We start from the raw sequence: 56258 nt of genomic DNA on the forward strand, positions 1-56258 counted from the left end.
AGATTTAACGAATTAAAATCATTTTTGATCAACAAGAAATTTTTATGCGGAAAAATTATTTTATACAAAATATAAATTAATAATTTTATTTTATGTTTACTTAATGATTTTATATTGCTATTTACACACGTTTTACAACTTTACTTTATTTGTTGTTATTTTGTTATTTATGCTTGACTTTTATTATACTTATTGTTCTGCAATCTAGTTAACATAACATTTATTTTGAACATAAAAAAATCTCCCTCACCTTCAGGAAGATTTTTTAGCTTGCTAGTATTTCATTTATATTTTTTAGTAACAGTCCCAATTGTAAATAACATTGGAAAAATCTAGGTTCAACAAATCTTCCTTACGTATAAAGAAATTAGCAACACCAGAATCTCCCCACATAATATTTAATGAATTGTCTGTATCAATTTGCAGCAATAATATATTATGTTGTTGGTATTTTTCTTCCCATTCCCTTGGATCTGTCTGTGTGAAAAATGGATAACCTCCAATTTTATGCCCTTGATCTTCACATAAATCATCATACAGTTCACCTAATTCTGTATTGTTTTCTTTATCAACAATTTCTTCCCAATCAATGTTATCGTTAAAAATCTTTTCAAATCGATAATCTCTTGGTGTTACTGGTTGATAATCCAATTCAAAATTTAGTTTTGCTGCTTCGGGTATGATAAAGTCCTCTAATTCTAAAGTGTTTAAATAACTAAAATCAGTAATAACCGTAGTTAAATCTTCTGTAATTGTAGAATGATAAATAATTCGAAAGTCTTTTTGGCTTGTTGGATGATCAAAATCTGCTCCAAACAGCTCATCATCAGCACTTACGAAAAACTGTAACATTCCGTGTTGAGGCATAAATTCAATATGCGGCATTTCTTCAAAGTTTAACTGCGCAAGTAGCATCATAGGTTGTCCTGTTGAGTCTTTAGGATGCTCTTGATTGGTAGGTAAATACGGATATCCACCAAACTTACTTTCAAAAAGAGTTGTCTCTGCTTGTGTTCCAGACACTTTAATATACGGTTTTACACTTTCTTCTAAATTACTACGATACTGTTCTAGTTCTTTCGGAATTTGAAGTTGATACGTATTCTTCACCACATTTGCCTCCCTATAATTATAAGTTGAAAATGCCTCACTTAATTATATAGTAAGAGCTAGCTTAATTGAAAAGTGTTAAAAATCTGTTTTCACCCTCGTTTTTTGCGCACTTGGCGGACAAATTAAATTATGTTCTGAAACCTTTTTATTAATAGTTTGAATTAAATCCGCTGCTTCTGTTGTATTTGTTGTTTCTTTTAGACTTTCTTTTAAAACATCAATTTCCTTTGAAAGTTCTATCCATTTAGGCAAAACATGATTATTTTTCAAAGTTCTATACAGTTGCTTGTCAGGATTGTATGAAAGATCTTTATCAAGATTAAGAGGTTTCCCTTTGCCAGGTAAATTATCAAAAGCTCCTTTCTTCTCTGCTTGTTTAACGATAGAACTAATATGATCCTCATACGTATAGGACCAAACTTTCTCATCTTTCACTAAAATTTCTTGTTTTTTTAATTTTTTATCTAGTTCTTCTTGATTCATAGATTCAATCCTCCTTCTATTTTACAGCGTTGTTTTTGTATGTTTTAATGCTCTTAATCCATCAAACAACTTTTCGCGCCACCAAACACTGTCATGACCACCTTGAAACTCTTCATAAGTAATTTGGTATCCCTTTCCTTTTAAAGTTTCATACAGGCGTCTATTAGCCGTTAAAAGAGGTTCATTTTCAAGTTCTCCTGCTGCTATATAAAATTTAAGATGATATGCGTTTAAATTATTAAATAGAATCTGATACTCAGTCCAAGGAATTTCTTTTTCAAAACCATCCTTTTTCCAGTGTACGGATCCAGACATTGACAACACATTCCCAAAAATATGTGGATTTTGAAGCGCTGCATAAAAGGCTGCTAAGCCACCAAGACTGAAACCAGCAATGGTTGTATGCCTCTCTTCTTGATATACATGATACTTAGCTTGAATCCACGGAAGTAATTCCTCCGTTAAAAATGTATTCATTTTACCGTTATAAGTTAGCTCTTCTAGCCGATCAACAGGATCTATAGCAACAGCAATACAAGACGGGATTTCTTTTTCGTAAATTAAATAATTGAGTGTGCTTGCGATTGAAAGGTCATTAATGAATGAATTTCCATCAAATACAATGAGAAGTTCTTGAAGATGTGAAGTGTGAGAATAATCATGAGGCGTATAAATATGAATTTTACGTGTGTTATCTAGAATCGAACTATGAAAAGAATATGTTTCAATTTTTCCAGATGGATAATGATTTGAAGGAAAACGACTGCTATACTGCACTTCCATACCTATTTTTAATACAGACGCTTTATGGGCACCTTCTCCAAATGTATTTCCATTAAATTGGTCTATTTTGTACTGCTCACTACGTTTTACCCAATCATTTTCAAAAAAATCATTAACTGAAAAATAGTAAGTTGAAATAAATGTCTTATCCGTTCTAAACGTTTTAAACCAAATATCTGTATGTAGCAACCGTTGCAGTTGATTTACAGACAGATCCCAACCAGGAAAACTACCGAATACATAAACATTTTCGGTTTTTCGGTCACCTAACCATATATACGTTATAAGCTTATACTGATTATCTACAGGACATTGTTCTATTAGTGGCGTATGATTTAACCTTATTTCATACAAAAAAGTATTTAAAGCTTTCACTTCTCCGTTTTTCAATTGATCAATAAGCTCCTCTAACTTAGGACTAATTATTGAGTGCACGTCTCTTCCCTCCTTTGTAATATTCTATATGTACTTCTTTTTCATAATAAGAATTCCTATATAAACAAGTTGTCAATATTGTATATTTTATGAACACAAAAAACGCACAAGTAATGTAACTTGTACGTTTTCACTTTTATTCAGTAAGGTAATAAATTAATAGTTTTCGGGTCTTCTCATAATTCATGAAATCTCTATATAAAATGGGATACTTCACAAGTTCAGTTGCTAGAAAATGATATTGCGGGAACCATTCAAAAAAAGATTTCCTTAGCCACTTTATGTGATCAAACACAATCTCCTGTTCGTTGTTATTAAGCACGTAACTTAAAGTACCTGCCGTATGCATCCAATAATAATTTAAATCAGCGCTTATACAATCATCTTCTGTAAACATATTATTAAAATCTTTTCGTATTTTTCGAATGTCACAATTCGGAAACGTTTTGTACAGTGGACTATGCATTTTCTGCAATTCATTAAAAATAACCTTTTTTCCTAATATCAACGTTCCACCCCTTTATTTCTCTATCCAATTTAATAATTTTTCATAATGATCTTGAGCATCCTTATACCCAAGATTATATAAATTAACGAGTTTTTCTTTATTTCTCTCTATACCGCTTATAGGAAGTTGTACACTTGGTTGAATGACATAAAAGTTGTCTTTTTGTTCTATTTGATTCATATAAGATATCGTCTCATTATAAAAACGATAATGTTCTACTAAAGATTCTGCGATATTCGGATATTTTCTATATAAAATTTTAGCTAAACCTGAAAATTTATTTCGCTGCTTCTCAAATCCTTCTGGCTTTGTCATAATTACAACATTCTTTTGATAACCATCATTTTGAGCTTTTAGAACTGGAATAGGGTCAATAATCCCTCCATCTAACAACTTTCGATTACCGTATTCTACAGCAGGTGCTATAAAGGGTACAGAGCTTGAGGCACGAATGATTTTTAAAATATCATTTCCGTGTTCTGTTTTATTATAATAAATAGCCTGTCCTGACTCACAATCTGTCGTTCCTATTACAAACTGTTCATTTGAGTTTAAGAAAGTTTGAAAATCAAATGGAACAATTTTGTTTGGTATTTCATCAAATAAAAAGTCCATTCCAAATAATTCACGTTTTCGAATCAAATTTCGATAAGATATATAACGGTGATCTGCTACTAGTTCTGTATTTACTTTCTTATTTCTTCCTTTTTGACGTGATAAATAAGTTGCTCCCATACAGGCTCCAGCCGATACACCGACTACATACGGAAAGAATAAGTCCTTTTCCATAAAATATTCGAGTACTCCTGCAGTATATAAACCTTTCATTCCTCCGCCTTCTAATACTAAACCGATATTCTTCATGCTATATCCCTCTGCTTCGTTTTTCTTATTTACATATTAGCACAAGATTTTAAGATGAGGTTATATAAACTAATTACAACAATAACGAAAAACTATTACAGTAATGTCATAATCTCTAAGTTAGTAACATGGTACAATATAAATTACTCATTCCACAGATATTAAAGGAGGAATTTCATATGGGTTTATTTAGTGGTATTTTAGGAAATGCATCAAATGCGAGTACAGAAAGTGTAGAACGTGATTTAGAGAAGATTATGTTAGACGATGAGAAAGTTGAACATGCATATAAATTAATTCGCGATTTAATCGTATTCACAAATCGTCGCCTTATTTTAGTAGATAAACAAGGGATATCAGGTAAAAAAACAGAATACCATTCTATCCCTTATAAAAGTATTACACAGTTTAGTATCGAAACAGCTGGGCATTTTGATTTAGATGCAGAACTGAAAATATGGGTTTCTAGTTTGAGTGCACCAATTACGAAAGAATTTAAAGGTGACGATAGTGTTATAAGCATTCAAAAAGCATTGGTAACATATACGACAAAATAGTTAGTTTGTGCATGTTTATTCAATTTCAAAATTACTAATCCGATTATTTTGGAAGAATATACATTAATTTTGTATATTCAATCTAAAATAACATAAAAAGGTAAAGCGTATTTCAAATGCTTTACCTTTCTTTTTTGTAATAAATAAGTGTAGTTTTATCATTTAATTTCTTTATTACTTCTGTTCTTTTATACCCCATTTTTTCGTATAGAAAACAATTTCTTTCTTCTTCTAAAATCGTAGCAAGTTCAAAACTTCGTGCTTTTGGAAACATCTCTTCAATTAAAATAAGTACCTTTTGAGCGATTCCTTTCCCTTGATAGATTGGATGAATAAACATTGGACTGATCCAAAACTTATATGGTAGTTCTTTTTGGGATATACATATCGCTCCAACAAGTTTCGAATCTATTATCATCTTATAAAAATTACTGCTGGGATTATTTATTCTAAAAATAGTTTTTTCAATAGATTCATTTGCTGGGTTTGTTTCATAGTCTTTATATTTATTTAATAGAGGGCCAAATGAGTCTATTTGCATTTGAAATAAAACTGCTGCATCAACTTCTGTTGCCTTCTCTAATGTAATCTTCATGTTACCAATTAAGTCGCTTTCTTAATGAAGTTACATGAGCTGTATGATGTCGACCGTGCCATGCATATAGTCCTATTGCAGCAGCAAGTTTTGTTTCACCAGTCTCTGGATGGTTAAATGTCTTTTCTAGATCTTCAAGTTCTAAAGAATATAAAAGGTTAACCCATCTTTTATGTAATGAATCTAACATTACTAGTGAAACATCTACTGGTAATTTAGAATCAGGTAGTTCTGCCCACTTCTCTTCTTTATATGGCTTAATCGTTGGATTTTTTTCTGTTAGTGCTAATTTAAAGCGTATGTAACTATTCATATGGCTATCAACAACGTGATGGACTACTTGGCGAACCGTCCATCCCCCAACGCGATACGGTGTATCTAACTGCTTTTGATCTAAATCTTTAATTGCCTTTGTTAATTCATTCGGTAAATCTTCAATTTCTTGAATCCATGTATCAATCATTTCTTCAGTTATAGGATGTTTGTATGTAAATTGCCCAATTGGATAACGTAAATCATTCATGAATAAGTCCCCCTTATTATAAGCGCGAAGTATTTCTCCAAATATAATGTACAAAATTCATATGTTCACCATTTAATTCTACAGAAGTTGTATCTGCTTCGTTATGATAAGAAGAAAACCCGCTTTTTTCTAATACAATTTGTGATGCGAGATTATTAGTCGTTGTTTTAGCATGAACTTCATTAATTTCATAATTTTGCGCTACGTCTAAAACTAATTTTACAGCTGCAGTTGCAACTCCTTTTTTAGTAAACTTTTCTCCGACACGATAACCTAACGAACTGCTTCGAGTTTCTGTATCTATATCTACTAAATTTATTCGTCCTACAATTTCTTTTTCTTCATTACGAATTAAATAAAAATAAGAATCTCCATCCGCCTGTTCTATTAATAAATCATCTAGTAGTTTTTGAAAATATTCAAAATCAAAATATTGCGACCCACGATTTGGCACCATTGTTTCAAAAAAAGACTTATTTGTAAGTTCAAACGTAAATAAATCTTTAGCATCGTGTTTCTTTAATTGTTCTATGTATATTTTCATCTCGATTACTCCTTCTATATCTACTAACTGTTATATATTCTTTTTTAATCGATTAATTTCCTGCTATTTCTTTCGCTTCAGTAACACAGCAAATAGCACTTTCGGATGAAATAAATGAAATGGACTACGAATTAAATTCATCACTCTTACTAATCGAATATAAACGTCAGAATTACTTGCAGATAGTTGATATATTTGCTTTGTATACCATAGCTGGAATTTTTGTTTCATAGTTAATTCTCTCTTTAGCTGAGGATGTCGTGATATTTCCGTTGTTGTCATTTCCCATGGGGTTTGTATGATTGTAGTAGCCTTCTTATAAAACTGTTGTGTAAATGTTTTATCGAGATTTTTTCTATCTTGTAGTAGTAATTGCAACTGATAAGCTTCCATAGCTGCAACTGAAACACCTTGACCGAAAACGGGATCAAAACGACATTGTGCATCTCCAACTACTAACAACCCTTCTGGTAAATTAGTAACTAAATCAAATCGCCGACGTACTTGATAAGGAATTTTGTATAGCTTTATACCAGTAATTCCCTCAGCTTTGTTTAGAAAGTCTGTTACATTAGCAATGGATAAATTTTCAGCAAAATTATAAAACTCATCAGCCGTTTGTGGCGCTTCCTCATTTGCATAGCCACTAAAAGTAACAAAATAACGATTATCTTCAATCGTTTGTATAAGTACACCGTAAGGGTTTTCTGGAAAACTTGGAGACATTAGCATATTACAGCAGTCTAACGTTTCATCTTCTTTGAGTTTAAACATTCTCGTTGCATAAAATAAATCAATACGCACTCTCTCTTCTTGCACCTCAATATTGTATTCATGTAACCACTCTATACTTTTTGAACCGAATCCACTCGCATCAACTACAATATCTGCATGAATTTCTTCATGAAGCCCTGTGTCTAAACATTTAGTTTTTACCCCACACACTTTATTAAGCTTTCCATCGACTAATAAACCTTCAACTAAAGTTTCAAATTTAGTGGTAACATTTAAAATTTGATCTATTCGTTTTTGAATATGCCATTCTAGCAAAGGACGACTCTGTTGAATCATATGTACGCCTCCGTTGAATGGCTGTTTCCATAAACCAAATTGATGCCACCTCAAATCTCGAGTAAAGTTATTTACGATACTACCTGCTTCTATTAATTCGTTCGTAATAGTAGGAAACAATTTCTCAATTGGGTTTTCTCCGCCTTTTAATAACACATGAGGATGATTACTTTGTGGAACTCTTTTTCTCGAAGCTTTTCCATCCCATTTTTCGCCAGCTTCTAGAATGATTACTTCTTTAAAAGTAGTTGATAATGCTTTTGCTGCGAGCTTTCCTGCCATACTTCCACCAATAACAATAGCCTTATTAAACATATTTTCCCCCTTAATGAAAAAAGACCCTGTCTTGTATGAATGAAACAGGATCTGTTACTAAATTAAAACACATGAGTAAATTGCAACGTTAAAATTAAAATACCTAATCCCCATACGTAATACGCGAATACTTTTAAAGAATGTCGTTTTAAATATTGAATCATCCATGAAACGGCTATGTAACCAAAAAACGCTGCTGATAACGTTCCAACAATTAAAGATGTACTAGAAATAGATTCTGCCTTCCCTTGAAAAACATCTGCAAATTGTAAGATGATAGCTCCGACAATGGCTGGAGTTGATAATAAAAAAGAAAAGTAAGCAGCAGTTTCGCGGTCTAACTTTCTCCATAGTGCAGCGACAATTGTCATTCCAGAGCGAGAAATTGCTGGAAAAATAGCAGCCGCTTGAAAGGAACCAATAATGAATGCATCTTTGTATGTAATGTCGTCCATTTTTTTACGACCATTCTTTTGTTTATCTGCCATGTAGAGAAAAAATCCTGTCACTAAAAACTCCCAACCAATCGTGATACCTGTTTTTGAAATATCTTCAAAAAAATCTTTAAATAATAAGCCGATTACAACCGCAGGTATCGTCCCAACAATAAGTAACAACATTAGTTTTGAAAATGGATTTTTGATTAAATATATAAATTCTTTTTTGTAATAAATAAACACTGCAAGTAAAGTTCCGATATGCAGCATCGTATCTAAAAACAATCCTGCTTCATCTAATTGAAACAAATGCCTTCCTAAATAAAGATGACCTGTACTACTTATCGGTAAAAACTCTGTTAAACCTTGTATGATCCCTAATATAAAAGCTTCTAACCAATTCATGATGGTCTCCTTTCTTGTTTGCTTGTACCAATATATGAAGGTTAAATTTTCGATATGAAAAAAACTATATTTCTCTATGAATTTACTTTTTTATTATGGATATATATGTAAAAATGGTCGAGGAGGGTTAATATGTGGAAACATACAACATTCGGCAATGTATTACTGTGGATAGGACCTATCCTTGTGTTTGTAGGGTTGTGTATGACAAATGTTATTTCTGATATTCCTTTCTTTGAAGGAAAACATAAAACAATTGGAATTGTACTTATATGTATAGGTGTATGCTGCTTTATTGCTGCTAATCATTTAAAAAAAGGAGAAAAATATGAGGATTAATTTTAAATAAAAAACAATCCCAGTATATGTGCTAGGATTGTTTTTTGTTGCTTATTTATAGAATACTTTATCAACGTTATATTTTGCTTTATATTCATTGATGATATATGTTTCGTAAATTTCTCTTTCAGTTGGATCTTCTACGATACATGCATCGATGCGGTATACTTCATCACGGTGATTTTTAATTGGTGAAACATTGTCTTCAAAATGTTTTTTAATACGTTGTCTAATTTTACGAGCTTTACCTACGAAAAGAAGTTCGTCATTAATATTGTAAAACATAAAAATGCCGCCTTTATCTCTAGGGAACAAGTGGAAATCGATAAAACCATTAATTGGAGTAATGATTGGCTCGTCACCTTTAATAACTTGTTTACGCTCAGTAATTGAAACATCAGCTTCAGGAATATTAATTTTAATCAAGTTCATTCACGTCCTCTTTTATTATAAAGATAAATAATAGCATACATACGTAAGAAAAGCTATGTCCAGAGGTATATTTCATTTTATAATCTAAATATTATAGGTGTATCATGTAAACTCTTCTTCCAAATCATATGATCACTTGATTCTCCCCAGTAATCCTTCAGTACGTAGCTAGGTTTTCCAAACTTTTTCGTCCATATACTTTGTGCGTTTTTGTATCCGCTATCTAAACAGTATTCTGTTATTCCTCTGCTAAGTAACGTAAGAAACATTGTATTTAGTAGTAAACTACCTATACCCTTTCTTTGATACTCTGGAAATATAAATACAGTTCCTATTTCATACAAATCTTTAAGTGCGCCGCCTGTACAACTATTAATCAATGTACTTGCTGGACCAACTTCAATTGTTCCAATGATTTTATCGTTATTTGTATCTATTGCTAATAAAAAGTAACGATTTTCTCCATTACTATCAAAATCATTTTTCAAATATTGCTTTTTTGAGTTAATTTCATTTTCTATTTCAGCTAATAATTGTGATAATCCTTCGTCTTTATATGTATTCGTAATAACTATACGGAAAAACAAGTGAAGTTCCTCTAAATCATCCGAATTCGGTCTTCTAATTTCAACGTTATACATGATTTAAATCTCCATTCTATACAATTGTTAAAACCAAACTTTATATATTCTATTCAACAATATTTTACAAAGCCCTGCATAGATCCAGCAGTATAGAAAGCTCAGTATAAATATTGATAAAATAATGTTTATATCCATAGTTGTATGAATAGTAGGACCAAGTACGGGAAAACGGAAAATATCTAGAACAATTATTATTCCTATAAGTAGACAAATCGCAGAAAAGGAAACCACCCAAATTCTCCTCTTGAATTGTATAAAGGATAGTCCTAAGGCTATACCTAATAAGCCTGTAGTAAAAGGAAAAACAATTAGTTCACTTGGCTCGATAATAAATAATAGGAGAATAGTAAGAAGATAAGAAAGTACTCCCTCACGAATAGAGTAGCAAATAGCGAAAAAAATTGGTAACGTCGCAAAAGGGCTAATGAATAATCCTATACCAGGAATTAAATTCCCCGCTGCTTGAAACATGGTGGCTAAAGCGCTCATTAAAGCTGTAATGACTAACTTATTTGCAAGGGACAATTTTCTTTTATGAACAAAGTTCGCATCAGTCTCTATCATAAATTGACACCAATAACGTATAAACCGATTCATCGAAATCCCCCTAAAGATACCTAATTCATCACTTTCTATATTATTCATACACTAGTAGTTTATGAGTTGCTAATATTTTTAAACTGCCAGTGTATATCGTATCAAGGAATAATTTCAAAAATGGTTCCTTTGTTAAAATCAGTTACTTTCATAGAACCGTAAACCCCTAAATATAATCTAGTTTGATCCGAATTTGTTCCTAAACTCATATAATAAGCTGCTTGCGTACCAAAATCATAATTGGTTTCAATAACATGAAAGTCAGTATATTTACCTTCTGTACCGGCTCTAGTATATGCTAAAACACCTTTAACTGGCGACTGTGAATCTTCTTTCTTAGCAAGGTCACTAAATACAACACCACCATTTAAATTCGGGATTGCAGTTCCCATATACGGCTGAACTCCTGTTAGTGAAGTTCCTCCAAACTTATCTGGTCTGGGGTCTTTATGAAAATAACTAATGAGTGGCTGAATACGCTTTGCGGATAATTCTATTGTTTCATTATAATAAGCCATTGTTCTCTCATCCAAAGTAGGATTCTCAGAACAGTGCCTTATAAAAGAAGTAGGTAATTCTCCTTCCCATCCTCTCCAACCAAAATTAATAAACCCATCTTGATTGGGAGTGAATCTCATTACATGCATTTGAACAAGTTCGGTAACCGGTATTGGTTTATATTGAACAAATGAAAAAATAGATTCTACAATATCCTGTCCGACATTACCTGTATATTTAATATATTGATTATAAAACCTTTGGAATGAAATGCCGGTTATATTACGAACCCCTTTCGCAATCACTGTAAGTGTTTCTTGTATAGATAGAGGAAGTTCATTAAAGCGCGTAACTACTGGAGGATTATTTATGAATGTATTTTTACTTATATCGATTTCAATTATTTTACCTGCTATTTCTAAATTATCTTGGCTTAAATTAAACGGATCATAACCCGACCCACCATCTCCATTTGTAAAAATAAGTTGCCCTGTTTCTGGAGAAAAGTTTAAAGTATTTACTCCATTATGATTAAAAAATGGGCGTTTTATATTAAGTAATGTTCTGTGTTTTTGAGGTTGACCATTTGATTGTAAAATCCATTCTTCAATTGTATCAATATGATCATATTGTGTATTTCTATTAATCCACTTTAAGTTTAACGTTTTAGGGTCACAAGGATTCGGTTTGAATTGTTCAGAAAGTGCACCAGGTCCTTGAGTTCCAGCTACTGAAAAATGAAGATAAAATAACCCATTTTGATAAAATCGTGGATGAAATGCTAGTCCAAGCAATCCTCGCTCATCATACCCACTACTAGCAACACCTTCTTCAAAAGTACCTAATTTAATAATTCGCGGACGAATATTTAAAAATGTTTTTATAACACCGTCTCCTATGTAAAAAATCTCTCCTAATTGAGTTGCGATAAATAGCCTTTCGGTCGATTCACCTGGAAGAATAGTTGTTTTCAATACAGTTGGTAAATTTACTTTATGAACAATGGGTCGTAAACGAACCTTAACTTTTGTCAATTAACTTTCCACCCCTTTTTATTCTATTTAATAGAAGAGTATGATTAGAGTAGTTTTATTAGTATCAACTAACTCATATTCCTTTTTATTACAATTTTGTATATAATATAATTATAAATAAACTAGGGGGACTACTTATGACACTTATACTACAAATCATCTTACCACTTATATTTGCACTATATTTATTTACCCTCTATTGTAATACGACTATAGGAAAAGCCGCTTTTCTTTTAGCAATCATTATTGGGATTTTTGGTTTAGAGAACATTTTTCAACATGCTAATCTAACAAATCATGCTATTTATCCATATTGGGGCAGTTTGAAGGCTGTTGTTATCGTTTTATCAGTCGTATTTCTATTTAAAAAAGGTGGTTTAACAGGAGAATATTGATTTTTAATGCTGTACATATTTTCTTATTAGACTGCTTTTATTTTATAAAAAAAGAAATGTTTATGTAAAAACACGAAGGGATATGTTATATATGTCTATAAATATTATTTCTATAGTTTCTATAATAATATGGATTTTGTTGATTACAGAACTGATAAAACCTTCAAAAGAACAGAATGGACGAAAAATAGTAATGTTATTAACTGCTGGTTCCGCATCAACACTTATTTTGACAGTTTCACTTATTCAAAATATCTCGTTTTGGAATTGATAGTGATATAACTAACAAAAATATGTATAAATAAAAAAGATTAGGACCGTACATATTAGACATATCTAAAATGTACGGTCCTTTTGTTTACTAGTGTTTCACTTAGCTAACCTATAAATAAGTATGTGATCCTATTATAATTTGAATTTCTTTTTAATGTTCTTATATTTTCTATACGAATGTCTAACTATGTTTAACATAAAATACGGTATTTTAACAGGGAAAGGCAATTTATAAATGAAAGGCAAGTAAAATGTAAAATATGCCTTTTCTAGGTCTCTCCACTTACTATCTTCTTTTGTTTTTAAGAAATCAGATACATCGACTACATATCCCCTTCCTTTTTCCATCATTACATTTTTCCCGTGAACATCACAAGGAGTTAATCCTTGTTCCCTTGCATACTCTAAAGCTTCATTGATATCAAGGATCACCTGCTTAGGAATTTTAATTCCCTTATGAATAGCATCGTATAAGGTAATTTCTTTTAAACGTTTCAATACTATGAAATTTTCTCCTTTATATATAAGCTCCGAATAAGAAGGATGATTTCCGATTCTTCGGTATACTTCTGATTCTTTTTCAATTCCTTCTCCTTCTCGCGCGTAAACTTTCACTACCCAATCTTTGTACTTTCTGTGCATGAATACTGCGGCATAATTACCTTGCCCTAAACACTTCCAAGGTCTAGGAATATCTTTAACTACTACAGGCTCGAATGCATCCTCACTTCTTATGATTACCTCTTTTAATAATTCTTCCTTTATCAATCCCACAAAACTATTTATACTCATCATTTCCACTCCGGTTTTGCTAAAAGGGGGCCTACCCACATTTTAACGAAAATATACACTAAGCGAATTTTAGCATAAAACGAGTCATCTTTCTTCTTAAAATAAAAAGATGACTCGTTTTATTTGAACTGCTGAATACTTAATGTTTATTCCGCTATTCATAGCCAAAAACCATACAACATAAAAATATTTTTAACTATTTTCACGTATTTTCATTTTTTCATAGGCAACTGAACAGGGCTTTTCTTAGTGTCAGTTCTCTTGGTTCATTGGCCATATTTGTTCATCGTATAAGTATAACCTAACTTTTCATCTGGATAGTCAAAACAGAATGCACCTCCTGCGCCTGGGTGACCAAAAGAGTTTTCATTTTCATAAAAATTTTGATTCAGGGATATCTGTTTTCACATCGGATGCTTAGTACTCTATTTTATCATCTACGGGTACCGTCACAGGCCCATCAACTTAAGAAATTGGTAGTTCCCCAAAGCGAAGAAAATTTTCGTTTGGAGCACACTTCAAAATATTAACTTGAGGGCATGGGACTGAACTCCTAATGCTTTATTTTAATAATAATTCTTTTTATAAAATAAAACCCAGTTATCAGTCTAAATCATTTTTTAGATCTAACAATAACAAGTGTACATTTTTACCTTTCAGATAGTCTCTTTTATTCTAATCTCTTCATTTCTTTCAGCCGTTCTATATCCTTTTCTGAAGCCTTTTCTATTTTATACAATTCATAGCTACCCTGTGTCTCATTTATCACTACAAATTCAATTTTATTCCGAATATAGCTTTTAGTTTTTCCTTTTTTATAACCAATAACATTATCTAATATAGTTTCCCCACTATCTTTTTTATATAAATTATAGCTAACAGGTGGACGACCAATTACATACTTATTATCAGAAAATCCGACTATATCATCTCTCCCTAGTCCTGTCGAAACACTCCAGACAAAAATAATCTGAAATATAGAAAAAACAACAATACCGCATAAGAAAACAAATAGGATTGATTTAAAAAATAACTTTAAAAATATCCTGCCCAAAAACATTCCCTCCCATTTCACCTCGGGATAGCAAGAACAAAACGTGAATTTTGTACGCTAAGAACCGAATTTTTATATTGTTGAACTCAATCCCCGTCAGTGCCATAAGAAAAAGGGTTACCGCAGTAACCCTTTTTCTTATAATACACGCCATTAAGGTAAGCTATGGATGAATAAAGTCAATCTATGAAATTTCCCACAATCTTTTAACTTCCACCAATTCTTGCCCATTGAATTCCATTCTATATATATCTGGTTTTGATGTCTGTAGTAAAAAATTCAAATCATACTTACTGTCATAATATCCCATCATCAAAGTCATTACAGCCCCATGAGTGCCTAATACTACTTTCTGTCCTCGATAGGTGTTTAATAATTCTTTTAAAACTTTTATAGCACGTTTCTGACATTCGACATTCGACTCTCCTCCTATTAAAGCAAAGTCGGGGTCTAAGAATGACTTTTCTATCAAAGGGAATAATTCTTTATCCGACATTCGTTCCTCTTCAGCAATAAAAATTCTCTCTTTTAAGTCCTCAAATACTATAACTTCTTGTCCTAATTGCTTTGCTAACTGCTGAACAGTTAGAATTGAGCGATTGTATGGACTTGAGATAACAACGTCGATTCCCTCACCTTGTAATGCATTTGTTATTCGTTGAACATCTAATTTTCCTTTTTCAGTTAATCCTCTTGTCTCTTCTTTTCCAAATTTCGGTGAATCCCCGTGTCTCACCATATATATGAAAGTTTTCATAATTACCTCCATTTTTCCAGCTTCCTTTACAATTCCTCCCTGATGTTAGCATATATATCCAAGATTGTCTCTTTTAATTAACAGAAAACTGCGCGAATTCGAAATAACTTCACGATATTTGTAAGAAAGACGTGAAGTTTTCACTATCCTCAGGTATAAAAAACGTTTTTCTTTCTAAACAAGCTTGATTATTGGGGTACCGTCAGGAAAATGCGGATTTACAACGTTAAGGATTTTTCAATACTAAAAACCCAACTTCACCGTTAATTAATAGAAATTGGGCTTTTTCATTCCTCTATAAGGGGTCAAACCCCTATAAGCATTTTTAAATTATATTCAAAAACCATACTTTGACGTTGTCTCAAGCATGGTTTTTATTTAAACTAATATAAATCTGCTAAGTTGCTTTTTTTAGCTCATCTATTTATTGAATTCATTAACTGGAAGAAGTATTCAGGTTTATGAGTCTTATTTAGGTTATACCATGAATGTAATGCATCTGGTGTAAATACATCTATTTTTTTCAGTACCTCCATTACAAATTCCAGAGGCGCTATTCCGGATGCAGTAACTAAATTCGCATCAGATACCGCAGATCCCAACTCATAAAACTTTTCTCCTTTATAGTTAGGACATACCATTTTAGTATATTCTAGGTTATTACTTGTATGTTTTCTAGTATCCAAGTATCCCATATTCGCGAGGGCATCAGTTGCACCACAAATTGCAGCAACAATAGTGCCCAGCTTTAAAGCTGGGCCAATTCTCTCCAAGATAGGTTGATGAATTTCTTCACTCCAAGTAGTCCCTCCTGGTAAAATTAAAAGATCTTTACTCTCAAGAATACATTCATCAAGGGAAATATCTGGTTTTATGCTCAGTCCTCCCATAGTAGTAATCAATTCTTTATTAGCCCCTACTGTAATTACTTTTAAAGGTGCTAAATCTTTTTTGAAATATCTTCCTGAGTTTAGTTCAGCAATTAAATATCCATATTCCCAGTCCGACATTGTATTAAATACATATAGAAAAACTTTTTTTGTTTGCATCCAATAGCACTCCAATCACAATTGATATAGCTATTATATGATAACTTCCCTGACAGCTAACGTCAGGGAAGTTATCATACTTGATGAAATTTTATTAATTCCGACAGAATTTCAATAAGTCTTTTCTTAAGACTTATCGGCTCAATAACTTTAATAGATTTATTGTACGGTAAAAGTAAATAAGGTACATATGTATGAATTATATCTTTTTCAAGAAGAAAAACTGCTTGATTTGAAGTCCGTTCTTGTAAATAATGTCCTAAAAACCAATGCTGGCAAATATCAGCCAATACACTTTTATCTCCATTAATAACCAAAGAAATAATCCCTTCCTTATCTTCTATAGTTGGAAGGAGGTTTTTTATAAAAAAGTCACGTGCTGAAAAATCTTTTGGCCGGTTAAACTTATTTTCGGTTAGCATTAGACTTTCAATTCGATCTACTCTAAAACTACGGATATCATTCCTAAGATGACAAAATCCAATCACATACCACTTATTATTCCAAAAGATAATTCTGTATGGATCGACTAATCTATAATTTAATTGCTTTTCGCCACTTTTATGGTAAAGAATTTTTACTGAATACCCGTCAGCTACGGCCTGCTCCAATTCCTTCAAAAAAGGTTCTATAGAGAGTGGACGTAATCGACTTATTACTTCAAGATTAGTTAAATGTTGGTTTATCTTTGTTTCCTGCTCTTGATTTGAGTATTTACTTAGTTTTGAAATGGCCCTATTTAGTGCTTCACCTCCATAATATCCGGCTTCTTCTGCGAAAACAGCAGCGTGAAATAGTGAAGTTTGCTCCTCAAAATCAAAAAAAAGAGGAGCCTCAATAAAATTATTCAGTAAAGTGTATCCACCGTTATGTCCTGGTTCTGAAATGATAGGTACGCCACTTGTTGAAAGTGTATCAATATAACGATACACAGTCCTTATATTAATCTCTAACTTTTCTGAGATTTGATTTGCAGTAATTTTTTTACCTGAACGAAGCATCCATAGAATCGCTAACATATTATCAATTTTAGGCATATAATTTCACCTCTATATGAAATTTATTTTCTATTATATATTTCCGATATTTGGTGTAACTCATCATTTGATCACAATTTGGTTTTAAAAAAACGACGCTAAGAAAAAACTTGCTACATATGAAGTGTAGCAAGGCTTGTCTTAATTGTTCAATTCTTGTTCCACTAATATTTTTGTTAGTTAACACTTTAATTGTTTTAATAGTCTTTTGTTTAATTCCCACAATGCTGTTTTGTTACTATCCCATTTCAAAAGCTTTACTGCTTCCTCAAAGCATAACCATTTATACTGGAAATGTTCTTTAGATAATGAGATGTTTTTTGTAGGGACTTTAACTCCAAAAGAAAATTCTTTTATTACATAAACGTCTTCTCCCCAAAGGAATCCTCCAACTACATCCTCTACTGGTAGTGAAGACACAGAATCTAATTTTATATATGGATATTCTCTTATAATACCAGCTTCTTCAAACGCTTCCCGTTTTGCTGATTCAATAGGAATCTCACCGTCTTCTCCACCACCAGCAATTCCTTGCCAATAACCATAATCACTTCGGTTGAAAATGGCATATTGAATAGAATCGTCAGTTTTTATATAAGGAAATATCAATACTTGATAGGGTACTCGCATTGCTTAACCTCCTCTCGAAAATAAGCTTTAAATAAATATGAATAAAGAGCCAACATCACATTTCTACATTAATAATGCAGGTTTATCGTGTCGGCCCTCTATTTTAAAAGTATTTTATTTTTCATAAACAGGCTTACTCTTAACGAAGAAAAACTGATTATTTCCTGTCGAATTTGCTTAAGTACTCCATGTTATTCAATTGCGCCAGCAACGTCATAATCATTTAAATCTAATTCAATCGGTTGTCCCAGCGCTAATTTAGCAAGTTCTGACCCTAAATATGGACCTGCCGTTAAACCTGAAGCACCTAATCCGTTCGCAACGAGAATACCTTCAAAGTTAGGAAGCGGGCCAATAACAGGTAAGAATCCTGGCGTAAATGGTCTGAATCCAACTCTCGTTTCAAGCATGGTAGCATTTTCTAATCCAGGTGCAACTGTTATTGCTTTATGGAAAACTTCGTTTAAACCACCTGCAGTTACACGGTGATCGAAACCAGTATCATTCTCATGTGTTGCACCAATTACGAAATGACCATTATCAAACGTTAAAATATATTGATCGTTTGGCGGCATAACAACAGGCATATTTTCTGTTGCTGTATTTTCCATTTGCAAATGAACAATTTGTCCTTTTTGGAACGTAACTAAGAAATTAATTCCTAATGGGTTTAAGATTTCATTCGCCCATGCACCTGCAGTTACAATAACCTTTTCTGCTAAAATTGTTGCATCGTTTACTTTGACTCCCGTAATATGATTACCTTCACGGATTAATACTGCATCGCCTTTTATAAAAGTTGCACCATGTTTTTTCGCAGCGCTTATTAATGCGTTGCGTAATAATCTTCCATTTACTCGTGCAGCACCACTAATATGAACAGAACTATATTCTTCTGATAATGCTGGGAATAATTTTTTCGTTTCTTCAGCTGATAAGCGAGTGATTTCACCAATTTCTGGTGCATCTTCACGGCGTTTATACGCTCGCTCTTCCATTTGATCTAATTTTTTCTCATCAGTATGTAAACTAATTGCACCTACACGGTTGTAACCTGTATCCGTTTCACCGTCTTCTTCTAATTGCTGAATTAACGAAGAATAGTAACGCGCACCGCCTTTAACGATTTTATACCATGCCTTATTACGACGTTGTGAAAGCCATGGACAGACAATACCGGCTGCTGCATCAGTTGCTTGACCTACTTGTTGACGATCTACGATAATAACGTTCGCGCCAGCCTTAGCAAGATGATAAGCAGTAGACGCTCCTAAAATACCGGCTCCAACTACAATATACGATTTCATTTTAAACACCTTTTCTTTTTTACTAATTATATAAATATAAGAACATTCCTTAGTATAATGGAAGGAATACTTTTTTCAATGTACTCATCGCAATTAATTGTTGCATCATTGTGACGTTCCTAATCATTATTTTTTCTTCTTACGGAATAATTCAATTGTTTTATATCCTTGTGAAAGGATTTCAATCATTTTCTCAAGACGTTTTTCACGTGTTTTTTCTTGTTTTACAGAAAATAAATTACGTGCCCAATCTTTTTGATATCCAGGTGTTAAACTTTGATAAAACGTAAGTTCATTTGGATGATTAGCTAATAAAGCTTCAACATCTTGAATTCGATCTGCATAATCAGCTACACATTGGCTCATTGCAGGTGTTTTCGTAGCTTTTTTCTTCTCACGCTTTAAGCCTACAACAGTGAAGACGTCATCCATACTTACCATTCGCGCAAATTTAATATCGCTCTTTCCTACATACCCATCTTCTCCAACATTTAAAGCTGGAAACATTTCATCACGATGAATAAAAGTACTATAACGAGAATTACCTTTTTTCGGATACGCAAAAAATACATAACCTTTCTCAAGTAACAACTCTTCATTTTTAATAATGAAATTTGTATGCTCTACCATCTCATCAAGCGTTTCTACAAAAATAAAAACAGCATCATGTTCTTTTGAAAATGATGTTTCTTTATCTGTGAAAATGTCATAATCACTTGGTTCGTTAATAACAACCATATTTGTATACTTATTTAGTTTCAATTTATCAATTACTGACATAATAATCTTCCTTTACATCCGATATTCATTTTATATACTTTTTTTATACTGTTCTAGTGTATTATATCTATTAAGAAAATCAAACTTTAAATCGCATCATTCTGTTGCAAAAGAACATAATTCTTTACTAGAAGGAGTGGTTTCATGCCATATGTTATCCGAGATGAAGGACGCGTTCTGCAAGGGGATAATGGAAAAGAACCAGTTTTTCATACATATGAAGAAGCTGCAGAAACGTTAAAAACATTAACTATACCGCAGTTTCCAAAACATATTAGACAAAAACCTTTTAAATCAAAAATAATTAAAATAGCCGATTCTGAATAAGAACCGGCTATTTTGATATTCACAACTCAATAGTAAATAAAGTATATAACAAATCTCTATATTGATCCTCTGTAATACTACGCTTCGTTTTTTGACCACAATTAATTTCAGTTATACTTGTATTTGTTAAAGAAATATGACCGAAATCCGTCAATTTGACTGCAATTGGTCCTTTGTTAAAAATAGATTTCTCATCTTCTATTACTCTTCTTTGGACGTCATTTACTACTGTTTCATCAATCATATGAGTATAAAAAGCATGACAAACTTTCCACTCTTCGTTAACATCTCTTCTTTCTAAAATATAGTTTCCTTTACTCGTATCTTTTTGTCTCACTCGGTACGAGCCATTTTTAGAAGAAAGAAACTCACCATTAAACGGTACTGGCGCGAGAGGTACTAACGAAGCTATACCTACATCAATTAAATATTGTGCATTATCATAATTTAAAATAATTGTTATATGTCCATCCTCAAGTGCCCAAGCGTTTATATCATTTTTATATACAGTACCTAATGCTAGTTGTACATCATAACCACTATCTTTTAAAAAATAGTAAAAAAGAGTATTTAATTCATAACATAGTCCACCGCGAGAGTTAGTTAAGACTTTCTGCTGTAAGTTTTCTTTTGAAATTACGTCTGTATTACCTGCTATAATATCTAAATTCTCAAATGGAATAGTGTGTGCAAATGCATAGAGTATTGTATTTAACGCTTCAAACGTTACGTCATTATGTTTTTCAAGGTTTAATCTTGTGAAAAGCTGATCTTGTAAACTTGTCATATACAGCACCCCTTAAAAAGTATAAGTATAGTATATGATGATTGTATATTTAATGTTGTGCTGTAACAATGTACCTTTTATTTAATTGTACCGGTACAAAAATTTCGATTCACAAGATAGTAAAATATAAGAATTAACCATTACAAATACCTTTTTTATAATCCGTGATACAAAAGGATTGCTTCTTTTTGGATCCAATCAAAAGCTATGAATACAAACTTAATAATTTGTCTATTGGCAAATTATTATTATCACTGAAATCAACAAAATATTGAAGTTGCCACATTTGGCTCTTTTTAGCTTGATTGCTGACAGGGTTATCCCATATAGGATAAATCCTCATAGCCATCTTGCCTTTTTGATTTTGTGTTCTCAAGATTTTTTCCTTAAGAAGGATCTCTTTAGGGAAAATAAATTGTCCTAGTTTATTATCATCTATACAAGTAATAACTAATAAGTCAGGAGCAGCTTTATAAGAAAATGCTTGATTTTGCATATTGTCATCTTTCTCCCAAAAAGAAACAAATTGACCAATTTTATTAGGAGTAATTTTTGATTTTCTAAAACGAATGGTTTTGTTATTTAAATGAAATATACATCCTGCATATTCTGCGTTTTGCTTTTCTTCTTTTAGATTCGTAATTATTAAATTGTTGGGTTTGTATACTATATTGTTTAAATTTCGGATTGAATCATTAAAATTGTTCAAGAAAACTCCCCCTTTATTCATTTCTCAGTTTATCACAAACATCAGTTCCTATATGTTGTAAATAATAAGCGATATGAAAAAGAGGGAGATTTTATTGGGATGTTATTATTACTTCAATGTACTTAATTTTTCAAGTGCTTGTTTTTCAGTTGCTAAGTAAAAAATATCTCTACCTTTATTACATTCATAAATAAAATCCTTTAAGCTTTTACTAGTATACATAGAGAAATCTCCAATGATTGCAAACTTTACCTTGTAGTCTATAAATTTTTGAAGAATATCACCCGCAAGACGTGTTTTTAAATCAAAGAACTCTTCACTTATTAAAGATTTATGGATGATAATATGTTTCGCATCTACCTCATATTGAACTGTTGCCATTGTATCTAATGCAGATTGAACATCGGATATTAATACCTTATCGTTTCTAATGACCGCAATATTGATTCCATCGATTACTACTTTCTTTATTTCCATAGTCCCACCCCTTTATAATGTACACTGTATGAGTAAAATTATTTTACAAAACTTCGTATTAATCATAGATTAAATTGGCCGCAGCTATTTAAACTGCCTCTTTTTTATTTTAAATATAGATTTTTATCTTACTAATACGGTCAATGAAATTTTTGAATATATATGAAATTGATTTTACTTGTTATAAAAATATTGTGGAGTAACATAACTTAACAAACTATCCAAAGTATTAATCTCGGCATACGGTTGTATTTTAGTAGTATTCTTGATTTTCTGCGGGTTAAACCACACACCTTTTATATTTGCATTTTGAGGACCAGCAATATCCTTTTCTAAGTCATCTCCTATAAATAATACATCTTCTGGTTTTACATTAAGCTTATTTAATGCTAGTTCGAATATACGTTTATCAGGTTTACTAAATCCCACTTCTTCAGAAATAATGATCGTATCAAAGTAATTATTTAAATTCGTGTTAATTATTTTGGCCTTTTGCCTCTGAGTTGAGCCATTTGTTATAATTCCAACTTTAAAGTGCCTCTTTATATGATTTAAGAAATGATAAGTATTTTTGTCTATTGAAAAACATTTAGGGAAATTATCATTCCAAAAATCTTGGATGTAATTGCGTGGCAGTCTATACTTCGGTGGGAATTCATCAAACAATGATCCCAGGACTGTCGTTTTATTACTTATGCCGTATTCTCTTTTATCGTATTCTTTGAATTTCTGTAACATATTGTTTTTAACTGTATCACTAACATCCTCATAACACGTTTTTAAAACAAATAAAAACAATTTATCTACTGCCATATCCCTATTAAGTAATGTATCATCTAAATCAAACAGCATAGCTTTATAACCCATCAAATAAATTCACAACCTTTCTATATTTCCTCGTTATCATCAAAAGTAATCAAAAAAGCAATTAATATCAAAGTACTCGTAATAGAACGATATTCTAAGAGTTAAATCAAAAGTCCTTTTTCTGTTTGTTAATTGATGTGAAAGTACACTCTTTCGACTAAGGTAGTAGGTAAATTTTTTAATTGTAATTTCGAACTTTCAGATTAATTCAAAACTCTTTTGTGATAAGCTGTACTTAATTAAATATAAAGGATGATTCGTATGCAAATTAGACCAAAGGTAAGTGAATATAACTCCTATTATGCAACGTATATTAACTTGGTATCAGACGGAAATATCATACATATTCTAGAACAACAAATAAAGGAAACGAACCTTTTATTAAAAGAGATTTCTGATAGCAAGGGGCTTTTCCGATATGCTCCTATTAAATGGAGTATAAAAGAAGTAGTCGGTCATATAGCAGATACAGAACGTATTATGGCGTATCGCTTGTTATCTATTGCTCGAGGCGAGACAGCAGAACTTCCAGGCTATAACGATGATATGTATGTTCTTAAAGCTGCTTTTGATAAGCAATCTATGCAAGATCTTCTTGAGAATCTAATAGTTGTTCGCCAATCTACCGTGCATTTACTTAGAAGTTTAGATAAAGACACTTGGTTACAAAGAGGAAATGCGAACAAATCTGAAGTTACAGTTCGTGCATTAGCATACATCATCGCTGGTCATGAGCTTCATCATCTTAAAATTATAAAAGAACGTTATCTCGGTTCTAATGCATATCCAGTAAATTAATACTTGAAGAAAAAGAGTCCCATTTATGTAGGACTCTTTTTCACTATTTATAAAGGATTAGCTCTTAAATCTATAGCTAATTAAACTCCTTTATTTATAAAATTCACCATATAATATATAAGCTATTCCCCTTATTCTTCACATAATTTTCTTCAGGCTGATAAACTATAAACGCAATAGTTCTAGAAAGGTGATGATATTATGTATGAACAACAAAATAATAGGGATAGAGATCAAAAAATGATGTTTTTTATGCAAGGAGTTCCCACAAATAAAGTTAACATGAATCAATTACCCAAATGGATTAGAATCTTCGGCTATTGTGCATTTGGTTGGATGATACTATTTAGTTTAATTATGATTGTAGGTTTAATTCTGCAATAACGATACATATAAAATGTTAACGGGACAGTATATAGATCATATATCTAGGTAATAAACTGTTTTATTGTCTGGATGTACTTCCCATTCCTTTTCGTTTTCGTGGATGTAAATAAGTGCATTGAATGTTTCGGTCCATTCAACTTGTGGAGAATAGTAATGAGGATGTGATAGGGCTATACTCAAAATCCCTTTGATTTGTTTTTGGATGGTAAAACATGTTTCTCTACTCTTTCATATTGAGTAAGTAATTGCCTAATAAAAGATAATTTTGGTACTAACCAATACGAAAATACCGCTGAAACACATCCTATTAAAGCCCCTATTGCAACATCAAAAGGATAATGAACCCCTACCCAAATACGTGAGATCGCTACACAAAGTGCAAGTATAAGCCATAGCCATCCAGTTTTTTTACGAACAAGCCAAAACGAAAAGCAAATTGAAAAAAAGAGAATCGTATGGTCACTAGGAAATGAATTATCTACAGCATGGTCGACAAGTTTATTAACATCAGGCAATACTGCAAACGGTTGATAATTCAAATGAAAATTCCCTGCTATTTTTCCAATCACCTCAGCAATTACAAAAGCAACCATCGCTTGAATAATCAGCATCCTACTTTTTCTGGACCCGGTAAACCAATAAGCTAAAATAATTAAAGCAAAAATATATACCATATATTCTGCCAAAAATACCATGGCTGAGTTTAGGAATGAATATTGTTTACCTAAATCATTAATTGCTCGGAAAATATCAATATTGAATTGAGAAAAAGACATTTTCAAATCCCTCCTTTTTAGTAAGGTGTTTTACTGTTTTCCATATACCTTCATTACATAAATAGTTTGAGTTATTGTACTCAACTAAAAATATTACTCTCTTATGACATCGATTTCTTCTTTTTCACTTTAATAAAAAAAGAAAAAGGAAAACATCGAACTTTCTTACAAACATTCATGCATTCTTACAGTTTTGTCATTTTCTCGTCACTTAGTAAATAGGTTCATCGTCTTGTCGTTCGTTATTTTCAAAAACTCTTATATATGCAATTACGGAAACACTAATTACACATAAAAAAGAGAAGAACCGTGTAAGTTCTTCTCTTTTTGTTTATTAAATTGTAATATAATTACAGTATGTGAAATTATACTGTTTTAACTTTAAAAGCGAAGTGAAAACAACCTTCACTCCGCTTTTGGCATTTATTTAATCGATTTCTCTGTTTTTAAAACTAATGAACTTAATGCAGGAACTTTAATTTTATTGTCATGGACAACGTAAAGTGTTTTACTACCCGACTGTTTACCGTCTACTAACACTTTCCAAGGACCTTTCGATGGAAGCGCGATTTCAACGGATTCCCTATTTGCATTATGAGCCACCATAAAGTATTCGTTTTTATTTCCATTGCCCTTTCCATCTATTGAATAAGCCACAACATTTTTTGGAGCATCAATAAAAGATACTTGTTTTTTAATTTGTTCTGCAGATGTCATTCTAAAGGCTGCGTACTTTTTACGTAATTCTATTAAGCCCTTCATATAATCTACTTCATTATTAAACGATGCACGGCGCAACCAGTCCATCTGATTAATTGAATCTGGAGATTTGTAACTGTTATGATCACCATATTTCGTACGCATAAACTCTTGTCCTGCATGTAAGAATGGAATACCTTGTGATGTTAATAAAATCGAAGAAGACAATTTGTGCATTTGTTTTCGCACTTCTTCACTGTCACCTGGATTAGTCAACTCAAGTTTATCCCATAATGTATGATTATCATGTGCTTCCACATAAGTTAATACCTGCTCCGGATCTTGATAAGTAGACGAACTTGTATCGTAGTCAATGCCTGCCGTAATCCCTTTTTTAATACGGTCTTCCATGTTTTCCTTTCCATTTACAAATCCATTTTCTTTCTCTTCAAATACACTACCTTTCAATCCATCACGTATATTATCGTTAAAATGTGCAATTCCTTTCATTTTCTCTGCATTTTTTTGATTTGCTTTCAACTCAGCTGCAAGAGGTGTATTTAAATCCCAGCCTTCTCCATGCAATATAATAGAAGGGTCAATTTGATTAACAGCTTTACGTATTTCATTCATCGTTTCATAATCATGAATACCCATTAAATCAAAACGAAATCCGTCTAAATTGTATTCTTTTGCCCAGTACGCTACAGAATCGACCATAAATTTCCTCATCATTTTTCGTTCTGAAGCAGTATCATTTCCTACACCGGTTCCATTTGCAAATGTTCCGTCTTCATTGTAACGATAATAATAACCTGGAACTAACTTATGAAAATTAGATTCAGTAGCACTATACATATGGTTATAAACTACATCCATAACAACACGAAGATTATTTTCATGCAGTGTTTGAATCATTTGCTTTAATTCAGTTATTCGAACAGTTGGCTCATATGGATTTGTAGAATAGGATCCCTCTGGAACATTGAAATTTTTCGGGTCATATCCCCAGTTATATTGTGGTTCGTTTAAATTCTCTTCATTTACTGAAGCATAATCAAATATCGGTAAAAGCTGAACGTGTGTAACACCAAGATCTTTCATATGATCAAGTCCCGTTTTCAAACCTTCAGGCCCTCTTGTTCCCTTTTCTGCTACACCTAAATATTTCCCTTTCTGTTTAATGCCACTTTCGGGCTGAATAGAAAGATCACGTACATGCAATTCGTAAATAATAGCATCTTCCGGATTTTTAAATTTTGGCTTTTTGTTTGCTTTCCATTTTTTCGGATTTGTTTCTTCTAAATCAACAACCGCACCTTTATCTCCATTTACAGAAGCAGCACGCACATACGGATCAACGGCTTCAGTCCACTTATCCCCAATTTTCACCTTATACGTATAAAAGAGACCTTTTTGGTTCCCTTTAAGTTCTGCTTTCCAAGTGCCCTTTTCACCTTGTTGCATGTTTATTTCAGTACCTATTTTATCGTTCCATTTTTTATATGTAACTAATTTTGCTTCACTTGCAGTAGGAGCCCATACACGGAACTTTGTATATTGTGGTGTATATACATTACCTAAATCGTTACCACCATAATAAAATAAATTATCAAACTCCTCACTACGAATGACTTTACCGATTTCGGTATTCGTAGTTGCTAAGTTTTCAATTTTAACTTTGTATGTCTGTTTTAAATCAATTTTCTGCTCCGTAATTATTTTAACCTTATTAGTAACATTTCCACTGTTTATATCGAAAGGACTAATATTCTTAATTTTAATGCCTTCAATTTCAATTTTCCGTTCCTTAATATTAAACGGGAAATTAGTCGTTACAGTAATCTCATTGAAACTATCAATAGTTGCTTTTTGAATTGATAGATCCGAAGAAGGCTTAGAGTTATATACTTTTTCATCACCTGAAAGAATCCATACTTCAGCACGACCGTCCTTTATATTTTCAATCCAACGATCGCCACCATCTTTTTCCCACTCATTTGTACGAATGATAAATCCTACACGATTATAGTCACCATCTATATTCATCTTAGCGTACTTTCCAAATTCATCTTTGCCAGTAAATTCATATGATTTACCATTTTCGTTTTCTCCCCAAATCCAAAGGTTCCAGTCTTTTTTATTTCCAGACTGCTCTTTGTAATGAATGATAACTTCAGTTGTTTTCGAATTTGAAACTGCCTTTACACTTTGAAAAGAGAAAACAGATGATAACATAACGATTATAGTAAGTAATAATACTGATTTGTTAATTAATCTTTTTATCATTTGCATCACATACACCCTTTCTTTAAATAGTACGAACGATTTATTATGCTCGTACTAAATTACACTACTTAAATTAATTTAGAAATCTCTTTTACTTCACCCCCATATTGGTTATTTTCCACATATGTATTTCAATGATCTTTCAATACGAAAACGTTTGCATTATTTTTCAAAAAAATAGATTTGTTTATGTCTTCATATATTTGTAAATACTAAAAGATCAGGGAAATCATCTTAAAGCAATCGTTTGTTATCGCTTTCATTCTATAGTACTTTCTATAAAGTGGTCAATATATTATTAATTTTCTGTTTTTATAGACTTTAAACCTTATATATTTGTCGCAAATTATTAAAAATACCCAGCCTAATCATTGCTTAGTAAGTTTATTTTCACAATGTATTAATATATGGCTGTATTCGCTCCATATTTATTAGTTGCGACTCGAATATATGCTGATTTCAACTCTTTGAAATTAGAAGTCATGTTTAACTCATCTTTGCTACATTACTAAATTTGTATAAGTTATAGGTATGTAAAAATTTTATTTTAACTCTAAATAAAAAATCTCTTTCATCGTCCTAGCAACTTACTAGAAATGTAATAATTAAAAGCATTGTTCTTTCAATTTATCATTAAATAAATGTAAAAAATGCCCCTATTCATTCATTTTTCATGCGTATGTATGTACATTTGTTAATTTATTCGATATATTATGTGTATTGAATGATTACGAAAAGCTTATAGGTCGCTAAAAAACACCTTATATTTTTATATCCGTGAAAACTACAAAATGTATGAAAATCCATTTGTCAAATGAATTTAATGCGGAAGGAGGTTTGTGGTTACTTCATTAGGGTATACTAATCAGTTTTGAACTGATAAAAATATAGGAGGCGACATAATGTTTCGTACGATTTCAAATTTCATGAGAGTAGCTGAGATAAGAAACAAAATTCTTTTTACACTAGCGATGCTAATTGTTTTTCGAATTGGCACGTTTATTCCAGTACCTCATACTAACGCAGAGGTATTAAAAGTACAAGATCAAGCCAATGTTTTAGGTATGCTGAACGTATTTGGCGGAGGAGCACTGCAACACTTCTCGATCTTTGCTGTAGGTATTACACCATATATTACAGCTTCCATCATAGTACAATTACTACAAATGGACGTTATACCTAAATTTTCAGAATGGGCAAAGCAAGGAGAAATGGGCCGTAAGAAATCAGCTCAATTTACTCGATACTTTACAATCATTCTCGCATTCATACAATCCATTGGGATGTCTTATGGTTTTAATAATATAGCAGGTGGACAATTAATTACAGATCAAAGCTGGACTACATACTTATTTATTGCGACAGTATTAACTGCAGGTACTGCATTTTTACTTTGGTTAGGTGAACAAATTACTGCTAAAGGTGTTGGTAATGGTATTTCGATGATTATCTTCGCAGGACTTGTTGCGGCGATTCCGAATGTCGCTAATCAAATTTATTTGCAACAATTCCAAAACGCAGGCGATCAGTTATTTATGCATATCGTAAAAATGGTTTTAATTGGACTCGTAATTTTAGCGATAGTTGTAGGTGTTATTTACATCCAACAAGCGGTTCGTAAAATACCAATTCAATATGCAAAAGCTGTTTCAGGAAACAATCAATATCAAGGAGCAAAAAACACTCATTTACCTCTTAAAGTAAATAGTGCTGGTGTAATTCCAGTTATCTTTGCTTCCGCATTTTTAATGACGCCGCGAACAATTGCACAACTCTTCCCTGATTCAGGCGTATCAAAATGGATAATTACGAATTTTGATTTCGCACATCCAATTGGAATGGCGCTTTATGTTGGCCTTATCGTTGCTTTTACATATTTCTACGCATTTATTCAAGTAAACCCTGAACAGATGGCTGAGAATTTGAAAAAACAAAACGGTTATGTTCCGGGGATTCGTCCTGGTAAATCAACAGAACAATATGTAACTAAAATTTTATACAGACTAACATTTATCGGTGCAATTTTCTTAGGCGCAATTTCTATATTGCCGCTCGTGTTTACAAAGGTTGCTGCATTACCACCTTCTGCACAAATTGGTGGTACAAGCTTACTTATCATCGTCGGTGTAGCACTAGAGACAATGAAGACTTTAGAAAGTCAGCTTGTGAAACGTCATTATAAAGGTTTTATAAAAAAAGCGAATTAAGTATAAAAACACAGTTGGTTATTTTTCCAACTGTGTTTTTGTTTCTACTACCTCTAATTTTCCCACTAATGTACCAATGACTTTTTCCAAGTTCATTATTTTTTCTTCTAAGGCTTGAATGCGTATATTGCTATCATCTACATCATTATATTTTAAATGATCATTAGAAACTTTGAACTGCTCCCCTAATTCGGAAGTGATATTTTCAATAGTTGATTTTGATTTTTCATTATTATTGGTTCCATTTGTATTTGATTTTAATTCAAATTGAAGGTCATATGTATTTCCAGTTACTTCTTTGGCTATTTGCGAAATTAAATCTTTATAAGACTGTTCAACCCACTTTTGTTGGAATTCGTTTTCAAAATAAATGATCAATGAATCTTCATTTATTCTGGCTGTCGTTTCTTTGACCCATGTTTCAAATGAAGGCCTTGAAATGATTACTTGGATTTTATCTTTTATTTTATTCCAAATTGTTTTTGATTCCTCTTGTCCGGAAGTGAGTTGGTTATTTTGCATGTGATGAATCTGCGCTATAGAAGTAGCGTTTGATTCTATTTCGAACCAAATTTGATATTCTTCGTTTGTAATTTTCTGTACGGTACTTGAAATTAAATTCTTATACTCCCCTTCAAGCAAATCACGATGAAACACATCTTCACAAAAGATTATTAATTTATTATCTTCAATAATAGCATTTGTATTTCTAATCCATTTCATAAATGTTTTCTCTGCTAGTTTAGGTCTTAATGCTTTCTTTACTTCATCCCAAATATTAATTCTATCTATTGGAGTATCTTTCGCTTTAGATGGTTCGTCTATGAATACATCAAACTGAATTTCAAACGTTGTATGAAACATTTCTCTTAATGTATTAAATATTAATTCTTTATAATGTGATTCTAACCAATCACGTGCAAATTCATGAGGACAGTAAATTGTTAATATATCATCTTCTAAATAAACAGTCGTATTAGTAAGCCAAGTTTCATATGATGGTTTTGAAATTTGTGGTCGAATTTTTTCTTTTACTTCATTCCAGTTCATTTTCATAATAACTCCCCTCTTTTTACAGTTCACTTTAGCTTAATAATTTTACGGCTTTCTAGTAAATAAAGTCAATGCGTATCATTAATAAATTTCAAACAGCCCTGTAAATTACAGAGCTGTTTCTTTATCCGACTACATTTCCTGTTCTCACAACTGTCCTTGCTTGAAATAAGTTCGGAGTGTAGAGCGATTAGCCCAAAATACACCAATCAATATGAAACAAGCCCCAATTCCCATTGCAAGATTTAAAGGTTCTCCGTTGTTTATTTTAATAACATACAAATATTTCTCGAAATTTTTTGCCTTGAATGCCCATAAACTTATTTTTGGGGGTAATTATGCAAAAAACATGATGAATTCGAAAACGAATCTTACACACATCTTAGAATCATTCAAAATTGTATTATTAATTAAATTCAAAAGAAATGGAGAGAACTCTATGAGTGAAAAGATGTTTAAAATAAACGATATTGATATATGTACAGAAAGCTTTGGTAACTCTAATGATCCTGCTATTTTATTAATTATGGGAGCTACATGTTCAATGATATATTGGGATGAAGAATTTTGTGAACAATTAGCTAACACAGGGAGATTTGTAATTCGCTTTGATAACCGTGATGTAGGACGCTCTGTTACGTACGAACCTGGAATTTCCAATTATTCAGTGACAGATATGGCTGAAGATGCAATTGGGGTACTAGATGCGTATCATATTGATAAAGCACATCTATTTGGTATGTCATTAGGTGGTATGATTGCTCAAATTGCCGCTGTAAAACATCCTGAAAGAATTTTAACGTTAACTTTGTTAGCTACAAGTGTAATAGGATCTAATAACAACACTCGTGATTTACCCCCAATGGATGAAAGAATTTTAACACATCACGTAAATGGTAAAAATATAGATTGGGCAAATCAAAATGCCGTCACAGAGTATTTAGTCTCAGGATCTCGTCTACTTTGCGGATCAAAACGAATCTTTGATGAAAATAGAGTTTATAAACTAGTAAAACAAGAAATAGAACGTGCTAACAATCTATTGAGCATGTTTAATCACGCTTTACTTCAAGGAGATGATGCTTATGAAGGTATACTTCACTCTATACAAGCACCAACATTAGTCATTCACGGAACAGATGATACAGCACTCCCATTTGAACATGGTCTTGCACTGATTGATGAAATTCCAAATTCAGAATTATTAACTCTTGAGGGAGCAGGACATGAAAATCACCCTGATGACTGGGAAAACATAATTCAAGCAGTTACAAAACATACATCCAAAATGTAAATAAAATCAATAAATAGAAGGGGCACAAATTATATTGTGCCCCTTCTATTTATTGAAATGGCTTCACACAAACAAAAGCCCATCACTGCATCCGTATGTATAGTGATGGGCACTACATAAGTTTTTCTATGTTTAAAAAAAAGGACAATCTAATTGATCAACAGAATCCCATGATTTTTTTTTTACATTTTCGGTGGATGTATTTACTTCAAGTGGTACTTTTTTAAAAGGATTTACTTCAACCTTTAATAGTGATGATGGCTCTACATATAATGAATAAACATGGCTACTTGGTATGATTTTTGACACATCAATATCTCCCACTTGTTTAAATAGTTGCTGCGCTGCAAAGAAAAAGAAATTAGTTGGGTTTGATTGTTTATTCAGCCATGCAAGCATTTCAGGTGATACTGATTTATGAATGTTGATTTTTACTCGATCACCACGTTTATATCGCCTAGATCGCATACTTCCACCAACTAACTTATCGTTAAGTTTGTAAACCCTAAATCTTTTTGCTTATGCTCTCTATATTTTGGCGAACAAGTGTAGACTAATAATCCTCGTGCATTTGTAAATAATGGATTATCTACGAAGATTACATTTTTTAATCGCCCTTTTTGTTTTAAAATCATCTTTAAACTGTTTTTAATAATTACTGCGCCTCCGCCATAAATAAATACGTATGGATCGTCTTTCATATCATCAATTTTATTTATAATATCGGTTGCGACACGAGCTGCCAAACCTAAGAGTGCTGGTTGTGATTCCTCAACTAATGATGCATTTCTCGGGTGTTTATCATTTAAATAAATTTGATTAAATTCTGTAATACTATCAATGGTCTTTGTCGGATATTTCCGGTTCCACCTTGTAATAACCTGTAGTAATGTTTCTTTCACCCCATAAGATAAGCCCTTACTTAATTGAGGTCTAAAGTTTACCCCTAACGATACAACTTCTTCTGTCGTTCCAGCACCTATATCAAAAGATAGTAACGTTTTATCTACAAAATCAATTTCAGAAACTTTGTTTTGTTCACATTCTATTTTATGCTTCACAACATTTCCTTCTTCATCATATACAATGCCCCACGTCCCAGAAGCACCTTCAGGTAGGCATTTACAATACTCGATAGAAATATTAACTGTCACATCACGTCCGTTCGGATAATGGAAAACAACCTTATGATTGCCCATATAACGTTTCGCGTTTTCCGCAGCTATTTCTTGTGTAATAAGCTGCATAGGAAGAGCGACCGATAAATCATATCGAATATTAATATGACCGGAAGTTGGGCTTTGACGCATAGCACTTACCGCTAAACCTGATAGAATTGTAATAACCATTAACTCATCCGTCGACTTATTCGATTTCTTCTCTACCTCAGTACCTTTTAATTGATCTTGAATTACTTTTTCTCCAACGATGTACCGTACATTATTTAACATTAGTGATGGAGAACTAATGGTCACATCAATGTGATTTTCTAATTCTGATAACGAAACATCGCCCTCTTCTAACAATCCTGTAGGTTCTCCTATATATAAAGAATAAATACTCGGAATAAAAATAGGATCTTGCCCTTTCACCATTAATTTCAGACCGTTATTTCCTGCATCTGCACCCGCTTTTAAAAGAATAGACATAACTACCCCCTAGTTTAATCTGACATCCCTTCCCAATATATGCGAGCCCATTCTTTTACATTCAAATTTTTATCGTACTTTGTTTTTCATTCTGTATTTCCCCTATCATTGAACTCATTGTTGCGAAACAATATAAATAAAAAGATGAGGTTTTTCTATGTAGAAAGCCTCATCTTTTTATATTTACAAACCCTCTGCTATCGCTTTTAATTTATTCACAGTCCGCCAATTCCTTACTGTAGCTGGTGTATGTAACTTCTGAAACTGGTTCATTAATTTAGAATTCCGAATGCTATTTTTGAAAAATAAATACACAACTTTTTCATGTATATAACAATCTTCAGTCTCATTTTTTTGCATAAGCAACTGATCTTTTTCTTTTTCAGAAAGTTCATTCGCTAAGAAAGCAACGTGTATACTTTCTCCTTCTAGCAATGAATTCGCTTCATAAGGACACCCTTTTATACTATTTACAAATTCATCATATGTTCTTAGCATAACTGGAACATCAAAATCAAAAACGTTTTTAATTTCAGATTGTATTCGTCCCTTTAGAAAGTTTATATCTTCCTCAGATTCGAACACGATATTACCGCTTTGTATATATGTTTTTACTTGTTTTAATCCTATTGATTCAAACATTTTTTTCAGATCAGCCATTTTGATCACTTTATGTCCACCTACATTGATTCCCCTTAGCAGTGCAATATAAATTGTCATATCATTACCCCTCATCTTTAAATGGACTTAACAATTTTTTCATGTAATCACTTTTGGCTTTCTCCAGTAATTAACCTGGATCTGATGTGAATTAAACTTGTTCACTTGGTAAAGTAAATGACTGTATCATTTCTTTATACTGCTCTTTATATGGAACTAATTCAATTTCCCTTGTATGTATGTTCATGCTAAACTCTCCCGCATTTTATCTTTTTAACTCAAACCTTGTTGTGATTTAGAATGTACTTTTCCATCTAGAAATGTAATTTCAACAATTGATTTAGGACTGCTTCCCTTCCAAGCAAAAATTTGTTTAATTTGTGCAGAATGTTCTACCCCTTCTTCTATGAGTAAATCCCCTTCATAACCAATTAAATCCTTAACTTCCGTATATGTCATTCCTTCATTTATTTTCGTGAAATGGTTTATATTTATAGATTCTTTCTGCTGACTTTCCGTTACAGTAGAAGAAGTTGCTGTTTGCTGTTTCACTTCTTTCGTCTGTTCACACGCTGTCATACTGAAACTGAGGCATAAACTACATAATATACATGCGCTTTTTTTCATCATAACAGTTGTCCCTCCTATACATAATTAAACCATATATTTCCTTATAAATAAACTGAATATTTAATGATATGATAAAATAAGCCTCGCACAATGTAGTACGAGGCTCATTTTACTTATTCAAGTGATTATTTGATTGGTCATCCTGTTCTTTTCTTAGTTCTTGTTCTTCATCTTTTGGTAATTGCTTGTCATTATCTTTAATTGGATTCGTTTCTCGATTTTCAATCATATCATTTGGAACTTGCGGCATTACTCGGCCAACAATTGCTGCTAATTCTTCTAGTATACCTTCTCCCGTGTTACCTTTTTTGATTTGTTTTCCAATTTCCTTAAGACGTTCGTACGTATCAATATCCGCTACAACTACTGCGTTTGCACCATCAGGATCATTTTTTAAACTTTCTGCAACAGAGTATTTAATTGATTCTACACGAGTTCTATCTAGTTTTGCTTTTACATCAATACCGACAACAGCATATTTGCCAACTACTACTGCTGTTGCATCATTTACTCCAGGTACACTTGCAGCTAAAGATGCTAAATGGTCCGCTGCTTTTTCATTTGGCTTATTTGATTTGTTCGTATAATTAACATTTTTTGTTGAAACATTTTTTTGTTCTGGCTTTTCGTTTGGATTGTCTTTTTTGCCAATGCTGCATCCAGTGATAATGAAGCAAAGCATCAACATATATATTAGGATTTTCATTATTTTCACCACTTTACTATTAAAGTTTAATCATAAATTTTTTCAACGGATTGCATTTTCTTCACTTTTTCCTCTGCTCCATTATTTGCGTTAATAAAAATTTGGTACGTATCTTTCCCTAAAGTACCAACAAATTCATAGCAAAGTACTTCGTTATGCAAGTCATTTACGACTACAGCTTTTCGCTCCTCCATCACTTTTACATCAGGGTTTATTTTCTTTCTTGCCTCTGCAGCAGTAAGCTTTGCAGATGGAATTGTTCGTTTTTGATGTGATGCCAAATATTCTTTTGCAGAAAATCCTACGATGGAACCGTCATCTAAAGCAATTTTCATTTGAATTGCTTCCGGATAAATACGTACACCATTCTCATTTACTACATACGTAAACACGCCAATATTATCATATTGAGAACTATCATAAAGCTCCATATTATTAAACTTATGATCCTTTAAAAACGTCAACCCTTTACTTCCGGCATCATTTAAACTAATTTTTTGCTCTTTAATTTCTCGATTATTCATTACCCAAATTGGATATCCACCTTTTCCTGTAATATCCATATAATACTCATTATTCGTTGCTGGGTCTTTAATTTTCACACTGTAGAAAGACTCTTTTGCACCTTTTCCACTTTTCTCAACATCTACTTTTTCATTTCCTTTTAAATTCAAAAATGATTTTGCGATTTTTACTGCTTCATCTTCAGAAATTGCTTTTCCTTCTGCTTCAAATCCCCCTTTTTTATTTTTTTGCGCACTTGTAAATGTCGGTCCAAAATTTGTAGATGAATAGGATGTTACATTCTTTTCAACTGTTTTAAATCCGTCAATAATTGTGTTATCTGCTGGATCACGATTTGAAGCAAGGGCCAGTTCCACATCCATCCATCGTAAATTATTTTTCAAAGCAAGATGCTGTACTTTTCTTAGCTCATCTTGAATATCACCTGCGTTCGAATATAAAGTTTGTAAAGTTTTATACTCTTGATCATTTAACGGTTCTTTTTCTAAATCACGAATGGCTGCACGGTAACTAAAATCACCGATATTCGCTAAAAATTCTTCTGTTTTATTAAACGGCATTAATGTTAATGGCAGTTGACCTACATCAGAACGAGCTTCAGATGTTAAACGCCACACATCCGCTAATGCTGGTGATAAAGATGTACGCGAATTCATTGCAAGCGTTGTCCCAATTTTATCGTGTAACAAATCAACCTCGTATGCTAAATCATGAAATGCACGTTGATAACTATTTTCCGCTCGAATTAAAACCGCATTTTTCTCTTGATGCTCTTTATAGCCCCAATATCCTGTTCCAACTACACCGACTGTTAATAATACAATGATAATACCTCGTAACATGTTTCCACCTCCGCTCTATTTACAGAAAATATGTTTACCGATTTTTTTAATTTGTGGACGACTCCAAATCCATTTACTTGTTGCCGTTTCTGGGTTGAAATAATATAAAGCATTACCTGTTGGATCCCATCCATTTATCGCATCGAGTACAGCTTTTTTCGCTGTTTCATTTGGAGTTAAATATATTTGTCCATCTGCTACCGCTGTGAACGCTCTTGGCTCAAAGATTACTCCTGAAACGGTATTTGGGAACGATGCGCTTGTAACACGGTTTAAAATAACTGCAGCTACTGCAACTTGTCCTAAGTACGGTTCCCCACGTGACTCTCCATATACCGCGTTTGCCATAAGCTGTATGTCATTTTGAGAATAACCATTTGGAACATTTGTCCCTTTACTTTGTGGTGGTTTATTTTCTTGTGCAGTACCACTGCTATTTCCTTTATTCGTTGTAGTACCTTTATTAGCGGTCGATTTGTCATACTTCGTTGCTTTAACAAGTTTTTGCTTCGTTGCAGCACCCGCTAAACCATCAACAGGTAGTCCAAATTTCTCCTGAAAATTCCGAAGTGCCCAGTATGTACCCCATCCGAAAACACCATCTACTTTCCCTGTATAAAATCCGTTATATTTCAAACGAGATTGCAGTTCAATGACATCTTCACCAGATGCTCCTCTTTGAATGACTTGATTCGAAAAGGCTTCTACATTTTTCAGTTGTATACTACTGACCATCAAAGATAGTCCTATGAACGCAAGTAAAACTGCTATTTTAAAAATAGCTTTTTTACGCATAGATTTCCCTCCTTAATTACGGAAATGATTTCTTGGTTATGTTTTGTAAAACCATCGCTTTTATGTAAAGAAGACAAAAAAATCCAAGCTTATATCGTTGAAAGAATATGTAAACCATATACAAAAAGAATAAAAGGAGTTCATCATGAAGAAATTGTTAAAGCGTGTCGCACTCGTCATTCTGTTCATAACAACATGTTCAAGTATATATACGGAGTCATCAATTGTTCACGCACAGCCACCTTATGCGAAATGGGGTAAACTTGCTGTAGAAAAAACGAAGGAACAATACCCAAAGGCAGAGATTATTGATTATCTTCATATAGGTAGAAAACCAAAAACAGTTCAAGTAACAGTTGAAAAGTTTAAATTATGGCTACGTGAAAATGGAAAAGAATATGGTGTTTTTGTCGATGTAGAATTTGATACGAAGACAGAGAAATTTATAAAGATGTCGTTTCAAAAGACAAATAGATAAAATGAAGAACCCCCACTATTTATATTTTTAATAGTGGGGGTTCTTCATTTCTAAAATTCATTTCTAAAATTTCGATTCCCTAAAAATCTTACCAATATACAAATAGCACCAATTACAACTGCTATCCCTATACTGTATAAAAGCACTCTATCATATCCATCTATTCTCGGATCTAGAAACGGATAAGGATACCAATTCACAATTGGACCACGTATTATGCTATACACAACGTAAAAACACGGGAATAAGAGCCAACTTGCAGCTTGTTTCCAAGTTATTTTCTTACTAGGTGGATTTAAAATCCAATCTAAAAGCATTGCAATCGGCATGATATAATGTAGCACCGTATTTACCCATGGTATTGCGGTTTGAAGTGATTCTTCTAACCCTCTTAATAATAAAAAATAAATGAGTCCTGTCGTAAGTATGTATACAGTCGCCGCACCACGAAGTATACCAAACTGTTCTGAACGACCAAATGTAGCTGTTCCAATGCTACTTAAAAGGAGAATACATGCAACTAAAATATTACTTTCAATTGTAAAGAAACTAAAGAAATTTACTGGATTAAACGGTTTCACTTGTGCCCTTATTATAAATTGCGTAATAAGGGCGCTAAATGCTAAAAGGCTTAAACATAGTCTAAATAAAGATAACGTTTTTACACCTCTCATACATTCTCTCCACTCCTTATATAAACTTATAATTCTCTTGTACATGCTCAATAAATAACTTTAATGGAACGAGCCCCCGTTTAGGCATATGACTACTTATTACAGATACGATTTCTAACTGGGGAATGATAACGATATATTGTCCGCCGTATCCCATAGCAAAGTACATACAATACGGTATGTGAAATCTTTCGTTATTCAATACCCACCAGTGATATCCATATGCCCCGACATGTTCATACGTTTCAAATAGAGCCGTACTTGATTCTTCTAACCATTTCGATGATACGATTTCATTCCCCTGCAAATATCCATTCTGTAAACATACTATTCCTAACTTTAATAAATCTTTCGACTTCATTTTCATACCGAAGCCGCCGACATGTATTCCTTGCGGGTCTTGTTGCCATTCATATTCGGTAATTTTTAATGGATCAAATAAATATCTTTTCGCAAACTGCTCTGTCGATATACCAGCAGCCTTTTGAATAATATAGCTCAGTAAATGTGAAGAGCCTGAATTGTAATTCATTTTTGTACCAGGTTTTTCAATTAGCGACTTTTCTAAAATGTACTTTACCCAGTTATCTGATTCAACAAAATCACTAGGGAATACAACTCCATTTCCGAACTCTTTCCAGTCCTCTCCCGTTGTCATTGTTAATAGGTGATAAAGCGTCAAATCACTCTTTTCCTCAGGGACATTTTCAATCCACGCTGTAATCGGTGTATGTATACTATTTATATATCCTTTATCAATTGAGATACCAATTAATATGGATACAACACTTTTTGTAATCGAATTTATTTTATATAAGTTATTTTCACATTCTAATGTTTTATAATATTCCGTTGTTAATTCACCTTTTTGATAAACGAGAAATGTATTCACTTTTTTCTTTTCGAATTTATTTTCTAGTTGCTTGAAATCCAAAAATTTCACCTCCAATTAAATAGTTATTTAATTTATTATATCTTTTTCATTCACTGAATACATAATTGTGCTCGAATATAAAAATAAACCTGTCAGCCAAACTGACAGGTTTATTTTTATAATTTCGTACGAACATTCCAAAGCTCTGGGAAGAACTGTTGATCAAGTACTCGTTTTAAATATGATACACCAGAAGAGCCACCTGTTCCCATTTTATGTCCGATAATTCGTTCTACCGTTTTCATATGACGGAAACGCCATTGTTGTAGCCAGTCCTCAATATCGATTAATTTTTCAGCAAGCTGATATAGATCCCAATATTTCTTCACGTCCGCATACACTTCTATCCAAGCTGCTTCTACTGTTGCATCCTCTTCGTAAGGCTGCGTAATATCACGGTTTAACACATCTTTATGAATTGGGAATCCTTCTTTTACAAGTGCCTCTATTGCCACATCATACAAACTTGGTGCATGTAGCGCTTTATGAAGACGAGCGTGTAATTCAGGATCCTTTTCATAAATTTTTAATGCATGTGGTGTTTTATAACCAAGTGCATACTCAATCATACGATATTGATACGATTGAAAACCTGAAGCTTGACCGAGTGAATCACGAAACTCAATATATTCTGATGGTGTTAACGTCGCAAGAATATCCCAAGATTGAATAATTTGAGACTGAATTTTTGATACACGTGCTAACATTTTAAATGCTGGCTGTAATTTATCTTGTTTAATAGATTCAATCGCTGCATTTAGCTCATGTAAAATGAGTTTCATCCAAAGTTCACTCGCTTGGTGAATCACGATGAACAACATTTCATCATGATGGTCTGATAACCTCTTTTGAGAAGATAGTAAACTATCTAATTGTAAATACTCCCCGTACGTCATATTCTCTTTAAAGTCCGTATGAATTCCTTTTTCCATAATTACCTTTTCGTTTTCTTTCATATTAACCAAACGCCCCTTTTATATATTTCTACTTATATTGGTCTAATAACTGCTCGAACTGGACTTCCATCTGCATCTGTTAATGCGAGTGGTAATGCAATTAATTCATAATCTCCGTCTGCTACATGATCTAGTACGACATTTTCTAAAATGTGTATTCCATATTTAAACAATTGGTGATGCGCTGCTAGTTCTTTATCATCTAATGGATCAACTGAAGGTACGTCCACCCCGATTAAACGTATACCTTTCTCTGAAAGAAACGGTGCTATATCCGCACGTAAATACGGGATTACATCTGGGAATTCATTAACTTTATTATGTGAAGATGTGCGTAACAATAAGCGTTCTACGCCTTCTAAATGGAAATTTTCTAATTCCTTTTTCCCAATGCTTTCAAGATTAGAAACGTCAATGATTCTCGTAGGTCCGACATAAACTTGAATATCTAAGTCTATTACTTTCTTTCCTTCATTATCAAAATGAAACGGTGCATCAATATGAGTACCTGTATGAATACTCATCGTTAACTTTCCGACATTTACTGAACCACTTTCTTCTTTTGACCATGAAACTTCATATGAGAACGGTGTATCCCCTGGCCAAGTAGCAATATCATTATTTAGCGGTTGTGAAATATCAATCCACTTTGATGTTTTCATACTTATGCCACAACCTCTCGTTTATTTTCAAACTGCTTATACTCCTCATCTTTCATGATTTTCTTCAAAATTTGTACAGATTTCCACACTTCTTCGTATGTGTTATATAAAGCGACTGGCGCAAGTCTTACTCCATTAGGTGCACGGAAATCAGGGATAACTCCATTTGCTTTTAATGCTTTACAAATGCGTGCTGCTTCTGCATGTTCTAAATAAATGTGCCCGCCTCGTTTTGCATCCTCTAATGGATTACCAATTGTAAATTCGAAACCTTTTAATTCCTGATCAATTAAATCAAGCATGTATCTCGTAATATGTAGAGATTTTTCACGTAAACGTTCTATACCAGCATCTTTAAAAATTTCAAGAGAACCGATTAACGGTGCAGTACTTAATACGTGAGGTGTACCGATTTGATATGCACCTGCATGGTCAGCCGCAGTTAATGAATGTTCCATATCAAACTGCTTATCTTTTCTAGAACTAAACCATCCAGACAATCCTGGAAGTCTATTAAAATGTTTATTATTTACATAAAGGCCCCCAACACCACCAGGTCCTGCATTTAAATATTTATAATTACACCAAACAGCGAAATCAACATCCCACTCTTTGAAATGGTGCGGAATAGAACCGATTGAATGACATAAATCAAACCCAATATGAATACCTCGTTTATGTGCTTCCGCTGTTAAACGTTTCATATCGAGAATTTGTCCACTTCTATATAAAACAGAAGGTAATAAAATTAAAGCGATATCATCTTCCATCGCATGAATAATATCATCTTCAGAAAGTGTTCTACCATCTCGGCTCTTCACTCGTACTAAATGCTCATCTGGATCTAAACCTTTTAAACGAATTTGACTCTGAAGTGCATATATATCCGATGGAAATGTTAATTCATCCGCAAGAATTTTTGTGCGTATTCCTTTCGGCTCATAAAACGTCGCAATAACTTGGTGTATATTCGTAGTCGTGGAACCAGTTACAATAGTTTCTTCTGGTAAAGCTCCAATAAGAGGTGCCGTCAATTCACCTGATTTTTCTGAAAGGAAAAACCACGGATGCTCGCCTTCTGTCCAGCCATCAATACCATACTCTTTCCATGAATCTAGTAAAGTAAGTAACGATTTCTCTGCTCTTTTTGAAAGTAGTCCTAATGAGTTTCCATCTAAATATATTGTTCCTTCTTTTTTATAAAATTCAGTTTGAAAATCTTTCAGTTCATCATGTTTATCACATTCAAGCGCATATTCATAAGTTGGTTGAAATGGTTCTTTATACATGGTGTCACCTTCTTTTAATTTTCTTTTTATTCTAACTAATTGAAATATATCATCTTAGTTGATATAACGTCAATGATATTATGTCAGTTGACTTTATATATGAATTTCTTTTACAATACAGTTATATTTTCAGACATTTCAGTATAAAGAGGTGATTCTTTGGAAAATTCTACGCTTTCAACAAGAAAACACCGCTCCTTAGAAACGAAAAAGAAACTATTACATTCCGGTTATACTATTTTTATAAAAAATGGATTTCAGAAAACGACAATCACGCAAATTATTAAACATGCAGAAACTGGTTATGGAACAGCATATGTATACTTTAAAAACAAAGATGCTCTCCTTATCGTTTTAATGGAAGATGTTATGAATCGCTTTTATGATATTGCCGAGCGTTCTTTTTTCCCTCAATCAAAAGCAGAAGCACATAATATGATTCAAAATCAAGTTAGAGCATTCTTACAATTAGCTGAAGAAGAACGGGCTATCTTGCAAGTTGTTGAAGAAGCAATAGGAGTATCAAAAGTGATACGTCAAAAATGGGAGGAGATTCGCGAACGCTTTATAAAAAGTATTACGCAGGATATTACTTACTCTCAAGAAAGTGGATTGGCACAGCCTGAATTAAATAAAGAGATTGTAGCACGTGGTTGGTTCGCGATGAATGAATCTTTTCTTTGGACAATTGTACAACATAACAAAGAAGTAGAACTAGAAGAAATAGTGTATACGTTGACAGAAATGTATACGACAGGATTGTATAAATAGCACACTTTCACAGATAAACAAATAGAACATATCCTTAACCCTTCTGAACTTACTTATTGGATAACAAAAAAATTCTTTTGATAAAGAAATATATGAAAGAGCTATTAAGATTTTCCATTGAAAATCTTCAAATAATAAAAGCGTTACTCAAAAAATTGAATAACGCTTTTACCTTAATATATGTCTTTAATATTAATCTTCTTTATGATAAGCAGTTTCTACGCATTCTGCTAGACGCTCCATTTGTTCCATAGTTAAACCTCGTGAAATCCAGCCTGTTAACTTATACATCATTTTATAATAAAAATTACTAGGTTCATATTCTGAAATTAATGTTAGTGCTGTACCTTCCTCATCTTCTTCTAACATATAAGTCATTGCTGAATAACCTTGCTTCATTTCACTACCTAGTGAAATAATATGCGGTGTATCGTATTCAAGGATCTCTACTTCTGCCTCGAATATTTTCTTACCGACTTTTTGAACAGAAATATATTTATCTCCTACACATGGATTCTTTTGATCCATATTTAAAGGATAGCGATTTTCTATTATAAACGTATTCCATTCTTTTATTTTTTCATCTTCTATTATGTAGTCACATACAACATCCATTGGTGCTTTTATTACTATTTCTATTGCAAAACTCATTACACTGCCCCTCTCAAATACCCTATCCATTTCTATTTCAACTAAATCATTATGCCATATTTTATATAGTGAAATACAAGTAGAAATTAAACTTTTATTACGAGAATGTTTATTGTAATAAGAAAATCGTGAATAAGTAACTTAAATACTTATTCATACAAAATATTTTATTAAAGATACAACAATTAAAAACAAAGCCACAAGTAGTAAAGCAATCCCTATACTTCTATTTTCTTTTTCGTTATTTTTAAAATTTTGCACCCCTAAACTAACTAACATAAACCCTAAAAGCGTTTGTAAAATTAGCATACTCTGTTCCGAAGTGTCATTCCAACTATAAATAGAATATCCCATTATAATTATCGCAAGTACAATCGTTAAAATCCTATTCATATGAAAATCCCTCCTATAAAGTGAAACTTTAATCAGTGGGGATTTTCTTCATCCCCCACTGATTATTAGTTGAACCAATCGAGCTTTTATGGGCAGTTGATCCCCCACCTAACTTCTTTGCCTTCGCTGAATTTTGAGGTGGGGGTCTTACTGCTCATTAAAGCGGGATAAAAAAAGAAACCGCTAAGTTTCCTTAGTGGTTTTATTAACAATTTATATTTAGTAAAATTGCTTTTTATGAATTTGATATAAGTCAAAAGAATTTCCTGGCCAATATAACTATGTATGTTAGCACGCTTTTTCTTTATTCAGTCTACTTACAATTCCAATTATAAATTTATATTCAATCCTCCTCTTCTTAACCCTCTTAAACCCTTCTTTCGTATCAAAAATTAAACACGTTTTCCGAAACCACATTCGTACATATAAAGACTCAAAATAAATAGGTTTTATAATTCCTCGTTCTTCAAATTCAGTTCCATCTTTATTTTCGGTTTCTGTTCGAACAAACCACTTATTTCCGATGCCAATTTCAATATACTTCACATAAGTCCTCCTTCCGGAAATTAATTTCTAACTATTCTATTATTTCCCCGGTAAGCGCATATTCCGACAGAACATGAGCCCACAAAGAAAAAGTAGATTACAAAAATCTACTTTATAGCTTATATTTTTGCATTCGTTTATAAAATGTACTTCGAGGTACATCTAAAAGTTTTGCAGCTAACGAAACATTTCCATTCGTCTTTTCTAACGCTTCAATCATGCTATCACGCTGTATTTTTTCACGAAAATTTAATGTGTTCTCTGCTTTATTTTCTGCTTGCAATTCAAGTTGATGTTGATTTCCCATCATTGTTTGTAATAAAAAAGAGATTTGTTTTTCGCATATTTCCCGTCCTTGCGACAAAATGTAAATGCGTTCTAATACATTTAATAATTCTCGAATATTTCCTGGCCATGTATGCTGAGAAAATTGATTACAAATACTCTTTGGAAATACAACATTCCAATTCTTTCGTTCGCAAAAATGTTTTATGAAGTACGGAATATCCTCTATTCTTTCTATTAACGATGGAACATATAACGGATAAACATGTAAACGATAATATAAATCTTGACGGAATTTCCCTTCTTCTACTAATCGCAGTAAATCTTTATGTGTCGCAGTAATAATACGAATATTTACTGGTACCTCTTTTGAACTGCCAATTGGAGTTACTGTTCGCTCTTGTAAAACACGTAATAATGCTACTTGCATCTCTGGCGACACTTCACCAATTTCATCTAAAAATATTGTTCCTCCGTCTGCTTGTTCGAATTTCCCTTTATATCCTTGGCGCCGCGCACCTGTAAACGCACCTTCAGCATAACCGAATAATTCACTTTCCATTAATTCTTTCGGTAATGAACCGCAGTTAACCGCTATAAAAGGGCCATTTTTTCTTGGACTATTTTCATGAATCGCTCTCGCAACATATTCTTTCCCTACACCTGTTTCACCACAAACATATACACTAGCGTCAGTTGGTGATACAAGCTTAATTTCTTCTAAAGTATGTTGAAATGCACTGCTCGTTCCAATAACTCCAGGGAAAGTAATTCCGTTTATAAATGAGGAAGTATAGAGTGCATTTTCTTGTTTATTTTCCTTTAAATAAATACATTTCCCAATCATTCTGTTATTACTGTATACTGGTACTTCTAACTTAGATTTCAATCCATTGTGCATTAAATCTTCAAGTTTCATTCGTGACCAATTACATACTCGTTCACGAATTCTCTTGCTCGCAGAAACGATAATATCACGATGATTACAAATAACAACTTGTTCATCACTGTCAATTACATCTAAAAAACGATGGATTAAATGAAGTTCATTTTGATGCACTCGAATACTACATTCACGTTCAATCGCATGTGCAATCGAAGTTACCATTCCGAGCATATATGGATGCGAAAACTCAATCGGACAAGAAAAATCTAAAACACCTATTAATTTCCCATCATCATTATGAATGGGAGCGGCCGCACAGCTCCAGCTATGAGATGCGACAGAATAATGCTCTGTACCACTTATCATAATAGCCTCTTCAATTTCTAACGCTGTTCCAATCGCATTTGTGCCAACAGCTGCTTCCGTCCATTTTACACCTTCAATAAAATTAATATGTTTCGCTCGTTTTAGCGTTTGCTGATTTCCACTTAATGATAGAACGTAACCGTCTGGATCAATTAATAATGCCATCATTTGCAGTTCATCAATGGTTTTTCTCATATTTTGTATTTGTGGTATCGCTATATCTAGGAAGATTTCACTCTTTTTCTTTTGGTCTTGAAAAATATTAGAAGACAAAATTTTCTGACCTTTATTCATATGAGGATTCACATTTGCTTGTTTACATCGATGCCATGACTCTGAAATTCTTTCGTTTATACGGTTTGAATCAAGGACTCCTTCATCAACAAACTTTTTCCATGTATGTAAGTAAAACGGTGAAGCTAACATTGTATCATCTCCCTTTTCATTGTTTTGGAGATTTGTAAAAACATACTTTTATTATAAAACTGAATAAAAGCGTTTTCAATAAAACTAGAAAGACGACACAAATATGTTAATAATTTGAATATCTTAATGCGCTTCTTTATTCTTTTTTAGTAGCACTATGATTTGAATAATGGACGCAAAGAAAATACATAACCAAACCCACTTTTGCGGAGTATCATTTATAAAGAAAACTATCACCGCTATTGCAAATAAAATAGTGGATGCTAAACTAAAATATAATTTTGTTTTAATTCCCATTATCCCTCACCCCTCTATCACTTTATAGTACATACTAACTCTTCATTTTTCATCGCTACTATGTACTCCTTTAAAACATATTCTTTCCCGCCATGTTTTTCATACCATTTATGTATTCTTCTAGTATGCTTCTCGTCACTTCTAATTTTCGATTCAATTTCTTTATACTGTTCATAACTATTATATTCCCATATAGCGAATATTTCAGTTGTACCATCATTATTATCTTTCATCCAGCGTCCTATTAGCCTGGAACCATGCTTTAATTGATTAGGTAAGTTCGTGTTAGTAAAATGCTCATTAAATATTTCTATAAATTCATTCTTTATTATATAGTACTTCCTTCTATAAAACATATATTTCCACCTCTTTTATAAACAGACTCAAAAACACCTTCCCATTACTACCGTATTATAATACTTCCCATCCGACAGTCTTTTATCATTTTTCAAAATACCTTCTAATTCAAAACCTAACTTTTGATACAGCTGAATTGCTTTTTCGTTTGTCTCTAACACTTGTAATGATATCTTTTTTACTTCATTTTCATCAGCCCACTGAATACATTGTTGCAAAAGACTCTTGCCCATTCCATATCCCCAAAACTCTCTTAAAATACAAACGCCAAATTCTACTTTATGAGATAATCTCTTCAAATTTGACCCTTCACATCTTGAAAATCCAACGATTCGATTGTGCACTTCTGCAACTAAAAATAGATTCTTTGTCTCTTCACTATCTGTTTTTATTATTTTTTGAAACCCTATCTTATCTATAAATCCCTCTCCAGCTTCTCTATCCATATTTTCAGTTTCGCCATCGATCTGAACTCTAATTTCCGATAACTGCTCAGCATCTGTTTCAACTGCAGAACGAATTGTATAAGTTAATCCATTTATATGAAACTCTTGTCCTTTTATAAGCATTTCAAACTCCCTTTACATGCAGTCTATTGACGCTATTACAATTTCTTTACCTTGTTTCTCAAATTCTTGTATCGTTTCTTTACTAGCTTCTTCATCTGTTATTATAAGGTGAATTTCTTTCAGTGACTCTCCATTTATAAAGCAATTTATTCCGAGTTTATAATGAGACGCTAAACAAATATTCATTTTAGCAATCTTACTTACTGTTTTACTAAAATAAGCAACTTCCGGCGTTTCATTACTTATACCATTCAATGAAATGCCACCACCTGTAGAGAAATGAAGATCAATAGAAAATCTACTTATCAATTCAGAGGCAAGTGTATCTGTCATATTTCCTGATGGTTTCACCTTTCCACCGATTAAGTACGTATCAATGTTCTTATATTCCCGTAACGTACTAGCAATTTCTATAGAATTCGTAATAACTGTAAATGATGTTTCCGGTAAATATTTTAACATGGCATAATGAATAGAAGCCCCACCAATAAAAATGGAATCCCCTTCTTGTATATAAGAAGCTGCGATTTTTGCAATTGCGTCTTCATATATAGAACCATTACTATAACGCTCAAATGGATCGGCGGCTAAATTCCTTACTCTAGCAAGTTCAATTGCACCTCCATGGGTTCTTTTTAACAAGCCATCTTTCTCCATAATAGACAAATCTCTTCTTATAGAATCGATAGACATATCGAAATTTTCCGCAAGATCTTTAGCAATTACCCTTCCATCTTTCTTAAGTAACTCTAAAATTTTCTCTCTACGCTCTTCAGTAAACATATGCCCACCGCCGTTATTGAAGATTCTGAAATCTTATCCTTATTTTAATTATATGCATGTCTCTTCCGTTTTACAATATTTTCAATTCTTATTCACTCCGTTTTATTCTGCTTTTCCCCTCTTTCTATTCCGTTAACTAGACAACGAAATAAAGTGAAACTTTAATCAGTGGGGTTTTCTTCCTCCTCCACTGATTATTAGTTGAACCAATCGGACTTTTATGGGCAGTTGATCCCCCACCTAACTTCTTTGCTTTCGCTGAATTTTGAGGTGGGGGTCTTACTGCCCATTAAAGCGGGATAAATGCATATTTGCATATTCCACAAATATACTTCCATTTACCTTCCTATTGATGTAAAATTATTCCTATGTTTTACTTTTTAACATAGAAAGGAATTACTATGAAATCTATAATTAAAGTAACTTGTACAGCATTATTATTTACAGGACTAATGGCAGGATGTAATGGGAATACTGCACCAAAACAAGAAAAGAGCGCTCTTGAAAAGAATGCAATGCACTATGGGGAAATATATAAAAACGAATACTATAGAGCAACTGTTGAAAATGCTAAATTCGAAAAAATAGACAAAGAGTGGCGCCTCACAGCTCGCGTTACTATAAATAACGCTCGTGTTGACGGACAAACGATAGATCTTTCAGAAATAAAATATTTCATAAAAGATGACAAAACGGGTGAAAAATACGAAGGTGAAGTTATACAAAATGAAAATGCTAAAAAGGTTCCATCCGAATTTTCTTTAACTACCGACATTGAATTTAATATGAAAACTTCACCAAAAGATTTAAATAATATGTATTTATATATAGATAGTAAAGCTGCGCCGTTAACAGATACATATTGGAAACTTGATAATTTAGCATCTAAATAAAAAACAGTCATATAAGACTGTTTTTTTATTTGTAAAGTTATAAAGTTTACTAGTTACCTATCTCCAGCAATACATTATTTGCACAAATCATCACTTCTTCAAATGGACAATCAAATAAAACCCCCAGTTCAAAACCATCTCCAGCAAGATCTATTTCATGACATAACCACCAAGCACCTTCAAAATTTTCCGGAATAGAACATTTCGTTACTCCTGTAAAAGTTACTTGCAGTTTATCAAATTCACTGAAAGTACCACTGCAATCTAAAGTTATACAGATTTTCTCTCTACTGATTTGACTACACTGTCATGTAGTGAGTATCCATGTAGTTGAACGACATTCTGCGCGAGCTTATCTTTTATAGTATTATAATTATCTATATACGCTTGTTCCAAATTATTCATTCTTTTCTCATAATCTATTGTCCACTCAAGCATAAGTTTCTTTAATTTTTCCGATGGGTATTCTGAATTAATTGTATTGTCATGAATGTATGGATGTAATGACTTAGGTAGAAACTTTAATAAATCTTTTTTCTTTTCTTCCAGGTCTTCTCTTAAACTTTGCTTATAATCCATTCCTATTTTTTTACTCTCTCGCAAAATATCTTCCCATTCCTCCAACGTTTCTGGGAAAATTAAAAATCCAAACACTTGCATTTCTTTATACCACTCTTTATTGAAATACTTCAAAGGCTTTTCTCCTAAAACATTTTAACATCCAATAAAAGCGATATATTTATTATATCATTCCAATAACTATTTTTTCTAAAGAAAAAATGTAAAACTGTAAATATTCCGCCTTTTATTTCTAAAACTTCAGCTATTGACGTTAAAAAGTAATAGGGTATTTAATTTCTTCTATAAAAATGCAAACCACTATTCTCTCATTCATTTAGAGAATAGTGGTTTATTATATTTTCATTTAAGCATGTACAGCATGTCCTACAGCTTGCAATAACGCTTCATGAATCGCTTCAGTTAAAGTGGGATGCGCTGCAATAAAATCTCTCATTATATCAGCGGTAACTTCTGTATGAATCATTACAGTTCCTTGTCCGATTAGTTCGGTTGCACGAGGACCGATAATAGAAATCCCTACAATTTCTTGATATTTAGGTTCCACAATGACTTTTACTTTACCCGTTTGTTCTCCAATAATAAGTGCTTTTCCGTTCGCTGTAAAAGGAAATTCTCCAATAAGTATATCACCATATTGTTCTCTTGCTCCTTTTTCTGTTAAACCGACGCTTGCAATTTCTGGAGCCGTATAAATACAGCGAGGTACAGCATGATAGTTTACTTTCACATCTTCTCCGCTCGCGTGCAATGCTGCTGTCGTTCCTTCATGGAAGGCAACGTGAGCAAGCTGTATTCCACCAATCACATCACCTGCTGCGTAAATATGTGATACATTTGTTTGCATATGTTCATTCACAGAAATTCCTTTATTTGAAAATTGAATTCCTGCTTTTTCTAAATCTAATTGTTGTACACGAGGTTTTCGGCCGACAGAAACGAGAACAAATTCCGGATTAACTTCTTGGATACTTCCTTCATATTCAAATGAAGCTTGCTTTTTATAATTATTTAATCCTTTTAAAGCTGCTCCTGTAAATATTTCTACACCATCTTTTTCTAGTTTCTCTCTTAAAATATGTGCGATATCTTCGTCTTCACCAGGTAGTAATTGCGGTGCCATTTCAACAATCATAACTTTTGTTCCAAGTCGACTATAAATACTTGCAAACTCGCAACCTATTACACCACCGCCAACGATTAATAATGATTTTGGTATTTCTTCTAGAGACATCACATGGCTACTATTTAAAATCCACTTCCCATCAAATGGAGCAAAAGGTAATGCAGTTGGTTCTGAACCTGCCGCTATAATGAACTGTTCTCCATCTACTACATCTTCTTTATCACCTTGTGTCACTCGTACACGGTGATCTGTTTCGAATTTCGCTTTCCCCTTTATTACTTTAATTTTGTTTTTCTTCATTAAATATTGAATTCCTTGAACGAGCTGCATAACAATTTGTGATTTTCTCGTCTGTATTTGATTCCAATCAATTGAAATACTTCCTTCGCTAAGCGTAACTCCATAATGATTCGCTTTTCTCACAATATCATGCACTTCTGCACTTTCTAACAATGATTTCGTAGGCATGCAACCAACATTTAAACAAGTCCCGCCAAGATTAGCTTCATCAATAAGAGTGACATTTTTTCCATTTTGAGCCGCGATAATTGCCGCTACATAGCCAGCAGGTCCGCCTCCAATAACAACTAATTTATTCATTCTCTCACCTTCTCTTTATAAAAGAATTGTTACAGGTTCTTCTAAATAACCTTTAATTGTACGTAAAAATGCAGCTGCTGGTGCACCATCTAATACACGATGATCGAATGTTAAACTTAAAGGTAACATACTTCCTTTTCTTAATTTTTTCCCTTTATATACAGGAACATGTTCAATAGCACCTACACCTAAAATACCAGTTTCAGGTGTATTTAATAATGGCGTAAAATATTCAATACCGAAGCTACCTAAATTACTAATTGTAAATGTTGTTCCTTGCATATCATCACTATTTAAACTGCCTGTTCGTGCCTTTTGAGCCGCATTCTTAATTTCTTTAGACAACTCTACTAAAGATAGATTATTAGCAAAGCGAATAGCTGGAACGACTAACCCTTTTTCTAATGCGACTGCCATGCCTAAATGAACATGTTCAAATTGATGAATTTCATCATTTATATAAGCGCTGTTCATTTCTTTATGCTCCCCAAGTGCTAATATAACAGCACGAGAAATAAAATCTGTAATTGTTAATTTATTTCCATATCGTTTTTGTACAGTATCAGCCATATTTTTATGTAAATCTACTAAGTCAGTAACATCTACTTTCATCGCTAATGTTAATTGCGCACTATTTTGTAAGCTAGCATGCATACGGTTTGCGATTGCTTTCCGCATACCGGTAACAGGAATTACTTTACTGTTTTCTTGTTCAAGTACTTCTGGAACGTTCACTCTTATTTCAAGCGCTTTTAATACATCCGCCTTGGTAATTCTTCCACCAGGACCTGTACCAACTAATGCCTTGATATCAAGATTTTCAGTTTTGGCAATTTTCTTCGCTACAGGTGAAATTTTAATTCTTTGCTTCGCCACTTCTTTCACATAGGGTTCTGGATGTTGTACATTTTGTACTTCTATATTAGATGTTTTTTCTTCTACAACATGTGTACTTTCATGAACTTCTACTTTTTCATTTGGTTTACCGATGTAGCAAATTACAGTGCCAGGTGGAACTCCTTCATCTTCACTTACAGCTATATCAAGTACAGTTCCATCAGCGGGTGCTTCTATTTCAGTTTCGATTTTTTCTGAGTTAATACTAGCAATTAGTTCTCCTTTTGCTACATTATCGCCTGTTTTAATATTCCAGTTTGTAATAATACCTTCTTTCATCGCCATCCCTAACTTCGGCATTACAACTTCTACAGCCATATTTCTCTCTCCCTTCTCATCGTTCATTACACATGCAATAAAGATTGGTCTCCGATCATTTCTGATACCGTTTCAATTACTTTCTCTGGCGTTGGTAAATACAACTTTTCAAGCGGTGGTGAGAACGGAACTGGTGTATGTGGTGCTGTTATTCGTTTAATAGGTGCATCTAATAAATCAAATCCTTTATCCGCTACGATTGCTGCGATATCAGTTGCTATGCTACATCTTGGGTTTGCTTCATCAATAACGATAAGACGATTTGTTTTCTCAACAGATGATAAAATTGTATCTTCATCTAGTGGTGATAAAGAACGCGGATCAATAACTTCTACTTCAAGTCCCTTTTTTGATAATTGTTCAGCAGCTGCAAGAGCGGTATGAACCTGTTTTCCAATTGCGACAATTGTTACATCAGAACCTTCACGTTTAATATCTGCTTTACCTAAAGGAATTGTATAATACCCTTCTGGCACTTTACCTTTCATGTTGTAGAGTGTTTTATCTTCAAAGAATATTACTGGGTCGTCATCTTCAATTGCCGCTAACAATAAGCCTTTTGCGTCATACGGAGTAGAAGGAACGACAACTTTTATACCTGGAATGCTCGTAAATAATGCGTATAAACTTTGTGAATGCTGAGCTGCTGCGCTAAAACCAGCACCATGCATCGTACGTACTGTAACTGGCACTTTCGCTTTACCACCGAACATATAGCGGAACTTTGCGCCTTGGTTTAATACTTGATCAAGACAACTACCGATAAAGTCATTAAACATTAATTCAGCTATCGGACGTAAACCAGTTGCAGCAGCAGCCATTGCCGCTCCCATGTAACCAGCTTCTGAAATTGGTGTATCTAAAATACGATTTCGGCCAAATTCTTGTACTAGCCCTTTCGTTACGCCAAGTACACCGCCCCAAGCTTCATCATCTTGTAAATGATCAACTTGCGCACCGCCTGCAACGTCTTCCCCTATTAAAATTACATTTTCATCACGACGCATTGATATTTTCATCGCTTCATTAATTGCAGTTGACATACTTACTGTTCTAGTCATTATTTTTCACCCTCCTCTTATTTGTAAGAAACGTATACATCTTTTAATAATTCTGCATCCTCTGGATATGGACTATTTTCACTAAATTCAATTGATTTTTGTACTGCTTCATCAACTGCCTTTTCCATATCTACAAGTTCAGTTTCTGTTAATAATCCTTCATGAATTAAATGCTTACGGAAATGCACAATCGCATCTTTTTCATTTAAATGCTCTTCTTTTTCTTCTGAAGTTTTATATGTTTGTGCTTCACCTTCGAAATGACCGTAATTACGATATGTCATACATTCAATTATGGTCGGACCACCACCATTACGCGCACGTTCTACTGCTTCTTCAGCAGCTTTATATACAGCTAGAAGATCTTTTCCATCCACTTGAACACCTGGAATGTTATAAGCCTTCGCACGATCCGCAATGGAATCACAACTTGAAGCATATTCAAATGTCGTTGCTTCACCGTAACCGTTATTTTCTGCAATAAAAATAACTGGTAACTTCCAAATCGCCGCTAAATTAACCCCTTCATGGAATGTTCCTTCATTATTTGCTCCGTCACCGAAGAAACACACACTCACATCTTTAGTCCCTTTATATTTAGCTGTTAATGCTGAACCACAAGCAAGCGGGAAACCACCGCCTACAATTCCATTCGCACCAAGCATTCCTTTATCTAAATCGGCAATATGCATTGAGCCGCCTTTTCCTTTACATAATCCTGTCGCTTTCCCAA

65 protein-coding genes and 4 pseudogenes (1 of these 69 cut by a window edge) are annotated in these 56258 nt (G+C 32.9%); 12 read left to right on the forward strand and 57 right to left on the reverse strand.

Annotation, left to right across the window (positions count from 1 at the left end):
- Positions 1–294: 294 nt before the first annotated feature.
- The 5 genes from ACQKNI_RS03200 to ACQKNI_RS03220 all read right to left on the reverse strand — a co-directional run bounded on the left by ACQKNI_RS03200 (position 295) and on the right by ACQKNI_RS03220 (position 4186).
- Entirely contained in the window at positions 295–1110 is an 816-nt protein-coding gene (locus tag ACQKNI_RS03200; RefSeq protein WP_088229336.1) for a YwqG family protein, read from the reverse strand.
- A 78-nt stretch (positions 1111–1188) separates the two neighbouring features.
- Positions 1189–1596, reverse strand: a complete 408-nt coding sequence (locus ACQKNI_RS03205) for a DUF1992 domain-containing protein (protein WP_088229335.1) — start codon at positions 1594–1596, stop codon at positions 1189–1191.
- Positions 1597–1617: 21 nt separating this feature from the next.
- Complete coding sequence (locus ACQKNI_RS03210; protein ID WP_088229334.1) at positions 1618–2814, reverse strand: alpha/beta hydrolase; 1197 nt, start codon at positions 2812–2814, stop codon at positions 1618–1620.
- Between the two features lie 136 nt (positions 2815–2950).
- Positions 2951–3322: a YxiJ-like family protein gene (locus tag ACQKNI_RS03215; RefSeq protein ID WP_088229333.1), complete on the reverse strand. Its 372-nt coding sequence runs from the start codon at positions 3320–3322 to the stop codon at positions 2951–2953.
- Positions 3323–3334: 12 nt separating this feature from the next.
- Complete coding sequence (locus tag ACQKNI_RS03220; protein ID WP_088229332.1) at positions 3335–4186, reverse strand: patatin-like phospholipase family protein; 852 nt, start codon at positions 4184–4186, stop codon at positions 3335–3337.
- Positions 4187–4365: 179 nt separating this feature from the next.
- On the opposite strand from ACQKNI_RS03220, the gene ACQKNI_RS03225 reads away from it, so the two are divergent.
- Positions 4366–4743, forward strand: coding sequence for a PH domain-containing protein (locus ACQKNI_RS03225; RefSeq protein ID WP_088229331.1), 378 nt, complete (start codon positions 4366–4368; stop codon positions 4741–4743).
- A gap of 121 nt (positions 4744–4864) precedes the next feature.
- Here the strand turns inward: ACQKNI_RS03225 and ACQKNI_RS03230 are convergent, their stop codons facing one another.
- The 5 genes from ACQKNI_RS03230 to ACQKNI_RS03250 form a co-directional block, all read right to left on the reverse strand.
- A complete protein-coding gene (locus ACQKNI_RS03230) occupies positions 4865–5338 on the reverse strand; it encodes a GNAT family N-acetyltransferase (RefSeq protein WP_088229330.1) in 474 nt (157 codons plus the stop codon).
- Between the two features lies 1 nt (position 5339).
- Positions 5340–5861: a YfiT family bacillithiol transferase gene (locus ACQKNI_RS03235; protein WP_088229329.1), complete on the reverse strand. Its 522-nt coding sequence runs from the start codon at positions 5859–5861 to the stop codon at positions 5340–5342.
- A gap of 16 nt (positions 5862–5877) precedes the next feature.
- A complete protein-coding gene (locus ACQKNI_RS03240; RefSeq protein ID WP_088229328.1) occupies positions 5878–6405 on the reverse strand; it encodes a GNAT family N-acetyltransferase in 528 nt (175 codons plus the stop codon).
- A 63-nt stretch (positions 6406–6468) separates the two neighbouring features.
- On the reverse strand, positions 6469–7791 hold the full coding sequence (locus ACQKNI_RS03245; RefSeq protein ID WP_427282191.1) for an NAD(P)/FAD-dependent oxidoreductase: 1323 nt from the start codon (positions 7789–7791) through the stop codon (positions 6469–6471).
- A 62-nt stretch (positions 7792–7853) separates the two neighbouring features.
- Entirely contained in the window at positions 7854–8633 is a 780-nt protein-coding gene (locus tag ACQKNI_RS03250) for an undecaprenyl-diphosphate phosphatase (RefSeq protein ID WP_088033764.1), read from the reverse strand.
- A gap of 132 nt (positions 8634–8765) precedes the next feature.
- On the opposite strand from ACQKNI_RS03250, the gene ACQKNI_RS03255 reads away from it, so the two are divergent.
- Positions 8766–8972: a hypothetical protein gene (locus ACQKNI_RS03255; RefSeq protein ID WP_098252063.1), complete on the forward strand. Its 207-nt coding sequence runs from the start codon at positions 8766–8768 to the stop codon at positions 8970–8972.
- A 51-nt stretch (positions 8973–9023) separates the two neighbouring features.
- Here the strand turns inward: ACQKNI_RS03255 and ACQKNI_RS03260 are convergent, their stop codons facing one another.
- The 4 genes from ACQKNI_RS03260 to ACQKNI_RS03275 all read right to left on the reverse strand — a co-directional run bounded on the left by ACQKNI_RS03260 (position 9024) and on the right by ACQKNI_RS03275 (position 12177).
- On the reverse strand, positions 9024–9404 hold the full coding sequence (locus tag ACQKNI_RS03260) for a nucleotide excision repair endonuclease (protein ID WP_001048941.1): 381 nt from the start codon (positions 9402–9404) through the stop codon (positions 9024–9026).
- Between the two features lie 77 nt (positions 9405–9481).
- Positions 9482–10045 carry a GNAT family N-acetyltransferase gene (locus tag ACQKNI_RS03265; protein WP_088229326.1) on the reverse strand — a complete coding sequence of 188 codons (564 nt, stop codon included), beginning with the start codon at positions 10043–10045 and terminating at the stop codon, positions 9482–9484.
- Between the two features lie 27 nt (positions 10046–10072).
- Positions 10073–10645, reverse strand: coding sequence for a hypothetical protein (locus ACQKNI_RS03270; RefSeq protein ID WP_088229325.1), 573 nt, complete (start codon positions 10643–10645; stop codon positions 10073–10075).
- A gap of 101 nt (positions 10646–10746) precedes the next feature.
- A complete protein-coding gene (locus ACQKNI_RS03275; RefSeq protein ID WP_098356777.1) occupies positions 10747–12177 on the reverse strand; it encodes a PQQ-dependent sugar dehydrogenase in 1431 nt (476 codons plus the stop codon).
- A 137-nt stretch (positions 12178–12314) separates the two neighbouring features.
- Between ACQKNI_RS03275 and ACQKNI_RS03280 the strand changes: the two genes are divergently transcribed.
- Complete coding sequence (locus ACQKNI_RS03280) at positions 12315–12572, forward strand: hypothetical protein (RefSeq protein WP_088229323.1); 258 nt, start codon at positions 12315–12317, stop codon at positions 12570–12572.
- Positions 12573–12663: 91 nt separating this feature from the next.
- Entirely contained in the window at positions 12664–12843 is a 180-nt protein-coding gene (locus tag ACQKNI_RS03285; RefSeq protein WP_088229322.1) for a hypothetical protein, read from the forward strand.
- A gap of 134 nt (positions 12844–12977) precedes the next feature.
- Here ACQKNI_RS03285 and ACQKNI_RS03290 read toward each other — a convergent pair whose 3' ends face one another.
- The 8 genes from ACQKNI_RS03290 to ACQKNI_RS03325 all read right to left on the reverse strand — a co-directional run bounded on the left by ACQKNI_RS03290 (position 12978) and on the right by ACQKNI_RS03325 (position 20251).
- Positions 12978–13637 (reverse strand): serine/threonine protein kinase, encoded by a 660-nt coding sequence (locus tag ACQKNI_RS03290; RefSeq protein ID WP_088229321.1) that lies wholly within the window; start codon positions 13635–13637, stop codon positions 12978–12980.
- Between the two features lie 670 nt (positions 13638–14307).
- Positions 14308–14691 carry a hypothetical protein gene (locus ACQKNI_RS03295; protein WP_140417261.1) on the reverse strand — a complete coding sequence of 128 codons (384 nt, stop codon included), beginning with the start codon at positions 14689–14691 and terminating at the stop codon, positions 14308–14310.
- Between the two features lie 184 nt (positions 14692–14875).
- The gene (locus ACQKNI_RS03300; protein WP_088229924.1) at positions 14876–15448 is read right to left on the reverse strand and encodes a histidine phosphatase family protein; all 573 of its coding nucleotides are present in this window, start codon (positions 15446–15448) and stop codon (positions 14876–14878) included.
- A 416-nt stretch (positions 15449–15864) separates the two neighbouring features.
- Positions 15865–16497, reverse strand: coding sequence for a type 1 glutamine amidotransferase family protein (locus ACQKNI_RS03305; protein ID WP_088229319.1), 633 nt, complete (start codon positions 16495–16497; stop codon positions 15865–15867).
- Positions 16498–16571: 74 nt separating this feature from the next.
- Positions 16572–17534 (reverse strand): helix-turn-helix transcriptional regulator, encoded by a 963-nt coding sequence (locus ACQKNI_RS03310; protein WP_098252067.1) that lies wholly within the window; start codon positions 17532–17534, stop codon positions 16572–16574.
- A gap of 180 nt (positions 17535–17714) precedes the next feature.
- The gene (locus tag ACQKNI_RS03315) at positions 17715–18164 is read right to left on the reverse strand and encodes an NUDIX hydrolase (protein WP_098356779.1); all 450 of its coding nucleotides are present in this window, start codon (positions 18162–18164) and stop codon (positions 17715–17717) included.
- 191 nt (positions 18165–18355) lie between these two features.
- Entirely contained in the window at positions 18356–19471 is a 1116-nt protein-coding gene (locus ACQKNI_RS03320; protein ID WP_088229316.1) for an NAD(P)/FAD-dependent oxidoreductase, read from the reverse strand.
- A 126-nt stretch (positions 19472–19597) separates the two neighbouring features.
- Positions 19598–20251, reverse strand: a complete 654-nt coding sequence (locus ACQKNI_RS03325; protein WP_098840970.1) for a YdeI/OmpD-associated family protein — start codon at positions 20249–20251, stop codon at positions 19598–19600.
- Positions 20252–20395: 144 nt separating this feature from the next.
- Here ACQKNI_RS03325 and ACQKNI_RS03330 point away from each other — a divergent pair, with 144 nt between their 5' ends.
- Positions 20396–20578: a hypothetical protein gene (locus ACQKNI_RS03330; protein WP_427282192.1), complete on the forward strand. Its 183-nt coding sequence runs from the start codon at positions 20396–20398 to the stop codon at positions 20576–20578.
- Positions 20579–20597: 19 nt separating this feature from the next.
- Here the strand turns inward: ACQKNI_RS03330 and ACQKNI_RS03335 are convergent, their stop codons facing one another.
- The 4 genes from ACQKNI_RS03335 to ACQKNI_RS03350 all read right to left on the reverse strand — a co-directional run bounded on the left by ACQKNI_RS03335 (position 20598) and on the right by ACQKNI_RS03350 (position 23418).
- Complete coding sequence (locus tag ACQKNI_RS03335; protein ID WP_088229313.1) at positions 20598–21365, reverse strand: arylamine N-acetyltransferase family protein; 768 nt, start codon at positions 21363–21365, stop codon at positions 20598–20600.
- 205 nt (positions 21366–21570) lie between these two features.
- The gene (locus ACQKNI_RS03340) at positions 21571–22095 is read right to left on the reverse strand and encodes a MepB family protein (protein ID WP_098840968.1); all 525 of its coding nucleotides are present in this window, start codon (positions 22093–22095) and stop codon (positions 21571–21573) included.
- 87 nt (positions 22096–22182) lie between these two features.
- Complete coding sequence (locus tag ACQKNI_RS03345; protein WP_098356783.1) at positions 22183–22551, reverse strand: DUF4180 domain-containing protein; 369 nt, start codon at positions 22549–22551, stop codon at positions 22183–22185.
- Between the two features lie 174 nt (positions 22552–22725).
- On the reverse strand, positions 22726–23418 hold the full coding sequence (locus tag ACQKNI_RS03350; RefSeq protein ID WP_140417295.1) for an HAD family hydrolase: 693 nt from the start codon (positions 23416–23418) through the stop codon (positions 22726–22728).
- Positions 23419–23679: 261 nt separating this feature from the next.
- On the opposite strand from ACQKNI_RS03350, the gene ACQKNI_RS03355 reads away from it, so the two are divergent.
- The gene (locus tag ACQKNI_RS03355; RefSeq protein WP_088229310.1) at positions 23680–24216 is read left to right on the forward strand and encodes a DinB family protein; all 537 of its coding nucleotides are present in this window, start codon (positions 23680–23682) and stop codon (positions 24214–24216) included.
- Positions 24217–24417: 201 nt separating this feature from the next.
- The gene (locus ACQKNI_RS03360; RefSeq protein WP_088059000.1) at positions 24418–24600 is read left to right on the forward strand and encodes a hypothetical protein; all 183 of its coding nucleotides are present in this window, start codon (positions 24418–24420) and stop codon (positions 24598–24600) included.
- A gap of 179 nt (positions 24601–24779) precedes the next feature.
- Here the strand turns inward: ACQKNI_RS03360 and ACQKNI_RS03365 are convergent, their stop codons facing one another.
- The 3 genes and pseudogenes from ACQKNI_RS03365 to ACQKNI_RS03375 all read right to left on the reverse strand — a co-directional run.
- Positions 24780–25379, reverse strand: a complete 600-nt coding sequence (locus tag ACQKNI_RS03365; protein ID WP_088229309.1) for an undecaprenyl-diphosphatase — start codon at positions 25377–25379, stop codon at positions 24780–24782.
- Between the two features lie 423 nt (positions 25380–25802).
- Positions 25803–28373, reverse strand: coding sequence for a type I pullulanase (pulA, locus tag ACQKNI_RS03370; RefSeq protein WP_098252072.1), 2571 nt, complete (start codon positions 28371–28373; stop codon positions 25803–25805).
- Between the two features lie 394 nt (positions 28374–28767).
- A pseudogene (locus ACQKNI_RS03375) lies at positions 28768–28863 on the reverse strand (M4 family metallopeptidase); the annotation flags it as partial.
- 406 nt (positions 28864–29269) lie between these two features.
- On the opposite strand from ACQKNI_RS03375, the gene secY reads away from it, so the two are divergent.
- Positions 29270–30574 (forward strand): preprotein translocase subunit SecY, encoded by a 1305-nt coding sequence (gene secY / locus ACQKNI_RS03380; protein ID WP_088229307.1) that lies wholly within the window; start codon positions 29270–29272, stop codon positions 30572–30574.
- Positions 30575–30592: 18 nt separating this feature from the next.
- On the opposite strand, the gene ACQKNI_RS03385 is transcribed toward secY, so the two are convergent.
- Both ACQKNI_RS03385 and ACQKNI_RS03390 read right to left on the reverse strand, forming a co-directional pair.
- Positions 30593–31630 (reverse strand): DnaA N-terminal domain-containing protein, encoded by a 1038-nt coding sequence (locus tag ACQKNI_RS03385; protein ID WP_098840967.1) that lies wholly within the window; start codon positions 31628–31630, stop codon positions 30593–30595.
- Between the two features lie 144 nt (positions 31631–31774).
- Positions 31775–31885 (reverse strand): annotated as a pseudogene (locus ACQKNI_RS03390) (DMT family transporter); the annotation flags it as partial.
- 181 nt (positions 31886–32066) lie between these two features.
- Between ACQKNI_RS03390 and ACQKNI_RS03395 the strand changes: the two are divergent.
- Complete coding sequence (locus ACQKNI_RS03395) at positions 32067–32921, forward strand: alpha/beta fold hydrolase (protein ID WP_098840994.1); 855 nt, start codon at positions 32067–32069, stop codon at positions 32919–32921.
- 132 nt (positions 32922–33053) lie between these two features.
- On the opposite strand, the gene ACQKNI_RS03400 is transcribed toward ACQKNI_RS03395, so the two are convergent.
- The 8 genes and pseudogenes from ACQKNI_RS03400 to sleB form a co-directional block, all read right to left on the reverse strand.
- Entirely contained in the window at positions 33054–33389 is a 336-nt protein-coding gene (locus ACQKNI_RS03400) for a hypothetical protein (RefSeq protein WP_088229305.1), read from the reverse strand.
- 11 nt (positions 33390–33400) lie between these two features.
- Positions 33401–34570, reverse strand: a complete 1170-nt coding sequence (locus ACQKNI_RS03405; RefSeq protein WP_088229304.1) for a ParM/StbA family protein — start codon at positions 34568–34570, stop codon at positions 33401–33403.
- A 183-nt stretch (positions 34571–34753) separates the two neighbouring features.
- The gene (locus ACQKNI_RS03410; protein WP_088229303.1) at positions 34754–35290 is read right to left on the reverse strand and encodes a DUF1697 domain-containing protein; all 537 of its coding nucleotides are present in this window, start codon (positions 35288–35290) and stop codon (positions 34754–34756) included.
- Positions 35291–35363: 73 nt separating this feature from the next.
- Positions 35364–35477: pseudogene (locus tag ACQKNI_RS03415) on the reverse strand (GNAT family N-acetyltransferase); the annotation flags it as partial.
- 26 nt (positions 35478–35503) lie between these two features.
- Positions 35504–35860, reverse strand: coding sequence for a hypothetical protein (locus tag ACQKNI_RS03420; protein ID WP_088229302.1), 357 nt, complete (start codon positions 35858–35860; stop codon positions 35504–35506).
- A 109-nt stretch (positions 35861–35969) separates the two neighbouring features.
- A complete protein-coding gene (locus ACQKNI_RS03425; protein ID WP_088229301.1) occupies positions 35970–36566 on the reverse strand; it encodes a YhcN/YlaJ family sporulation lipoprotein in 597 nt (198 codons plus the stop codon).
- A gap of 26 nt (positions 36567–36592) precedes the next feature.
- Positions 36593–37933: a germination protein YpeB gene (gene ypeB / locus ACQKNI_RS03430; RefSeq protein ID WP_088229300.1), complete on the reverse strand. Its 1341-nt coding sequence runs from the start codon at positions 37931–37933 to the stop codon at positions 36593–36595.
- A 15-nt stretch (positions 37934–37948) separates the two neighbouring features.
- On the reverse strand, positions 37949–38728 hold the full coding sequence (gene sleB / locus ACQKNI_RS03435; protein WP_098252075.1) for a spore cortex-lytic enzyme: 780 nt from the start codon (positions 38726–38728) through the stop codon (positions 37949–37951).
- A 145-nt stretch (positions 38729–38873) separates the two neighbouring features.
- On the opposite strand from sleB, the gene ACQKNI_RS03440 reads away from it, so the two are divergent.
- Entirely contained in the window at positions 38874–39206 is a 333-nt protein-coding gene (locus ACQKNI_RS03440; RefSeq protein WP_088229298.1) for a DUF3889 domain-containing protein, read from the forward strand.
- Between the two features lie 50 nt (positions 39207–39256).
- Here the strand turns inward: ACQKNI_RS03440 and ACQKNI_RS03445 are convergent, their stop codons facing one another.
- From ACQKNI_RS03445 to kynU, 5 genes are all read right to left on the reverse strand, one after another.
- Positions 39257–39880, reverse strand: a complete 624-nt coding sequence (locus tag ACQKNI_RS03445; RefSeq protein WP_088229297.1) for a Pr6Pr family membrane protein — start codon at positions 39878–39880, stop codon at positions 39257–39259.
- Between the two features lie 16 nt (positions 39881–39896).
- Entirely contained in the window at positions 39897–40814 is a 918-nt protein-coding gene (locus ACQKNI_RS03450; protein WP_088229296.1) for a serine hydrolase domain-containing protein, read from the reverse strand.
- 116 nt (positions 40815–40930) lie between these two features.
- Complete coding sequence (kynA, locus tag ACQKNI_RS03455) at positions 40931–41770, reverse strand: tryptophan 2,3-dioxygenase (RefSeq protein WP_088229295.1); 840 nt, start codon at positions 41768–41770, stop codon at positions 40931–40933.
- Positions 41771–41802: 32 nt separating this feature from the next.
- Positions 41803–42432, reverse strand: coding sequence for an arylformamidase (gene kynB / locus ACQKNI_RS03460; RefSeq protein WP_088229294.1), 630 nt, complete (start codon positions 42430–42432; stop codon positions 41803–41805).
- A 2-nt stretch (positions 42433–42434) separates the two neighbouring features.
- On the reverse strand, positions 42435–43721 hold the full coding sequence (gene kynU, locus ACQKNI_RS03465) for a kynureninase (RefSeq protein ID WP_098840966.1): 1287 nt from the start codon (positions 43719–43721) through the stop codon (positions 42435–42437).
- Positions 43722–43880: 159 nt separating this feature from the next.
- Between kynU and ACQKNI_RS03470 the strand changes: the two genes are divergently transcribed.
- A complete protein-coding gene (locus ACQKNI_RS03470) occupies positions 43881–44492 on the forward strand; it encodes a TetR/AcrR family transcriptional regulator (RefSeq protein ID WP_088229292.1) in 612 nt (203 codons plus the stop codon).
- 192 nt (positions 44493–44684) lie between these two features.
- On the opposite strand, the gene ACQKNI_RS03475 is transcribed toward ACQKNI_RS03470, so the two are convergent.
- The 8 genes from ACQKNI_RS03475 to ACQKNI_RS03510 form a co-directional block, all read right to left on the reverse strand.
- A complete protein-coding gene (locus tag ACQKNI_RS03475) occupies positions 44685–45143 on the reverse strand; it encodes an SRPBCC domain-containing protein (protein WP_427282193.1) in 459 nt (152 codons plus the stop codon).
- Positions 45144–45296: 153 nt separating this feature from the next.
- Entirely contained in the window at positions 45297–45536 is a 240-nt protein-coding gene (locus tag ACQKNI_RS03480; RefSeq protein ID WP_140417258.1) for a DUF3953 domain-containing protein, read from the reverse strand.
- A gap of 288 nt (positions 45537–45824) precedes the next feature.
- Entirely contained in the window at positions 45825–46082 is a 258-nt protein-coding gene (locus ACQKNI_RS03485) for a DUF3977 family protein (protein WP_088229290.1), read from the reverse strand.
- 112 nt (positions 46083–46194) lie between these two features.
- A complete protein-coding gene (locus ACQKNI_RS03490; protein ID WP_098882321.1) occupies positions 46195–48045 on the reverse strand; it encodes a sigma-54-dependent Fis family transcriptional regulator in 1851 nt (616 codons plus the stop codon).
- Between the two features lie 123 nt (positions 48046–48168).
- Positions 48169–48342, reverse strand: a complete 174-nt coding sequence (locus tag ACQKNI_RS03495; RefSeq protein WP_088229288.1) for a hypothetical protein — start codon at positions 48340–48342, stop codon at positions 48169–48171.
- Positions 48343–48359: 17 nt separating this feature from the next.
- On the reverse strand, positions 48360–48698 hold the full coding sequence (locus tag ACQKNI_RS03500) for an NIPSNAP family protein (protein WP_088229287.1): 339 nt from the start codon (positions 48696–48698) through the stop codon (positions 48360–48362).
- Between the two features lie 27 nt (positions 48699–48725).
- Entirely contained in the window at positions 48726–49268 is a 543-nt protein-coding gene (locus ACQKNI_RS03505; protein WP_088229286.1) for a GNAT family N-acetyltransferase, read from the reverse strand.
- Between the two features lie 12 nt (positions 49269–49280).
- Positions 49281–50051, reverse strand: a complete 771-nt coding sequence (locus ACQKNI_RS03510) for a DeoR/GlpR family DNA-binding transcription regulator (RefSeq protein WP_088229285.1) — start codon at positions 50049–50051, stop codon at positions 49281–49283.
- Positions 50052–50452: 401 nt separating this feature from the next.
- On the opposite strand from ACQKNI_RS03510, the gene ACQKNI_RS03515 reads away from it, so the two are divergent.
- Complete coding sequence (locus tag ACQKNI_RS03515; protein WP_088229284.1) at positions 50453–50944, forward strand: hypothetical protein; 492 nt, start codon at positions 50453–50455, stop codon at positions 50942–50944.
- 49 nt (positions 50945–50993) lie between these two features.
- On the opposite strand, the pseudogene ACQKNI_RS03520 reads toward ACQKNI_RS03515, so the two are convergent.
- The 5 genes and pseudogenes from ACQKNI_RS03520 to acoA form a co-directional block, all read right to left on the reverse strand.
- Positions 50994–51637, reverse strand: a pseudogene (locus tag ACQKNI_RS03520) (DUF4085 family protein).
- Between the two features lie 232 nt (positions 51638–51869).
- On the reverse strand, positions 51870–53249 hold the full coding sequence (gene lpdA, locus ACQKNI_RS03525; protein WP_088229282.1) for a dihydrolipoyl dehydrogenase: 1380 nt from the start codon (positions 53247–53249) through the stop codon (positions 51870–51872).
- A gap of 15 nt (positions 53250–53264) precedes the next feature.
- Complete coding sequence (locus ACQKNI_RS03530; RefSeq protein ID WP_098882320.1) at positions 53265–54464, reverse strand: dihydrolipoamide acetyltransferase family protein; 1200 nt, start codon at positions 54462–54464, stop codon at positions 53265–53267.
- Between the two features lie 26 nt (positions 54465–54490).
- Positions 54491–55525 carry an acetoin:2,6-dichlorophenolindophenol oxidoreductase subunit beta gene (gene acoB, locus ACQKNI_RS03535; protein ID WP_088229280.1) on the reverse strand — a complete coding sequence of 345 codons (1035 nt, stop codon included), beginning with the start codon at positions 55523–55525 and terminating at the stop codon, positions 54491–54493.
- Between the two features lie 17 nt (positions 55526–55542).
- A protein-coding gene (acoA, locus tag ACQKNI_RS03540) for an acetoin:2,6-dichlorophenolindophenol oxidoreductase subunit alpha (RefSeq protein WP_088229279.1) crosses the window boundary here: on the reverse strand, positions 55543–56258 show its 3' portion. 283 nt of this gene lie beyond the right edge of the window; the window shows 716 of its 999 coding nt (coding positions 284–999); the start codon falls outside the window, past its right edge; its stop codon occupies positions 55543–55545.

The sequence above is a fragment of the Bacillus sp. NPDC094064 genome (assembly GCF_050279585.1).
Lineage (GTDB): Bacteria > Bacillota > Bacilli > Bacillales > Bacillaceae_G > Bacillus_A.

What these genes read in the sequence shown, in the direction of transcription:
- ACQKNI_RS03225 (WP_088229331.1), top strand. Translation starts at nt 4,366, where the DNA reads ATGGGTTTATTTAGTGGTATTTTAGGAAATGCATCAAATGCGAGTACA.
- ypeB (WP_088229300.1), bottom strand. Translation starts at nt 37,933, where the DNA reads ATGTTACGAGGTATTATCATTGTATTATTAACAGTCGGTGTAGTTGGA.
- pulA (WP_098252072.1), bottom strand. Translation starts at nt 28,373, where the DNA reads ATGCAAATGATAAAAAGATTAATTAACAAATCAGTATTATTACTTACT.
- ACQKNI_RS03245 (WP_427282191.1), bottom strand. Translation starts at nt 7,791, where the DNA reads ATGTTTAATAAGGCTATTGTTATTGGTGGAAGTATGGCAGGAAAGCTC.
- ACQKNI_RS03405 (WP_088229304.1), bottom strand. Translation starts at nt 34,570, where the DNA reads ATGTCTATTCTTTTAAAAGCGGGTGCAGATGCAGGAAATAACGGTCTG.
- ACQKNI_RS03440 (WP_088229298.1), top strand. Translation starts at nt 38,874, where the DNA reads ATGAAGAAATTGTTAAAGCGTGTCGCACTCGTCATTCTGTTCATAACA.
- ACQKNI_RS03500 (WP_088229287.1), bottom strand. Translation starts at nt 48,698, where the DNA reads ATGTTTTATAGAAGGAAGTACTATATAATAAAGAATGAATTTATAGAA.
- ACQKNI_RS03515 (WP_088229284.1), top strand. Translation starts at nt 50,453, where the DNA reads ATGAAATCTATAATTAAAGTAACTTGTACAGCATTATTATTTACAGGA.
- ACQKNI_RS03475 (WP_427282193.1), bottom strand. Translation starts at nt 45,143, where the DNA reads ATGAGTTTTGCAATAGAAATAGTAATAAAAGCACCAATGGATGTTGTA.
- ACQKNI_RS03530 (WP_098882320.1), bottom strand. Translation starts at nt 54,464, where the DNA reads ATGGCTGTAGAAGTTGTAATGCCGAAGTTAGGGATGGCGATGAAAGAA.
- ACQKNI_RS03400 (WP_088229305.1), bottom strand. Translation starts at nt 33,389, where the DNA reads ATGCGATCTAGGCGATATAAACGTGGTGATCGAGTAAAAATCAACATT.
- ACQKNI_RS03510 (WP_088229285.1), bottom strand. Translation starts at nt 50,051, where the DNA reads ATGTTTACTGAAGAGCGTAGAGAGAAAATTTTAGAGTTACTTAAGAAA.
- sleB (WP_098252075.1), bottom strand. Translation starts at nt 38,728, where the DNA reads ATGCGTAAAAAAGCTATTTTTAAAATAGCAGTTTTACTTGCGTTCATA.
- ACQKNI_RS03310 (WP_098252067.1), bottom strand. Translation starts at nt 17,534, where the DNA reads ATGCCTAAAATTGATAATATGTTAGCGATTCTATGGATGCTTCGTTCA.
- ACQKNI_RS03305 (WP_088229319.1), bottom strand. Translation starts at nt 16,497, where the DNA reads ATGCAAACAAAAAAAGTTTTTCTATATGTATTTAATACAATGTCGGAC.
- ACQKNI_RS03320 (WP_088229316.1), bottom strand. Translation starts at nt 19,471, where the DNA reads ATGAAATCGTATATTGTAGTTGGAGCCGGTATTTTAGGAGCGTCTACT.
- ACQKNI_RS03280 (WP_088229323.1), top strand. Translation starts at nt 12,315, where the DNA reads ATGACACTTATACTACAAATCATCTTACCACTTATATTTGCACTATAT.
- ACQKNI_RS03355 (WP_088229310.1), top strand. Translation starts at nt 23,680, where the DNA reads ATGCAAATTAGACCAAAGGTAAGTGAATATAACTCCTATTATGCAACG.
- ACQKNI_RS03330 (WP_427282192.1), top strand. Translation starts at nt 20,396, where the DNA reads ATGCCATATGTTATCCGAGATGAAGGACGCGTTCTGCAAGGGGATAAT.
- ACQKNI_RS03360 (WP_088059000.1), top strand. Translation starts at nt 24,418, where the DNA reads ATGTATGAACAACAAAATAATAGGGATAGAGATCAAAAAATGATGTTT.
- ACQKNI_RS03260 (WP_001048941.1), bottom strand. Translation starts at nt 9,404, where the DNA reads ATGAACTTGATTAAAATTAATATTCCTGAAGCTGATGTTTCAATTACT.
- ACQKNI_RS03230 (WP_088229330.1), bottom strand. Translation starts at nt 5,338, where the DNA reads ATGAAGATTACATTAGAGAAGGCAACAGAAGTTGATGCAGCAGTTTTA.
- ACQKNI_RS03240 (WP_088229328.1), bottom strand. Translation starts at nt 6,405, where the DNA reads ATGAAAATATACATAGAACAATTAAAGAAACACGATGCTAAAGATTTA.
- ACQKNI_RS03300 (WP_088229924.1), bottom strand. Translation starts at nt 15,448, where the DNA reads ATGAAAACTTTCATATATATGGTGAGACACGGGGATTCACCGAAATTT.
- secY (WP_088229307.1), top strand. Translation starts at nt 29,270, where the DNA reads ATGTTTCGTACGATTTCAAATTTCATGAGAGTAGCTGAGATAAGAAAC.
- ACQKNI_RS03220 (WP_088229332.1), bottom strand. Translation starts at nt 4,186, where the DNA reads ATGAAGAATATCGGTTTAGTATTAGAAGGCGGAGGAATGAAAGGTTTA.
- ACQKNI_RS03205 (WP_088229335.1), bottom strand. Translation starts at nt 1,596, where the DNA reads ATGAATCAAGAAGAACTAGATAAAAAATTAAAAAAACAAGAAATTTTA.
- ACQKNI_RS03425 (WP_088229301.1), bottom strand. Translation starts at nt 36,566, where the DNA reads ATGAAAATCCTAATATATATGTTGATGCTTTGCTTCATTATCACTGGA.
- ACQKNI_RS03410 (WP_088229303.1), bottom strand. Translation starts at nt 35,290, where the DNA reads ATGACAATTTATATTGCACTGCTAAGGGGAATCAATGTAGGTGGACAT.
- acoB (WP_088229280.1), bottom strand. Translation starts at nt 55,525, where the DNA reads ATGACTAGAACAGTAAGTATGTCAACTGCAATTAATGAAGCGATGAAA.
- ACQKNI_RS03285 (WP_088229322.1), top strand. Translation starts at nt 12,664, where the DNA reads ATGTCTATAAATATTATTTCTATAGTTTCTATAATAATATGGATTTTG.
- kynB (WP_088229294.1), bottom strand. Translation starts at nt 42,432, where the DNA reads ATGAAAACATCAAAGTGGATTGATATTTCACAACCGCTAAATAATGAT.
- ACQKNI_RS03270 (WP_088229325.1), bottom strand. Translation starts at nt 10,645, where the DNA reads ATGAATCGGTTTATACGTTATTGGTGTCAATTTATGATAGAGACTGAT.
- ACQKNI_RS03445 (WP_088229297.1), bottom strand. Translation starts at nt 39,880, where the DNA reads ATGAGAGGTGTAAAAACGTTATCTTTATTTAGACTATGTTTAAGCCTT.
- ACQKNI_RS03325 (WP_098840970.1), bottom strand. Translation starts at nt 20,251, where the DNA reads ATGTCAGTAATTGATAAATTGAAACTAAATAAGTATACAAATATGGTT.
- ACQKNI_RS03365 (WP_088229309.1), bottom strand. Translation starts at nt 25,379, where the DNA reads ATGTCTTTTTCTCAATTCAATATTGATATTTTCCGAGCAATTAATGAT.
- ACQKNI_RS03315 (WP_098356779.1), bottom strand. Translation starts at nt 18,164, where the DNA reads ATGCGAGTACCCTATCAAGTATTGATATTTCCTTATATAAAAACTGAC.
- ACQKNI_RS03490 (WP_098882321.1), bottom strand. Translation starts at nt 48,045, where the DNA reads ATGTTAGCTTCACCGTTTTACTTACATACATGGAAAAAGTTTGTTGAT.
- ACQKNI_RS03350 (WP_140417295.1), bottom strand. Translation starts at nt 23,418, where the DNA reads ATGGGTTATAAAGCTATGCTGTTTGATTTAGATGATACATTACTTAAT.
- ACQKNI_RS03385 (WP_098840967.1), bottom strand. Translation starts at nt 31,630, where the DNA reads ATGAAAATGAACTGGAATGAAGTAAAAGAAAAAATTCGACCACAAATT.
- ACQKNI_RS03250 (WP_088033764.1), bottom strand. Translation starts at nt 8,633, where the DNA reads ATGAATTGGTTAGAAGCTTTTATATTAGGGATCATACAAGGTTTAACA.
- ACQKNI_RS03345 (WP_098356783.1), bottom strand. Translation starts at nt 22,551, where the DNA reads ATGGAAATAAAGAAAGTAGTAATCGATGGAATCAATATTGCGGTCATT.
- ACQKNI_RS03255 (WP_098252063.1), top strand. Translation starts at nt 8,766, where the DNA reads ATGTGGAAACATACAACATTCGGCAATGTATTACTGTGGATAGGACCT.
- ACQKNI_RS03235 (WP_088229329.1), bottom strand. Translation starts at nt 5,861, where the DNA reads ATGAATGATTTACGTTATCCAATTGGGCAATTTACATACAAACATCCT.
- ACQKNI_RS03480 (WP_140417258.1), bottom strand. Translation starts at nt 45,536, where the DNA reads ATGAATAGGATTTTAACGATTGTACTTGCGATAATTATAATGGGATAT.
- ACQKNI_RS03420 (WP_088229302.1), bottom strand. Translation starts at nt 35,860, where the DNA reads ATGATGAAAAAAAGCGCATGTATATTATGTAGTTTATGCCTCAGTTTC.
- lpdA (WP_088229282.1), bottom strand. Translation starts at nt 53,249, where the DNA reads ATGAATAAATTAGTTGTTATTGGAGGCGGACCTGCTGGCTATGTAGCG.
- kynA (WP_088229295.1), bottom strand. Translation starts at nt 41,770, where the DNA reads ATGAAAGAAAACGAAAAGGTAATTATGGAAAAAGGAATTCATACGGAC.
- ACQKNI_RS03505 (WP_088229286.1), bottom strand. Translation starts at nt 49,268, where the DNA reads ATGCTTATAAAAGGACAAGAGTTTCATATAAATGGATTAACTTATACA.
- kynU (WP_098840966.1), bottom strand. Translation starts at nt 43,721, where the DNA reads ATGTATAAAGAACCATTTCAACCAACTTATGAATATGCGCTTGAATGT.
- ACQKNI_RS03495 (WP_088229288.1), bottom strand. Translation starts at nt 48,342, where the DNA reads ATGGGAATTAAAACAAAATTATATTTTAGTTTAGCATCCACTATTTTA.
- ACQKNI_RS03395 (WP_098840994.1), top strand. Translation starts at nt 32,067, where the DNA reads ATGAGTGAAAAGATGTTTAAAATAAACGATATTGATATATGTACAGAA.
- ACQKNI_RS03335 (WP_088229313.1), bottom strand. Translation starts at nt 21,365, where the DNA reads ATGACAAGTTTACAAGATCAGCTTTTCACAAGATTAAACCTTGAAAAA.
- ACQKNI_RS03290 (WP_088229321.1), bottom strand. Translation starts at nt 13,637, where the DNA reads ATGAGTATAAATAGTTTTGTGGGATTGATAAAGGAAGAATTATTAAAA.
- ACQKNI_RS03340 (WP_098840968.1), bottom strand. Translation starts at nt 22,095, where the DNA reads ATGAATAAAGGGGGAGTTTTCTTGAACAATTTTAATGATTCAATCCGA.
- ACQKNI_RS03265 (WP_088229326.1), bottom strand. Translation starts at nt 10,045, where the DNA reads ATGTATAACGTTGAAATTAGAAGACCGAATTCGGATGATTTAGAGGAA.